The organism is Okibacterium fritillariae (genome assembly GCF_052783725.1).
Genome location: NZ_CP199917.1, coordinates 1819790 through 1877460, shown reverse-complemented (window position 1 = coordinate 1877460; position 57671 = coordinate 1819790). Strand labels below are relative to the sequence as shown.

52 protein-coding genes (2 of these 52 running past the window's edge) are annotated in these 57671 nt (G+C 67.2%); 40 read left to right on the top strand and 12 right to left on the bottom strand.

Going from position 1 to position 57671, the window contains the following annotated elements:
* The 5 genes from pgsA to ACUWEX_RS08735 all read left to right on the top strand — a co-directional run.
* Nucleotides 1-198, top strand: partial view of a CDP-diacylglycerol--glycerol-3-phosphate 3-phosphatidyltransferase gene (gene pgsA / locus ACUWEX_RS08755; RefSeq protein WP_445995975.1) — the final stretch only. It extends 414 nt beyond the left edge of the window; only the last 198 of its 612 coding nucleotides appear in the window; its start codon lies beyond the left edge, outside the window; it ends in the stop codon at nucleotides 196-198.
* 73 nt (nucleotides 199-271) lie between these two features.
* Nucleotides 272-787 carry an FHA domain-containing protein gene (locus tag ACUWEX_RS08750; protein WP_079727987.1) on the top strand — a complete coding sequence of 172 codons (516 nt, stop codon included), beginning with the start codon at nucleotides 272-274 and terminating at the stop codon, nucleotides 785-787.
* Entirely contained in the window at nucleotides 787-1527 is a 741-nt protein-coding gene (gene ftsR / locus ACUWEX_RS08745) for a transcriptional regulator FtsR (protein ID WP_079727709.1), read from the top strand. Before ACUWEX_RS08750 ends, ftsR begins: the two co-directional genes overlap by 1 nt.
* A 230-nt stretch (nucleotides 1528-1757) precedes the next feature.
* Nucleotides 1758-2240 (top strand): MerR family transcriptional regulator, encoded by a 483-nt coding sequence (locus ACUWEX_RS08740; RefSeq protein ID WP_234991099.1) that lies wholly within the window; start codon nucleotides 1758-1760, stop codon nucleotides 2238-2240.
* Nucleotides 2241-2248: 8 nt separating this feature from the next.
* Nucleotides 2249-2638, top strand: a complete 390-nt coding sequence (locus tag ACUWEX_RS08735; RefSeq protein ID WP_445995974.1) for a VOC family protein — start codon at nucleotides 2249-2251, stop codon at nucleotides 2636-2638.
* Nucleotides 2639-2758: 120 nt separating this feature from the next.
* On the opposite strand, the gene ACUWEX_RS08730 is transcribed toward ACUWEX_RS08735, so the two are convergent.
* Nucleotides 2759-3577, bottom strand: coding sequence for a ParA family protein (locus ACUWEX_RS08730; protein ID WP_077053082.1), 819 nt, complete (start codon nucleotides 3575-3577; stop codon nucleotides 2759-2761).
* A gap of 86 nt (nucleotides 3578-3663) precedes the next feature.
* Here ACUWEX_RS08730 and ACUWEX_RS08725 point away from each other — a divergent pair, with 86 nt between their 5' ends.
* The gene (locus ACUWEX_RS08725; protein WP_445995973.1) at nucleotides 3664-7071 is read left to right on the top strand and encodes a pyruvate carboxylase; all 3408 of its coding nucleotides are present in this window, start codon (nucleotides 3664-3666) and stop codon (nucleotides 7069-7071) included.
* 72 nt (nucleotides 7072-7143) lie between these two features.
* Nucleotides 7144-7635 carry a peptide deformylase gene (gene def / locus ACUWEX_RS08720; RefSeq protein ID WP_445995972.1) on the top strand — a complete coding sequence of 164 codons (492 nt, stop codon included), beginning with the start codon at nucleotides 7144-7146 and terminating at the stop codon, nucleotides 7633-7635.
* A gap of 113 nt (nucleotides 7636-7748) precedes the next feature.
* On the opposite strand, the gene ACUWEX_RS08715 is transcribed toward def, so the two are convergent.
* The gene (locus ACUWEX_RS08715) at nucleotides 7749-9599 is read right to left on the bottom strand and encodes an AMP-dependent synthetase/ligase (RefSeq protein ID WP_445995971.1); all 1851 of its coding nucleotides are present in this window, start codon (nucleotides 9597-9599) and stop codon (nucleotides 7749-7751) included.
* A gap of 163 nt (nucleotides 9600-9762) precedes the next feature.
* Between ACUWEX_RS08715 and ACUWEX_RS08710 the strand changes: the two genes are divergently transcribed.
* The 3 genes from ACUWEX_RS08710 to ACUWEX_RS08700 all read left to right on the top strand — a co-directional run bounded on the left by ACUWEX_RS08710 (nucleotide 9763) and on the right by ACUWEX_RS08700 (nucleotide 12870).
* Complete coding sequence (locus ACUWEX_RS08710) at nucleotides 9763-10737, top strand: ROK family glucokinase (RefSeq protein WP_079727704.1); 975 nt, start codon at nucleotides 9763-9765, stop codon at nucleotides 10735-10737.
* 10 nt (nucleotides 10738-10747) lie between these two features.
* On the top strand, nucleotides 10748-11437 hold the full coding sequence (locus tag ACUWEX_RS08705; RefSeq protein WP_079727703.1) for a lysophospholipid acyltransferase family protein: 690 nt from the start codon (nucleotides 10748-10750) through the stop codon (nucleotides 11435-11437).
* 65 nt (nucleotides 11438-11502) lie between these two features.
* Entirely contained in the window at nucleotides 11503-12870 is a 1368-nt protein-coding gene (locus ACUWEX_RS08700; protein ID WP_077053087.1) for a class II 3-deoxy-7-phosphoheptulonate synthase, read from the top strand.
* 72 nt (nucleotides 12871-12942) lie between these two features.
* Here the strand turns inward: ACUWEX_RS08700 and pknB are convergent, their stop codons facing one another.
* Together pknB and ACUWEX_RS08690 are read right to left on the bottom strand one after the other, a co-directional pair.
* Nucleotides 12943-14874 carry a Stk1 family PASTA domain-containing Ser/Thr kinase gene (pknB, locus tag ACUWEX_RS08695; RefSeq protein ID WP_234991017.1) on the bottom strand — a complete coding sequence of 644 codons (1932 nt, stop codon included), beginning with the start codon at nucleotides 14872-14874 and terminating at the stop codon, nucleotides 12943-12945.
* 95 nt (nucleotides 14875-14969) lie between these two features.
* A complete protein-coding gene (locus ACUWEX_RS08690; RefSeq protein ID WP_445995970.1) occupies nucleotides 14970-16274 on the bottom strand; it encodes a LysM peptidoglycan-binding domain-containing protein in 1305 nt (434 codons plus the stop codon).
* Between the two features lie 188 nt (nucleotides 16275-16462).
* Between ACUWEX_RS08690 and ACUWEX_RS08685 the strand changes: the two genes are divergently transcribed.
* Nucleotides 16463-16804, top strand: a complete 342-nt coding sequence (locus ACUWEX_RS08685) for an Rv2175c family DNA-binding protein (protein WP_079727700.1) — start codon at nucleotides 16463-16465, stop codon at nucleotides 16802-16804.
* A 214-nt stretch (nucleotides 16805-17018) separates the two neighbouring features.
* On the opposite strand, the gene ACUWEX_RS08680 is transcribed toward ACUWEX_RS08685, so the two are convergent.
* A complete protein-coding gene (locus ACUWEX_RS08680) occupies nucleotides 17019-18125 on the bottom strand; it encodes a polyprenyl synthetase family protein (protein ID WP_445995969.1) in 1107 nt (368 codons plus the stop codon).
* Nucleotides 18126-18226: 101 nt separating this feature from the next.
* Here ACUWEX_RS08680 and ACUWEX_RS08675 point away from each other — a divergent pair, with 101 nt between their 5' ends.
* The 20 genes from ACUWEX_RS08675 to dnaE all read left to right on the top strand — a co-directional run bounded on the left by ACUWEX_RS08675 (nucleotide 18227) and on the right by dnaE (nucleotide 40848).
* Nucleotides 18227-18625, top strand: coding sequence for a DUF3040 domain-containing protein (locus ACUWEX_RS08675; RefSeq protein WP_079727698.1), 399 nt, complete (start codon nucleotides 18227-18229; stop codon nucleotides 18623-18625).
* A 413-nt stretch (nucleotides 18626-19038) separates the two neighbouring features.
* Nucleotides 19039-19470, top strand: coding sequence for a division/cell wall cluster transcriptional repressor MraZ (mraZ, locus tag ACUWEX_RS08670; protein WP_079727697.1), 432 nt, complete (start codon nucleotides 19039-19041; stop codon nucleotides 19468-19470).
* Nucleotides 19471-19569: 99 nt separating this feature from the next.
* A complete protein-coding gene (gene rsmH / locus ACUWEX_RS08665) occupies nucleotides 19570-20526 on the top strand; it encodes a 16S rRNA (cytosine(1402)-N(4))-methyltransferase RsmH (RefSeq protein ID WP_445995968.1) in 957 nt (318 codons plus the stop codon).
* On the top strand, nucleotides 20523-21137 hold the full coding sequence (locus ACUWEX_RS08660; protein ID WP_079727695.1) for a hypothetical protein: 615 nt from the start codon (nucleotides 20523-20525) through the stop codon (nucleotides 21135-21137). The genes rsmH and ACUWEX_RS08660 overlap by 4 nt, the downstream gene beginning before the upstream one ends.
* Nucleotides 21138-21208: 71 nt before the next feature.
* Nucleotides 21209-22987 (top strand): peptidoglycan D,D-transpeptidase FtsI family protein, encoded by a 1779-nt coding sequence (locus ACUWEX_RS08655; protein ID WP_445995967.1) that lies wholly within the window; start codon nucleotides 21209-21211, stop codon nucleotides 22985-22987.
* Between the two features lie 120 nt (nucleotides 22988-23107).
* Nucleotides 23108-24523 (top strand): UDP-N-acetylmuramoyl-tripeptide--D-alanyl-D-alanine ligase, encoded by a 1416-nt coding sequence (locus tag ACUWEX_RS08650; protein ID WP_445995966.1) that lies wholly within the window; start codon nucleotides 23108-23110, stop codon nucleotides 24521-24523.
* Nucleotides 24517-25620 (top strand): phospho-N-acetylmuramoyl-pentapeptide-transferase, encoded by a 1104-nt coding sequence (gene mraY / locus ACUWEX_RS08645; protein WP_445995965.1) that lies wholly within the window; start codon nucleotides 24517-24519, stop codon nucleotides 25618-25620. Before ACUWEX_RS08650 ends, mraY begins: the two co-directional genes overlap by 7 nt.
* Nucleotides 25605-27149, top strand: a complete 1545-nt coding sequence (gene murD, locus ACUWEX_RS08640; protein ID WP_445995964.1) for a UDP-N-acetylmuramoyl-L-alanine--D-glutamate ligase — start codon at nucleotides 25605-25607, stop codon at nucleotides 27147-27149. The genes mraY and murD overlap by 16 nt, the downstream gene beginning before the upstream one ends.
* Complete coding sequence (gene ftsW / locus ACUWEX_RS08635; RefSeq protein WP_445995963.1) at nucleotides 27112-28350, top strand: putative lipid II flippase FtsW; 1239 nt, start codon at nucleotides 27112-27114, stop codon at nucleotides 28348-28350. The genes murD and ftsW overlap by 38 nt, the downstream gene beginning before the upstream one ends.
* Nucleotides 28347-29417 (top strand): UDP-N-acetylglucosamine--N-acetylmuramyl-(pentapeptide) pyrophosphoryl-undecaprenol N-acetylglucosamine transferase, encoded by a 1071-nt coding sequence (locus ACUWEX_RS08630; protein ID WP_079727689.1) that lies wholly within the window; start codon nucleotides 28347-28349, stop codon nucleotides 29415-29417. Before ftsW ends, ACUWEX_RS08630 begins: the two co-directional genes overlap by 4 nt.
* Before the next feature lie 78 nt (nucleotides 29418-29495).
* Complete coding sequence (murC, locus tag ACUWEX_RS08625; RefSeq protein WP_079727688.1) at nucleotides 29496-30896, top strand: UDP-N-acetylmuramate--L-alanine ligase; 1401 nt, start codon at nucleotides 29496-29498, stop codon at nucleotides 30894-30896.
* Nucleotides 30897-30952: 56 nt separating this feature from the next.
* The gene (locus tag ACUWEX_RS08620; protein ID WP_445995962.1) at nucleotides 30953-32059 is read left to right on the top strand and encodes an FtsQ-type POTRA domain-containing protein; all 1107 of its coding nucleotides are present in this window, start codon (nucleotides 30953-30955) and stop codon (nucleotides 32057-32059) included.
* Nucleotides 32060-32200: 141 nt separating this feature from the next.
* A complete protein-coding gene (ftsZ, locus tag ACUWEX_RS08615; RefSeq protein ID WP_079727686.1) occupies nucleotides 32201-33403 on the top strand; it encodes a cell division protein FtsZ in 1203 nt (400 codons plus the stop codon).
* Between the two features lie 2 nt (nucleotides 33404-33405).
* Nucleotides 33406-34128 (top strand): YggS family pyridoxal phosphate-dependent enzyme, encoded by a 723-nt coding sequence (locus ACUWEX_RS08610; RefSeq protein ID WP_445995961.1) that lies wholly within the window; start codon nucleotides 33406-33408, stop codon nucleotides 34126-34128.
* A 36-nt stretch (nucleotides 34129-34164) separates the two neighbouring features.
* Nucleotides 34165-34656, top strand: a complete 492-nt coding sequence (locus ACUWEX_RS08605; RefSeq protein ID WP_077053104.1) for a cell division protein SepF — start codon at nucleotides 34165-34167, stop codon at nucleotides 34654-34656.
* Nucleotides 34657-34663: 7 nt separating this feature from the next.
* Entirely contained in the window at nucleotides 34664-34966 is a 303-nt protein-coding gene (locus ACUWEX_RS08600) for a YggT family protein (protein ID WP_077053105.1), read from the top strand.
* Between the two features lie 103 nt (nucleotides 34967-35069).
* Nucleotides 35070-35672, top strand: a complete 603-nt coding sequence (locus ACUWEX_RS08595) for a DivIVA domain-containing protein (RefSeq protein WP_445995960.1) — start codon at nucleotides 35070-35072, stop codon at nucleotides 35670-35672.
* 5 nt (nucleotides 35673-35677) lie between these two features.
* Nucleotides 35678-36274, top strand: a complete 597-nt coding sequence (lspA, locus tag ACUWEX_RS08590; protein ID WP_234991016.1) for a signal peptidase II — start codon at nucleotides 35678-35680, stop codon at nucleotides 36272-36274.
* A 7-nt stretch (nucleotides 36275-36281) separates the two neighbouring features.
* The gene (locus tag ACUWEX_RS08585; RefSeq protein WP_445995959.1) at nucleotides 36282-37205 is read left to right on the top strand and encodes an RluA family pseudouridine synthase; all 924 of its coding nucleotides are present in this window, start codon (nucleotides 36282-36284) and stop codon (nucleotides 37203-37205) included.
* A 70-nt stretch (nucleotides 37206-37275) separates the two neighbouring features.
* The gene (dnaE, locus tag ACUWEX_RS08580; protein WP_445995958.1) at nucleotides 37276-40848 is read left to right on the top strand and encodes a DNA polymerase III subunit alpha; all 3573 of its coding nucleotides are present in this window, start codon (nucleotides 37276-37278) and stop codon (nucleotides 40846-40848) included.
* A 2-nt stretch (nucleotides 40849-40850) separates the two neighbouring features.
* Here dnaE and ACUWEX_RS08575 read toward each other — a convergent pair whose 3' ends face one another.
* Nucleotides 40851-41735, bottom strand: a complete 885-nt coding sequence (locus ACUWEX_RS08575; RefSeq protein ID WP_445997632.1) for a pentapeptide repeat-containing protein — start codon at nucleotides 41733-41735, stop codon at nucleotides 40851-40853.
* A 1395-nt stretch (nucleotides 41736-43130) separates the two neighbouring features.
* Here ACUWEX_RS08575 and hisD point away from each other — a divergent pair.
* The 3 genes from hisD (at nucleotide 43131) to ACUWEX_RS08560 (ending at nucleotide 46143) form a co-directional block, all read left to right on the top strand.
* Nucleotides 43131-44507: a histidinol dehydrogenase gene (gene hisD / locus ACUWEX_RS08570; protein ID WP_079727681.1), complete on the top strand. Its 1377-nt coding sequence runs from the start codon at nucleotides 43131-43133 to the stop codon at nucleotides 44505-44507.
* A gap of 7 nt (nucleotides 44508-44514) precedes the next feature.
* Complete coding sequence (gene nrdR / locus ACUWEX_RS08565) at nucleotides 44515-45000, top strand: transcriptional regulator NrdR (protein ID WP_445995957.1); 486 nt, start codon at nucleotides 44515-44517, stop codon at nucleotides 44998-45000.
* A gap of 105 nt (nucleotides 45001-45105) precedes the next feature.
* Nucleotides 45106-46143, top strand: coding sequence for a quinone-dependent dihydroorotate dehydrogenase (locus ACUWEX_RS08560; RefSeq protein ID WP_445995956.1), 1038 nt, complete (start codon nucleotides 45106-45108; stop codon nucleotides 46141-46143).
* Nucleotides 46144-46386: 243 nt separating this feature from the next.
* Here the strand turns inward: ACUWEX_RS08560 and ACUWEX_RS08555 are convergent, their stop codons facing one another.
* On the bottom strand, nucleotides 46387-46995 hold the full coding sequence (locus tag ACUWEX_RS08555) for a DUF3043 domain-containing protein (RefSeq protein WP_079727678.1): 609 nt from the start codon (nucleotides 46993-46995) through the stop codon (nucleotides 46387-46389).
* 38 nt (nucleotides 46996-47033) lie between these two features.
* Between ACUWEX_RS08555 and ACUWEX_RS08550 the strand changes: the two genes are divergently transcribed.
* From ACUWEX_RS08550 to ACUWEX_RS08530, 5 genes are all read left to right on the top strand, one after another.
* Nucleotides 47034-48458: a M20/M25/M40 family metallo-hydrolase gene (locus ACUWEX_RS08550; RefSeq protein WP_445995955.1), complete on the top strand. Its 1425-nt coding sequence runs from the start codon at nucleotides 47034-47036 to the stop codon at nucleotides 48456-48458.
* A gap of 99 nt (nucleotides 48459-48557) precedes the next feature.
* On the top strand, nucleotides 48558-48944 hold the full coding sequence (gene erpA / locus ACUWEX_RS08545) for an iron-sulfur cluster insertion protein ErpA (protein WP_445995954.1): 387 nt from the start codon (nucleotides 48558-48560) through the stop codon (nucleotides 48942-48944).
* A 195-nt stretch (nucleotides 48945-49139) separates the two neighbouring features.
* A complete protein-coding gene (gene ctaC / locus ACUWEX_RS08540; protein ID WP_079727676.1) occupies nucleotides 49140-50042 on the top strand; it encodes an aa3-type cytochrome oxidase subunit II in 903 nt (300 codons plus the stop codon).
* 3 nt (nucleotides 50043-50045) lie between these two features.
* Nucleotides 50046-51776 carry an aa3-type cytochrome oxidase subunit I gene (ctaD, locus tag ACUWEX_RS08535; protein WP_445995953.1) on the top strand — a complete coding sequence of 577 codons (1731 nt, stop codon included), beginning with the start codon at nucleotides 50046-50048 and terminating at the stop codon, nucleotides 51774-51776.
* 3 nt (nucleotides 51777-51779) lie between these two features.
* Complete coding sequence (locus tag ACUWEX_RS08530) at nucleotides 51780-52202, top strand: cytochrome c oxidase subunit 4 (RefSeq protein ID WP_079727674.1); 423 nt, start codon at nucleotides 51780-51782, stop codon at nucleotides 52200-52202.
* Nucleotides 52203-52518: 316 nt separating this feature from the next.
* Here ACUWEX_RS08530 and ACUWEX_RS08525 read toward each other — a convergent pair whose 3' ends face one another.
* A complete protein-coding gene (locus ACUWEX_RS08525; protein ID WP_445995952.1) occupies nucleotides 52519-52923 on the bottom strand; it encodes a winged helix-turn-helix transcriptional regulator in 405 nt (134 codons plus the stop codon).
* Between the two features lie 82 nt (nucleotides 52924-53005).
* On the opposite strand from ACUWEX_RS08525, the gene ACUWEX_RS08520 reads away from it, so the two are divergent.
* Nucleotides 53006-53404: a nuclear transport factor 2 family protein gene (locus ACUWEX_RS08520; RefSeq protein WP_445995951.1), complete on the top strand. Its 399-nt coding sequence runs from the start codon at nucleotides 53006-53008 to the stop codon at nucleotides 53402-53404.
* 164 nt (nucleotides 53405-53568) lie between these two features.
* Here ACUWEX_RS08520 and qcrB read toward each other — a convergent pair whose 3' ends face one another.
* The 4 genes in view from qcrB to ctaE are tightly spaced (at most 47 nt apart) and all read right to left on the bottom strand, a layout consistent with a single transcriptional unit that may run on beyond the window.
* Nucleotides 53569-55200, bottom strand: a complete 1632-nt coding sequence (gene qcrB / locus ACUWEX_RS08515; RefSeq protein ID WP_079727671.1) for a cytochrome bc1 complex cytochrome b subunit — start codon at nucleotides 55198-55200, stop codon at nucleotides 53569-53571.
* Entirely contained in the window at nucleotides 55197-56270 is a 1074-nt protein-coding gene (gene qcrA / locus ACUWEX_RS08510) for a cytochrome bc1 complex Rieske iron-sulfur subunit (protein ID WP_079727670.1), read from the bottom strand. Before qcrA ends, qcrB begins: the two co-directional genes overlap by 4 nt.
* 47 nt (nucleotides 56271-56317) lie before the next feature.
* The gene (qcrC, locus tag ACUWEX_RS08505) at nucleotides 56318-57133 is read right to left on the bottom strand and encodes a cytochrome bc1 complex diheme cytochrome c subunit (protein ID WP_079727669.1); all 816 of its coding nucleotides are present in this window, start codon (nucleotides 57131-57133) and stop codon (nucleotides 56318-56320) included.
* A gap of 22 nt (nucleotides 57134-57155) precedes the next feature.
* Nucleotides 57156-57671 carry the 3' portion of an aa3-type cytochrome oxidase subunit III gene (gene ctaE / locus ACUWEX_RS08500; protein WP_079727668.1) on the bottom strand. Its footprint extends 171 nt past the window's final position, so 516 of the gene's 687 nt are visible here — the last part of the coding sequence; its start codon lies off the right edge, out of view; it ends in the stop codon at nucleotides 57156-57158.

Below are 57671 nucleotides of genomic sequence, written 5' to 3'. Positions count from 1 at the left end.
TTCGCGACGGCCTGCCTGATGGTCGGATTCCCGGTGCTCATGCTCGCGGCGGCCCTGCCCGATGTGGCACCCTGGGTTCAGCCATTCGGCCTGATTTTCTCCATCGTCGGAGCAGTGCTTTACTGGTGGGCCGGGCTGCTTTATCTCAGGCAGACCATCGCACTCTCCCGAAATCCGCAGACACGAACGACAGTCTGATCGGATACGCTTGAATCCGAGGAGGTTCCAGGTGTCACATCACGAGGATAAGAACCCGCAGACCAGTGTTTACCTGCGCGTGCCCGCCCCCGAGGGGCGTTCCGGGCATGGCGTAGACGGCGACACGACGGCGAGTTTCAGCGCTGAGTTCGGTGCGGCGCTGGCCGCGATCGACGCCGGCGTCACCTCAGAGGAGACCGAGGCCATTGCGGCCCTCCCGGCCGGCTCGGCCCTCCTCATCGTGCGCCGCGGTCCCAACGCCGGAGCCCGCTTCCTGCTCGACGCCGATGTCACGACGGTCGGCCGCCACCCCGACGCCGACATCTTCCTCGACGATGTCACGGTCTCGCGCCGTCACGCCGAGTTCGTGCGCCACGAGGGCACGCTCGAGATCCGCGACCTCAACTCGCTCAACGGCACCTACTACGACGGCAAGCGCATCGACGCCGCTGTCCTCGTCGACGGCGGCGAGGTGCAGGTCGGCAAGTTCCGCCTCACCTACTACCCGTCGCGACTCGATGTCATCAAGGCTGATGCCCTCAAGTCCGACGCGATCCGTTCCGACGCTTCCAATCCGTCGGACGCTTGATGTCGGCCGCCCCGGCAGCGCAGGGCAAGCCAGCAGCGCACGGCACACCCGCAGCGCAACCGAAGGCGGCGGGCGGTCCTCTGCTCAGCATCGGGCAGGTGCTCGCGCGCCTGACCACCGAGTTTCCCGACCTGACCAACTCCAAGCTGCGCTTCCTCGAAGAGCAGGGTCTCGTGTCGCCGTCGCGCACCAAGTCCGGCTACCGCAAGTTCTCGCCGGTCGACGTCGAGCGGCTCCGGCTGATCCTCTCGATGCAGCGCGACCACTACCTGCCGCTCAAGGTCATCCGGCAATACCTGTCCGACCTCGATGAGGGCCGTGCGCCCGTCTTCCCGGGTGGCACGCCCCTCGCGGCCGTCTCCACCATCATTCCGGCCGGTCGCCGCTACAGCCGCGAAGACCTGCTGCGCGACACGGGTGCCTCGGCAGCGCTGTTCACCGCCGCGGTGAGCGCCAACCTCATCCAGCCCGCCGAGTTCCACGGCGAAGAGGCCATCTCCGTGCTGCGCGCGCTCGTCGCCCTGCAGCGCTACGGCATCGAGCCCCGCCACCTGCGCGGCTACCGCGGCGCGGCCGAACGCGAGGTCGGCATGGTCGAGAGTGCGCTCCTGCCGCTGTCCACGCGCCAAGACGCCGCCAGTCGTGCCAAGGCCCAGGAGCTCTCGGGTGAGATCGCCGGGCAGCTCGAGGTCGTGCGCTCGAGCCTCATCCGCGCGGCCCTCACGCGCTTCGACCGATAGCGATTTATCACAGAAGCATCACGGTGACTCGACACGCCGAAACGCAGAATGCGGATGTCGTTGTACTCGGGTGCCCGCATGGGTAGCGTTGTCTCAGCGGAACAAACCCCGCGACATCTTCAGAAGGGCTCACGGTGATCGATATCAGCGCCAACGGCGACCGTGCCGACGACGGCGGGTCGTCGAACGACGACGCTCGCTACGGTCTCGGGCTGCTCTTCACCGACGGCATGCCCGAGCGTGACGACCAGGCGGGCTACCGTGGTGCCGTTGCCGCTCGCGCCGCCGGCATCAGCTACCGTCAGCTCGACTACTGGGCCCGCACGGGGCTCGTCGAGCCCACCATCCGCGGTGCTGCGGGTTCGGGTTCGCAGCGGCTCTACGGCTTCCGCGACATCCTCGTCTTGAAGCTCGTCAAGCGCCTGCTCGACACGGGCATCTCGCTGCAGCAGATCCGCACGGCCGTCAATCAGCTGCGCGAGTCCGGCGTCAACGACCTCGCTCAGACCACGCTCATGTCCGATGGCGCCAGCGTCTACCTGTGCACCTCGAACGACGAGGTCATTGACCTCGTCAGCCGCGGCCAGGGCGTCTTCGGCATCGCGGTCGGCAAGGTTCTGCGCGAGGTCGAGACCACGCTCGTCGAGTTCGACCCGCAAACGCTCGATCCGTCCGACGAGCTCGCCGCGCGCCGCGCCGCCCGGAGCGCTTAGGCCTCACGATGACCGCGGATGCCTGGCCTCCCGCCATCTCCGCTATCACCCTGTTCGTCGATGACCTCGTCGACTCGATCGAGTTCTATCGCACGGCCTTCGGCCTCGACGTCATGTTCCTCGACGACGACTCGGCCGTGTTTTCCTTCAACAACACGCTCATCAACCTGCTCAAGGTCGAAGCGGCCGAGGAGCTCGTGCATCCGGCCGGCGTGGGCACGTCGAGCGACAACCCGCGCATGCAGTTCACCATCCCGGTCGACGACGTCGACGAGCGGTGCGCCGAACTCGTGTCCCGGGGAGTGGTGCTCCTGAACGGCCCCATGGATCGACCCTGGGGAATCCGAACAGCCAGCTTCCGTGATCCGAGCGGTTACGTCTGGGAGATCGCGCGCTGAGCGGACTCAGGCTCTCGACCACATCTGAATGGGCCGTCGATGCGCGCGACGGGCGAGCCCCACCTGGTCGAGCAGGCCTTACGAAGCTGGGATCCCACCGTGGTCGCGGGGGAGCTGCGGCTACTTCGCCGAAGCGGGCAGCTCGGCGTATTCGCCCACGCGGCCGGTGCGCAGCACGCGGTCGAGCAGCAGGTCGAAGTTGTGCGCCATCTCTTGCGCGCTGTCGCCGGGCCAGATGTGCAGCGGCTTGGCCGCCCCCTGGGCCTGCTGCAGCGAGGTGCGCTCGGGCAGCTGCGGGCTGAGCACGAGCGGGCCGAACATGTCGCGCAGCTCTTTGATGCGGAACTGGTGCTCGAGCGACTGCGAACGCACGCGGTTGACGATGATGCCGAGGGGCTGCAGGCGCGGGCTGAGGCCGCGGCGGATCTCTTCGATCGCGCGCAGGGCACGGTCGGCGGCGGCCACAGAGAAGAGGCCGGGCTCGGTGACGACCGACACGCGGTCGCTCGCGGCCCAGGCGGTGCGCGTGAGCGCGTTGAGCGAGGGGGCGCAGTCGATCAGCACGAGGTCGTAGTCGGCTTCGACGTGCGCAAGCGCCTCTTCGAGCTTCCAGATGTCGCGGATCGACGGGTGCGGCCCGTCGAAGTTGATGGCCGAGGGGCTGCCGATCATGACGTCGATCGTGCCGGGGTGGGTCTTGGTCCAGCCGGAGGGGGCGATGGCCTGACGGACCACCTTCTCCTTGGGCGAGGCGAGAACGTCGGCGACGTTCAGGCGGCCCGCGAGGGCGATATCCATGCCCGTGGACACGTCGGACTGGGGGTCGAGGTCGACGACAAGGGTTCGCACGCCGCGCGCGAACGCCGCGGAGGCCAAGCCGAGGCTGACCGTAGTCTTGCCGACGCCTCCTTTGAGGCTCGATACGCTGAGTACATGCACAATCGTCTACGTTACCTTTACTAGGCTGAGAGAACCTAAACGTTCGCTGTGCGCTGTCGCCCCCGGAAGCCCCCCGAAAGGTCTGCATGTTTAAGAAGATTCTTGTCGCCAACCGCGGAGAAATCGCGATCAGGGCTTTCCGTGCCGCCTATGAGCTGGGCGCCGGCACCGTGGCCGTCTTCCCCTACGAAGACCGCAACTCGCTGCACCGCTTGAAGGCCGACGAGGCCTACCAGATCGGTGAGCCCGGGCATCCCGTGCGCGCCTACCTCGATGTGGCCGAGATCATCCGGGTCGCCAAGGAGTCAGGCGCCGACGCCATCTACCCGGGCTACGGTTTCCTGTCCGAGAACCCCGATCTCGCCGAGCAGGCCGCGGCCAACGGCATCACGTTCATCGGTCCGGGCTCCTCGGTGCTCGAGATGGCCGGCAACAAGGTCACGGCGAAAGAGCACGCCATCGCCGCGGGCGTTCCCGTGCTGGCATCCACCCCCGCCTCGAAAGACATCGACGAATTGCTGGCCGGTGCGGATGCCGTGGGCTTCCCGCTCTTCGCCAAGGCCGTCGCGGGTGGTGGCGGGCGCGGTATGCGTCGCGTGGCCACCAAGGACGAGCTGGCCCCCGCCCTGGCCGAGGCCATGCGCGAGGCCGACAGCGCGTTCGGCGACCCGACCATGTTCCTCGAGCAGGCCGTGCTGCGCCCGCGTCACATCGAGGTGCAGATCCTCGCCGACGCCCAGGGCGGCACCGTGCACCTGTTCGAACGCGACTGCTCGGTGCAGCGCCGCAACCAGAAGGTCGTTGAGATCGCTCCGGCCCCGAACATCTCGGAGGAGCTGCGTCAGGCGCTCTACCGCGACGCCGTGGCCTTTGCCAAGTCCATCGGCTACGTCAACGCCGGCACCGTCGAATTCCTCGTCGACACGGCGGGGGAGCGCGCGGGCAAGCACGTCTTCATCGAGATGAACCCCCGCATCCAGGTTGAGCACACCGTGACCGAAGAGATCACGGATGTCGACCTCGTGCAGTCGCAGATGCGCATCGCCTCGGGCGAGACGCTCGTCGACCTGGGCCTCACGCAGGACCAGATCCACATGCACGGTGCCGCGCTGCAGACGCGCATCACGACGGAGGACCCGTCGCAGAACTTCCGCCCCGACACGGGCAAGATCACCACCTACCGCTCACCGGGTGGCGGCGGCATCCGCCTCGACGGCGGAACGATCAACCCGGGTGCGCAGATCAGCCCCCACTTCGACTCCATGCTGGCGAAGCTCACGTGCCGCGGCCGCGACTTCCCGGCCGCCGTCACGCGCGCCAAGCGCGCCCTGGCCGAGTTCCGAATTCGCGGCGTGTCCACCAACATCCCGTTCCTGCAGGCCGTGCTCGAAGACCCCGATTTCGTGGCGGGTGACCTGAGCACCTCGTTCATCGAGGAGCGCCCGGGCCTGTTCAAGGGTCACGAGTCGAAAGACCGCGGCACCAAGATCATGAACTGGCTGGCCGATGTCACGGTCAACCAGCCGAACGGCGCGCGGCCCACGGGCGTGAAGCCCATCGACAAGCTGCCGAAGATCGACCTTGCGGCGCCCGCCCCGGCCGGCTCTCGCCAGAAGCTGCTCGAGCTCGGCCCCGTCGCCTTCGCGAAGTCGCTGCGCGAGCAGACCGCCCTGGCCGTCACCGAGACGACCTTCCGCGACGCGCACCAGTCGCTGCTCGCCACGCGCGTGCGCACTAAGGACCTGCTCGCGGTGGCGCCCTACGTTGCGCGGCTCACGCCCGAACTCCTGTCGGTCGAGGCCTGGGGTGGCGCCACCTACGACGTGGCGCTGCGTTTCCTTGGCGAAGACCCGTGGGAGCGTCTGGCGAGCCTGCGCGAGGCCCTGCCCAACGTCAACATCCAGATGCTGCTGCGCGGCCGCAACACCGTGGGCTACACGCCCTACCCGACCGAGGTCACCGACGCGTTCGTGCGCGAGGCCGCGGCGACGGGTGTCGACATCTTCCGCATCTTCGACGCGCTCAACGACGTCGAGCAGATGCGCCCGGCGATCGACGCCGTGCTGAAGACGGGAACGACCATCGCCGAGGTGGCCGTCTGCTACACGGGCGACCTGCTCGACCCCGCCGAAGACCTCTACACCCTCGACTACTACCTGGGCCTGGCCGACCAGATCGTGGCGGCCGGTGCCCACATCCTCGCCATCAAGGACATGGCCGGTCTCCTGCGCCCCGCCGCGGCCGCCAAGCTCGTCTCGGCCTTCCGTGAGCGTTTCGACGTTCCGGTGCACGTGCACACGCACGACACGGCGGGTGGTCAGCTGGCCACCCTGCTCGCGGCCAGTGCCGCCGGCGCCGACGCGGTGGATGTCGCGAGCGCACCCATGGCCGGCACGACGAGCCAGCCCTCGGCCTCCGCTCTCGTCGCCGCCCTGGCGCACACCGAGCGCGACACGGGCCTCTCGCTCGCTGCCGTCTCAGACCTCGAGCCCTACTGGGAGGCCGTGCGCCACGTCTACAAGCCGTTCGAGTCCGGCCTGCCCGGCCCCACCGGCCGCGTCTACAAGCACGAGATCCCGGGTGGCCAGCTGTCCAACCTGCGCCAGCAGGCCATCGCGCTGGGCCTCGAGAACGACTTCGAGAAGATCGAGGACATGTACGCCGCGGCGAACAAGATCCTCGGCCGCATCCCCAAGGTCACGCCCTCGTCGAAGGTCGTCGGCGACCTGGCGCTGCACCTCGCGGCCGTGAACGCCGACCCGGCCGACTTCGAGCAGAACCCGAGCAAATACGACATCCCCGAATCGGTCGTCGGCTTCATGGCGGGCGAGCTGGGCGAACTGCCCGGCGGCTGGCCCGAGCCCTTCCGCTCGAAGGTGCTCGAGGGCCGTCACGTGAACATCGACGTGGCCCCCGTGAGTGCGGATGACCTCGCGGCACTCGACGGCGACTCCCTCGAGCGTCGTTCCACCCTCAACCGTCTGCTGTTCCCGGCGCCCACGCGCCAGTTCGAGCAGATGCGCGAGCTGTTCGGCGACCTCTCCATCATCGACACGGTCGACTACCTCTACGGCCTCGAGCCCGAGGGTGAATACGTGGTCGAGTTCTCGAAGGGTGTGCGCCTCTACGTGGGCCTCGAAGCCATCGGCGAGCCCGACGACAAGGGCATGCGCACGGTCATGACCATGGTCAACGGCCAGCTGCGCCCCGTGTTCGTGCGCGACCGCAGCGTGGCCATCGAGTCGAAGGCCGCCGAGAAGGCCGACACGTCGAAGCCCGGCCAGGTCGCCGCGCCGTTCTCGGGTGTCGTCACGCTCAAGGTCGAACCCGGTACGAAGGTCACGAGCGGCCAGCCCGTCGCCTCCATCGAGGCCATGAAGATGGAAGCCGCCATCACGGCCCCCGTCGCCGGCAAGATCGAGCGCCTGGCCATCTCGACCACGCAGCAGGTCGAGGCCGGCGACCTGCTGGTCGTCATCACCCCCAGCGAATAGTCCTCACTCGGGGCGGTCCGGTCTGCACCGGCCGCCCCGGGCCAGGGACCAGTACGACAACAGAAAGACATCGTGACAGAACGACAGATCCGCCTGTTCGGCGACCCCGTGTTGAAGACGCCCTCCGAACCGATCGGCGATATCGACGACGGCATCCGTGGTCTCATCGACGACCTCGTCGACAGCGTCAAGTTGCCGGGTCGTGCGGGTGTGGCGGCGAGCCAGATCGGCGTCAACCTGCGCGCCTTCAGCTACAACATCGACGGCAACGTGGGCTACGTCATCAACCCCGTGCTCGTCGAGGTGTCGGGTGAGCCCGAACCGGTCGACGAGGGATGCTTGTCGGTGCCGGGTCTCTGGTTCCCGACCCCGCGCTACCCGTTCGCGCGCGTGCGCGGAATCGACGTTGACGGCAACGAGATCGAGGTTTCGGGCGAAGGGCTCATGGCGCAGGCCCTGCAGCACGAGACCGATCACCTCGACGGCATGCTCTACCTCGACCGGCTCGAGAAGCAGCACCGCCGCGAGGCCATGAAGCAGGTCCGCGAGAGCGACTGGTTCTGAGCCGAGCCGTGCGCCCCGCACCCCGCGCCGGGCGACGCCGGCGTGCATGCGCGCCCCTCATGATGAAGGCCCCGACCACTCACCGGTGATCGGGGCCTTCGTCATTCGCGCCGCTAGTGCAGGATCGAGTGCCCCTGCGTGTTGGGCGAGCCGGCGTAGAGGTTCTCGACGGTGTCGGCGAAGTCCTTCATGATCACGTGGCGCTTGATGCTCATCTTGGGTGTCAGGTGGCCCGACGCTTCGGTGAATTCGGTCGTCAGGACCACGAACTTGCGGATCGATTCGGCGCGCGAGACCCGGGCGTTGGCGGCGTCGATGGCGCGCTGGATCTCGCCGAGCACGGCGGGATTCGAGGCGGCCTGCTCAAGCGAGAGCGAGCCATCCTCACCGTTGTTGGCCAGCCAGGTGGGAAGCATCTCGGGGTCGAGCGTGATGAGCGCCGAGATGAAGGGCTTCTGATCGCCCACGACGACGACCTGGCCGACGACGGGGTTCGAGCGGATGGGGTCTTCGAGCGCGGCCGGGGCCACGTTCTTGCCACCCGCCGTCACGATGATCTCCTTCTTGCGGCCCGTGATGGTCAAGAAGCCGTCCTCGTCGAATGACCCGATGTCGCCCGTGCGGAACCAACCGTCGTCGAACGCCTCGGCCGTGGCTTCGGGGTTCTTCCAGTACTCCTTGAAGATGTTGATGCCCGAGACCTCGACTTCGCCGTCCTCGGCGATGCGGATGCCGACACCGGGCATCGCGGGCCCGACCGTGCCGATCTTCGACTTGGTGCTCAGGTTGACGCTCGCGGGCGCCGTGGTCTCGGTCAGGCCATACCCCTCGAGGATGACGATGCCGAGGCTGTGGAAGAAGTGCCCGAGGCGCGGCCCGAGCGGTGCCGAACCCGACACGGCGTATTTGACGCGACCGCCCATGGCCGCGCGCAGCTTGCTGTAGACGAGCTTGTTGTAGAGCGCGAACTTGACCTTCATGCCGAAGGTCACCTCGCCCTTCTCACCGGCCTTCGAGTACTCGACGGCGAAATCGGCGGCCGCGCGGAAGATCTTGCCCTTGCCGCCGCCTTCGGCCTTCTGTTCGGCCGAGTTGTAGACCTTCTCGAAGACCCGCGGCACGGCCAGCAGGAACGTCGGCTTGAACGACCCGAGCGCGGGCAGCAGCTGCTTGGTGTCGGCCTGGTGCCCCGTGCGCACGCCGGCGTGCACGTTGAGGATGGAGATGAAGCGAGCGAACACGTGGGCGGTGGTGATGAAGAGCAGCGTGGACGCGCCATCCGGGTCTTCGAGCACATCGTTGAGCGCGACGTAGGCGTTGCGCGAGAGCTCGACGAAGTTGGCGTGGGTGAGCACGCATCCCTTCGGCTTGCCGGTGGACCCTGACGTGTAGATGAGGGTGGCGATATCGTCTTCGTTGGCGATAGAGCGACGTCGTTCGATCTCGGTATCGGGGACGTCGACACCCTGTGCAGCGAGCTTTTCGAGGTCGCCCAGGTCGATCTGCCAGACCTTATCGATGCGGGGCAGCTCGGGGTGAACCTCGTCGAAGCGCGAGAAATGCTCGGCGGTCTCGAGGATGACGGCGTCGGCCTCGGAGTCGCTCAGGTTCCACTGCACCTGGCTGGGGGAGGACGTCTCGTAGACGGGCACGAGGATGGCGCCGGCGAACCAGGCGGCGAAGTCGATGAGCGTCCACTCGTAGCGCGTCTTGCACATGAGGCCGATGCGGTCGCCGGGCTCGATGCCGGCCGCGACGAAGCCCTTGGCGAGGGCCGTGACCTGGTCGAGGAACTCCCGCGCCGTGATGTCGCGCCAGCCGGACGGAACCGCCGCGTCGGGAACGGCGAAGAGGGGGCGGTCGGGCGTCGCCGCGACTCGGTCGACCAGCAGGTCGGTCGCGTTCGCGTCGGGGTCCTTCGGGACGACGGCGGGCGTGACAAACGTTGTGGCGATCTTTTCCACGGCAACTCCTTCGGTACCAGGTAATCGGGTGCCTCTACTCTACGGGTGTTCCACGGGTCGGACTCCAAATGGCGCGCGCGGGGCCGCGGGTTTACACTCGGGGAGTGCTGCTGCCCCTGGCCGCCACACCACCACCACCCCTCGACGACCCGGAGGTCAGCGCGTGCACGCGATCGGAATCGATATCGGCGGAACGAAGATCGCGGGAGCGGTCATCGACCCCGACGGCACGATCGTCCGAGATCTGCGCACGCCCACTCCGGCCGGCGCGCCGCAGCTCATCGAGAACGCCGTCGTCGAGATGGTCACGGCCCTGTCGGCCGAGCACGATGTCGTCGCCGTGGGCGTCGCCGCCGCCGGGTTCATCGACGCCGCGCAGTCGACTGTCTACTACGCGCCCAACATCAACTGGCGCAACGAGCCGTTCCGCGCCAAGCTCGAGGCCCGCATCGACCTGCCCATCGTCATCGAGAACGACGCCAACGCCGCAGGCTGGGCCGAGTTCCGTTTCGGTGCCGCGCGCCTCGTCAGCGATATGGTCATGCTCACCATCGGCACGGGCGTGGGCGGGGCCATCGTCGCGTCCGACACGCTCTTCCGCGGCGGCTTCGGCGCGGGCGCCGAGCTGGGCCACCTGCGGCTCGTCCCGGGCGGTCTCCTGTGCGGCTGCGGGGCGCACGGATGCCTCGAGCAATACGCCTCGGGCCGCGCGCTGCAACGCATCGCCAACGAGCTCGCCGACGCGGGTGGTATCGGCCAGAACCTCGCCCGGGTGCGCGCCGAACGCGGCCGCCTCGACGGCTCGGACATCGCCGAGCTCATCGGCGACGGCGATCTGGGAGCCCTTACGGCGCTCCGCCAGCTCGGCACCGTGATCGGTGAGGCCTGCGCCACCTTCGGCGCCGTGCTCGACCCGCAGATGTTCGTCATCGGCGGGGGAGTGGCCCAGGCCGGAGACCTCCTGCTCGATCCCATCCGACACGCCTATGAAGAAAACCTCTCGGCGCGCGGGTATCACCCCGAGCCGGAGTTTAGGATTGCGGAACTGGTCAACGACGCGGGTGTCGTGGGCGCAGCCGATCTGGCGCGGCACTTTGCCTCGCGCCTCCCCGCGGGTCACTCGGCCCCGAGAAAGTAGTGGAACGCCGATGTTCTATTGGTTGATGAAGCAGGTGGTCGTCGGACCCCTCGTCAAGGCGCTCTTCCGCGTGTGGGTGGTCGGCGAGGAGAACGTTCCGCGCCACGGTGCGGCGATCCTGGCGAGCAACCACCTGTCGTTCATCGACTCGGTGCTGCTGCCGCTCTACCTGCGCCGCCGCATCGCGTTCCTCGCCAAGAGCGAGTACTTCAGTGGCCGCGGCCTCAAGGGCTGGGCCACCAAGACGTTCATGAGCGCGACGGGTCAGCTGCCCATCGACCGCTCGGGCGGCAAGGCCTCGGAGGCGTCGCTGCGCACGGGCCTGAAGGTGCTGTCGCGCGGTTCGCTGCTCGGCATCTACCCCGAGGGAACGCGCAGCCCCGACGGCAAGATGTACCGCGGCCGCACCGGTGTGGCGCGCATGGTGATCGAGGCCGGGGTGCCCATCATCCCCGTCGCCATGATCGACACCGAGAAGGCCATGCCGACTGGGCGTCGGTTGCCGCGCATCCGCCGCATGGGCATCATCATCGGCGAGCCCCTCGACTTCTCGCGTTTCGAGGGTATGGAATCCGACCGCTTCATCCTGCGCTCGGTGACCGACGAGCTCATGTACGAGATGCAGCGGCTCAGCCGCCAGGAATATCGGGATGTCTACGCCACGAGCGTCAAGGAGAAGGCCGCCGCCCTTTCGCGATAGGCTGAAGCACCGTGCCTCGTGCCCCTGGTGCGAGGCATTTCCCTGCGAAAGAAATAGGAAAAACTGTGGTGAATCCGACTGAGCCGGTTGTGTTGGCAGACGAGTCCGTGATTGCCGGTTTGGACTATTGGCGTGAGCTCGAGATCAAGCAGCAGCCGCAGTGGCCCGACGCCGAGGCCGTGCAGAAGGCATCTGCTCAGATCGCCGCGTTCCCGCCCCTCGTCTTCGCGGGTGAGGTCGACCTGTTGCGCGAGCGCCTCGGCCGTGCCGCCGCCGGTGGTGCCTTCCTGTTGCAGGGTGGCGATTGCGCCGAGACGTTTGCCGGCGCGACGGCCGACCAGATCCGCAACCGGGTCAAGACCATCCTGCAGATGGCCGTGGTGCTCACCTACGGCGCCTCCATGCCCGTCATCAAGATGGGGCGCATGGCCGGCCAGTTCGCCAAGCCGCGTTCGAGCGACACCGAGACGCGCGGCGGCGTCACGCTGCCCGCCTACCGCGGCGACATCGTCAACGGCTACGACTTCACGCCCGAATCGCGTCGTGCCGACCCGCAGCGCCTCGTCGAGGGCTACCACATGGCCGCCTCGACGCTGAACCTCATCCGGGCCTTCACGCAGGGCGGTTTCGCCGACCTGCGCGAGGTGCACAGCTGGAACAAGGGCTTCGCCTCCAATCCCGCCAACCAGATGTACGAACAGCTGGCCAAGGACATCGACAAGGCGATCAAGTTCATGGAGGCGGCGGGAGCCGACTTCGACGAGCTCAAGCGCGTCGAGTTCTACACGGCGCACGAGGGTCTGCTCATGGACTACGAGCGCCCCATGACGCGCATCGACTCGCGCACGGGCACGCCCTACAACACGTCGGCCCACTTCATCTGGATCGGGGAGCGCACGCGCGACCTCGACGGCGCGCACGTCGACTTCCTGTCGCGGGTGCGCAACCCGATCGGCGTCAAGCTCGGCCCCAGCACCACACCCGAGACCATGACGGCCCTGATCGAGAAGCTCGACCCCAACCGCGAGCCCGGCCGCCTCACGTTCATCACGCGCATGGGCGCCGGCAAGATCCGCGATGCCCTGCCGCCCCTGCTCGAGGCCATCAAGAAGACCGATGCCACGCCGCTCTGGGTCACCGACCCGATGCACGGCAACGGTCTGACGACGCCCACGGGCTACAAGACCCGTCGTTTCGACGACGTGGTCGACGAGGTCAAGGGCTTCTTCGAGGCGCACCGCGCGGCCGGCACCCACCCGGGTGGCATCCACGTCGAGCTCACGGGCGACGACGTCACCGAGTGCCTCGGCGGCTCCGAGCACATCGACGAGGCGTCGCTCGCGACGCGCTACGAGTCGCTGTGCGACCCGCGCCTCAACCACATGCAGTCGCTCGAGCTGGCGTTCCTCGTGGCCGAGGAGCTCGCGAAGTAACGTTCGTATCGACGAAGAAGGGCCCCGCTTTCGAGCGGGGCCCTTCTTCGTGTGTCTGGGTGTGTCTGGGGGCTAGATGTTGGCCGTGATGGTGACGGTGGCGCCGCGCTTGATGGCGGTGCCGGCGGCCGGGTCTGAGCCCGTGACGGTCAGGCCAGGCAGGTTCCAGGCGTTCTCGGGCACGATCGTCGTGACCTTGACGGTGAAGCCGAGCTGCTCGAGGGCCGCCTTCGCGTCGGCGATGTTCTTGCCGGCGAGGTCGGGAACCGTGACGACATCCGGCCCCTTCGAGATGATGAGCGTGATCTGGCTGCCCTCGGTGATGGTCTGATCGGCCGCGGGGGGAACGATGCCGATCACGTCGCCGGCCGGGACGCTGTCGCTGAACTGGCTCTGCTTCTTCTCGCCCACGCCGAGGTTGACGGTGGCGAGGGTCGTGGTGGCGTTCTCGAGGGTCTGGCCCGCGACATCCGGAATCGGGCCGGCCGAGACGACCAGGTCGATCGTCTGACCCTGCGCGGTGTCTCCGCCCTGGGACATGTCGCCGCCATCGGATTGCCGCGACGCCGAGATGATGGTGTCGGCGGGGATATCGGCGACGAAGTTCTTCGTCACCGCGCCCACCGTGAGCTTGTTCTGATCGAACTCGGCCTGCACCTCGGGCAGTGGCCGGCCCGCGAGCACACCGAGCGTCACGGGCTGCGGGCCCTGCGACACGGTGAGCGTCACGGTGGTGCCGCGGGCGACGGATGCTCCGGCCCCGGGCTTCGCATCCATCACCATGCCGGGCGCGACCTCGAGGCTGTAGACCTGCGCATGCGCCGGAACAAGCTCGAGCTCCTCGAGCGCCGCGTCGGCATCTTCGACGCTCGAACCGACGACGGTGGGGATGGCGACCTGGGCGCCGGGCCCGGCCCCGAAGTAGAGGCCCGTTCCGACGGAACCGGCGGTGAGCAACAGAATGAGCGCGAGCAGCCAGTAGCCACGTCGGCGGCGGGCATTGCTCTGTCGGCCGAGAACGGTGGGCGCGTCATCCGCATCGACCGGCCCGGTGGCAACGGCCTGCGAGGTGAGCACGCGCGTCAGCTCGGCCGGAGACTGCGATTCGAGCGGCGCGGGCATGAGCATGGTGGCGTGCGACGTGTTCGTGGCGGGCATGCCGAGCGTGTTCTCGACCTCGCGCAGGCGCTCGAGCAGCTCGCTGGCGTCGGCGGGGCGTTCGTCGGGGTTGCGCTCCGTCGTCCACAGCACGAGGTCGTCGAATTCGTCGGGGATGCCGGGCACCAGCGCGCTCGGCCGGGGAACCGACTCGTTGGCGTGCTGGTAGGCGATCTGCATGGGCTGCTCGCCCTTGTAGGGCTGCTCACCCGTGAGCATCTCGTACATCATGATGCCGAGCGCGTAGATGTCGCTGCGCTTGTCGGCGATGCCGCGCGTGACGAGCTCGGGGGAGAGGTAGGCGATCGTGCCGAGCAGGGCCTGGCCCGTGGCCGTGTTGGCGCTGGCGGCGCGGGCGAGGCCGAAGTCGCCGATCTTGATGCGACCGTCGTCGGCGAGCAGCACGTTCTCGGGCTTGAGGTCGCGGTGCACGATGCCCGCGCGGTGGGCGGCCGCCAGACCGGTGACGACGGCATCCATGATGTCGACGACCTGGCGCGGGGTGAGCCGGCCGTGATCGCGCAGCAGCTCGCGCACGGTGATGCCGGGCAGGTGCTCCATGACCAGATAGGTCATATCGGAATCTTGACCCTGGTCGAAGACGCTGACCACGTGCGGGTTGGCCAGTCGAGCGGCCGAACGGGCCTCTTGCACGAAGCGCGAGGTGAAGTTCGAGTCGTCGGACAGGTGACCGTGCATGATCTTGATGGCCACCCGGCGCTCGAGGCGCAGGTCTGTGGCCAGGTAGACCGTTGCCATGCCGCCACGGGCGATGCGCGAACGAACCTCGTATCGATCGTCGATGAGACGCCCGATCATGGGGTCGGTCTGCTGGCTGGTGGTCACGAAGAGAGTCTATGGAGTGGCATCACCGACGGCCTGGCAAAACACCGATGAGACACGCACCGGTTCGATATTCGTAACCGGATCGTAAGAAACCTCTAGCCCAGCTGGGCCAGCCACGAGCGGGCGGATGCTTCCCACTTCGCGTATTCATCGGGATGCGCCGACTTCTGCACGGCCTGGGCGGCCTGCGTCACCGAGAGGTTCTCCCAGCCCGGAACGTCGAATAGACCTGAGGTGACGCCCGTGTTCGGGTTCGTCTTCCCGCCGAAGAACGCGAGGATGGCTCGCTGCCGGTCGCGCACCTGGTCCGGCGTCCCCCAGCCCTGGCTCGGGCGCTGCTGGAACAGGCCGAGCGAATCGCGATCGCCGTGGTCGATGTTGCGCATGCTCGACTCCTGCATCGCGGCGGCCAACGCGATCACGATGGCCTGGTCGCTGGCTCCGATGCTGCGGCCCGTCCCGATGATGAGGCGGGCGTTCTCGGTCATGGGGGCGTCGAGCGCGGCGATGACCTGGGGCGCGGGCTGCGGCGCAGGAGCGGGTGCGGGTGCCGGTGCGGGGGTCGCGGCCGGGGGAGCGGGCTGCGCGGCCGGCGGGGTAGGCGTCGTCGCGGCCGCCGTCTGCAGGCCCGGAAGCGTGATGGTCTGGCCCGGGTAGATGATGTCGCCGCCGTGCAGACCGTTCGCGGCGAACAACGCGGATGTCGTCACGCCGTGTGTCGCCGCGATGCCGCTCAGGGTGTCGCCCGAGACGACCGTGTACGACGCCGACGTCGACGGGGCCTGCGCGGAGGGCGCCGACGGGACGGGGGCAGGTGCGGGTGTCGAGGGGGCCGCCGCTTCTGCGCGCAAGGTCAGCTCCTGCCCGGGGAAGATCGTGCTCGACCAGCTCAGGCCGTTGAGGGCCAGAACGGATGCCGTCGCCACGCCGTGCTTCTGCGCGATGTCAGACACGGTATCCCCGCTCTGGACGGTGTAGGAGGATGCGCTGGAAGCGACCGAGGGACCGGCCGCGGTCATGTTCTCGCCCGATCGTTCTCCCGTTGTCCCGCCGAGACCGAGGGTGGGAAGAGGGCGGGTGCTCGAGATATCGCCCCAGGTGGGTTCGGCGCCGGGGTGCTGGATAAGAGCGTGCGCCGGGACATCCATTTGGTCGGCTGCGGTTGATGATGCGGCTGCGGCTGCGGCTGCGGCTGCGGCTGCGGTTGCGCCCGTGCCGTTCGCCAGGCCATTGTCCGAGGGGTCGTCGGGCAGGTCGCGGTCATCGGGTGCCGTGTGCGGAGCGCCGTGTGCGGCCAGGGGCGCCGTGAGCGCGAGACCGAGCATGATGCCGCCCGTGCTGGTGAGAACAGCACCCGTGTTGGACAGAGCAGCGGGGGTGGTCAGGGTGCGTCGGCGCATGATGTGCCCATCTTTCGTGACCCCCGTTTGAGTGACATTGCGTACCCACGGTGACACAGTCGAGAGAACCTCGTCAACACGCGGGGGCAGGGCGGCGGATGTCCGGGGTGCGCGGTGCCCGCGTCATCCGACGTCGTTTTGCCGCCCGTCTGCTTTTCCGGGCCCCGGGATCGTGGCAGACTCGGGGTGTGACTGATGCGTTTTCCCACCACGAGTGGCTCACTGTTCCTGACCTCGTCGAGCTGCTCGACCTCAGCCAGAGCCGGGTGCGCCGTCTGATCGAAGACAGGCACCTGCTCGCCGTTCGCCGCGACAACATCCTGAGCGTTCCCGCCGTGTTCCTGCGCGACAACGAGCCGCTGCACGAACTGCGTGGAACCCTGTTCGTGCTCGCCGACTCGGGTTTCTCCGACGACGAGGCCATGGACTGGCTGCTCAGCGAAGACGAGAGCCTCGGCGTTTCGCCCATCGAGGCGCTGCGTTCGGGCCGCAAGACCGAGGTCCGCCGCGTCGCCCAGGCGCTCGGCTAAACGCCCTCACACTCGAACAGGGTCGGTCGGATCACCGACCGAGTCGACACAGCTCGCTCCAGATCGCCGACGGAGTCGACGCGGGTTACTCCAGTAAGAGTCGACGCGGCGTGCTGTCGCAAAAATCGGCGCGGCGTCCTCCGGTAAGAGTCGACGCGGCTTGCTCTAGCGCGGGGCGAGCGGCTTGCTCTAGTGGGAGTCGGCGAGGCGAGAGCTAGTAGTTGCGGCGTGTGACGGTCTCGGCCAATTCGCTGAGGCGCTCGATCGCTTCCGCTCCGAGCGGCGCCGCGTCGAGGGCCGCGCGCGCAACGCGCACGTTCTCGGCGATGATCTCCTCCGAGCGGTCGACCGCTCCGCTCTCGGTGATGGTCGCCTGCAGTGACGCGATCTGCTCGGGTTCGAGCGCCGGGTCGCCGAGCAGCTCGTCGATGAGGTTCTTCGTCGGCGCGGGCACGGCCTCGCGCGTGAGAGCGATGAGCACCGTGCGCTTGCCCTCGCGCAGGTCGTCGCCGCTCGGCTTGCCCGTGACCTTCTCGTCGCCGAAGACACCGAGCAGATCGTCGCGCAGCTGGAAGGCCACGCCGAGCGGCAGGCCGAAGGAGCGCAGCGCCTCGAGCTGAGCATCAATGCCGCCCGCGAGCAGGGCGCCGAGGGCCAGGGGCGCCTCGATGCTGTACTTCGCCGACTTGAAGACGACCACGCGCTGGGCCCGCTCGCGGTGTTCGCTCTCGGGCCGGCTGCGCCACGCCCGCTCCTCGAGGATGTCGAGATATTGCCCGGCGGTCACCTCGGTGCGCATGCGCATGAATTCGGCGCGCACGCGAATGGATGTCTCACGGTCGACCAGCGCCAGCGCCTCGTCGAGGATCTCGTCGCTCCACCCGAGCAGCAGATCGCCGAGCAGAATCGCGGATGCGCGGCCGTAGTCGTCGCCGTCGCCATCCCACCCGCCGTCGGTGTGCAGCTTCTCGAAGCGGCGGTGGGCCGCAGGGGCCCCGCGGCGCGTGTCGGAGTTGTCGATGATGTCGTCGTGCACGAGGGCCGCGGCGTGGAAGATTTCGAGCGACGCCGCCAGTGTGACGACCGCCCTCAGCTCATCGGATGTCGGTTGCCCGACGTCGCCCGCGGCACTGCGAACGCTCTGCCACCCCCAGTAGGAGAAGCTGGCCCGGAACCGCTTGCCACCGCTGAGAAACTCCCGAGAGAACGCGGAGAACGGGAGGAGGTCATCGCCGAGGTGAGCCAGAATTGACGCACGGGATTCGAGGAATTCATCGATCCGATCATTGACCAGTTCGGCAAGGTTTCGGCTTTCGGTCACGAGACCACCCTAGCGGGATGCTTGGCCTAGCCGAGGCGTCGATGGCGGGGTTAGAATTCGTGACATACATGCCCCGTGTTGAGCGAGTTGGAGGGTAAGACATGCCGCTTTCCGAGCAGGAGCAACGGCTCCTTGACGAGATGGAGCGCAACCTCTACCGCAACGACGCCGATTTCGTGTCGACCGCCGGTGACCAGCGCGGCCGTCCGAGCTACCGCAGCATCGCGATCGGTTCGGTCGTCGGCATCCTGGGCGTCGGTGCCCTCGTCACGGGTGTGGTTCTGCAGCAGCCCGTCGTCGGCATCATCGGCTTCGTGGTCATGTTCGCCGGCGTGATGATCGCTATCACGCCCCGCAAGCACCACGGCACGCTCACAGCCGAAGATGTCTTGAAAGAGGCGCAGCGCCCGTCGTCGAAGAAGAAGGCCGCATCCGGTGGCACGTTCATGAATCGCATGAACAGCCGCTGGGATCGCCGTCAGGACGACCGCGGAGAATAGCCCCGGTCCCGCGGGCCGGCCGGCTTTCCCCGGCCGCATCCCGCTCCACACACTCAAGCAGTCGCACTTCGGTGCGGCTGCTTTTTTGTTGCCTGCCTGCGCTTGCTCCCCGCCCGCACTCTCGGTCGGGCTCTCGTGCTGAGACGGCGCGGTTCTCCACTTTCCTCCCCGGCGCCGCGGGCCTGTCCTCCACTCCGCGCGTCCTTGCGGATCGCGCCGTCTGGCGTGCCACGAAACAGCCCCGAAAACAGCCCGTTGCGCTCCCTGCCCCTCCACCCGCGCCTCGCCCGCGATTGTGCGGGATTATTCCCGAATCAGCCGAGAAAAAGGGCGGATATCATAGGTTTGTGGTGCGAAGTGGAGTAAAGTGGAGACATCCCGAAAGTTGGCCGGAACGAGAAGGGGGATGACACGTGTTTCTTGGCACCTACGCCCCCAAGCTCGACGAGAAGGGACGCATCATCCTGCCGGCCAAGTTTCGCGACGAGCTCGCCGGGGGAGTGGTGATGACGCGGGGCCAAGAGCACTGCATCTACGTCTTCTCCACCCGCGAGTTCGAAGATCTGCACACGAAGATCCGTCAGGCGCCTGTCACCTCGAAACAGGCGCGCGACTACCTGCGTGTGTTCCTGTCCGGCGCCAGCGCCGAGACACCCGATAAGCAGCACCGCGTCACGGTGCCCGCATCACTGCGTGCCTACGCCGGCCTCAGCCGAGACCTCACGGTCATCGGCGCCGGCAGCCGCGCCGAGATCTGGGACACCGAAGCGTGGGAGGCCTACCTGGCCGAGCAAGAAGCAGCATTCGCCGACACCGCCGAGGAGGTGATTCCGGGACTCTTCTAGTCCCTGCGTTCTGACTCCCAGCCGTCCACTCCCTGGCATACTTCCCCGTTGCCAGGTCGGGTCGGATGGGGATCAGAGTCCAGGGGCCACCCGGTTCATATGGCCCTGAACGACATCCACACCCCGGTTCTGCTCGAGCGTTGCGTCGAGCACCTGGCACCCGCCCTCGCGGCCGACGGTGCCGTGCTGGTCGACTGCACGCTCGGCATGGGCGGACACGCCGAGGCGTTCCTCGAGCGCTTCCCGAACATCACCCTCGTCGGCCTCGACCGCGATCTCGATGCCCTCGCCATCTCGCGCGAGCGACTCGCCCGCTTCGGCGACCGGGTCAAGCTCGTGCACACCGTCTACGACGGCATCGACGAAGCACTCGAGGGTCTCGGCATCCCCGAGGTGCACGGCATCCTCTTCGACCTCGGCGTCTCCTCGCTGCAGCTCGACGAGGCCGAGCGCGGCTTCGCCTACTCTAAAGACGCGCCGCTCGACATGCGCATGGATGCCACGAGCGACCTCACGGCCGAGACGGTCATCGCCACCTACACCGAGCACGAGCTGCGCAACATCTTCCAGAAATACGGCGAAGAGAAGCTCGCGCAGCGCTACGCCCGCAAGATCGTCGAAGCGCGCGACGCCCGGCCCATCACGCGGTCGGCCGAGCTCGTCGAGATCATCCAGGCGGCCACCCCCGCGGCCGTGCAGCGCGCCGGCCACCCCGCCAAGCGCGTCTTCCAGGCCCTTCGCATCGAGGTCAACCAAGAGCTGTCGGTGCTCGAAGACGCCATCCCACGTGCGCTCGACTCGCTCGCCGTCGGCGGCCGCATCGTCGTGCTGGCCTACCAATCCCTCGAAGACCGCATCGTCAAGAAGGACTTCCAAAAAGTCATCGCCTCGACGGCCCCCGCCGGCCTGCCGGTCGAGCTGCCCGAGCACGCCCCCCTCTTCCGCGCCCTGGTCAAGGGTGCCGAACTCGCCTCCGACGACGAAAAAGCTGAGAACCCCCGCGCCACCCCGGTGCGACTGCGGGCCATCGAGCGCGTGAGAAAAGGAACCCGATGAGCGCCCAGACCGCCTACGACCTGCCGCTGTCCGCTTCGGTGCCGGCCGCATCCGCTCTCCCCGCGCAGCCGGGACGCAAGAAGGCCCCCTACATCGAGGCCGTCCCGAAGAACGCCCGCCGCGCGCGGCCCAAGACGGCCTACGCGCTCGTCACCGTCGGCGGCGTGCTCGTCGTCGTCATCGCGCAGCTGCTGCTCGGTGTGGGGCTCAGCCAGGGCGCCTACCAGATCTCGTCGCTGCAGGCATCCGAGCGTTCACTGGGGCTGCAGCTGCAGACCGTCTCGAACGACGTGAAAGAGATCTCGTCGCCGCAATACCTCGCCGCCAACGCCGAATCGCTCGGCATGGTCATCAACGGCACGCCCGCCTACCTGCGCCTGAGCGACGGATCGGTCACGGGCAATGCGACCGCGGCCACGACCGACACGCCGGTTCCGCTGATCTCGTCGAGCGTCATTCCGAACAAGCTCATCGCCGGAGAGCCGCTCGCCGTCGCGCCCGACGCAACCGTCGCCGATCCCGACGCACCCGCCGAGGGCGCGCCTACCGAAGAAGCCGCGCCGCCGACCGTATCGTTGGAGAACGGTCTGCCGTCTCCGAGCACGCACTAACGCGGAGCGCGTACCGGCCCCGCTGAACGCCCGCGCGCTCAGCCGAGAACCCCAGCAGAGAAGGACGAAGCGTGGCCTCACACACCGTCTCGACCAAGCGGCGCATCGTCTTCGCCGTCGCCGCCGTCATCGTTGTGGTCGCCGTCTTCGTCGTCCGGCTCGTCGACATCCAACTCGTGCGCGCCGACGCCCTCGTCTCCGACTCGCTGACGAAGACCACGGCCAACGGCACCATCTACGCGCCGCGCGGTGAAATCCTCGACACCAACGGCAACGTGCTCGCCAGCACGGTCGCGCTGTTCGACATCACGACGTCCCCCCGCGACGTCAAAGAATTCGACCGCACAATCGACGGCAAGAAGCAAGAGGTAACGGTCGAGCAGGCCCTCACCGAAGTCGGTGCCATCACGGGGCAGTCGGCCGCCGACCTGCAGAAGATCATCGACGACGCCCTCGCCGCCGACTCCGGATCGAACTACGCGCTCCTCATCAAGTCGCAGAGCGCCGACAAGTACCAAAAGATCCGCGACCTCAACATCCCGTGGATCTACACCGAACAGAACCCCGGCCGCACCTACCCCAACGGATCCGTCGCCGGAAACATCGTCGGCTTCGTCGGCAGCGACCAGAAGGGGCTCGCGGGCGTCGAACTGCAGCAGAACGCCTGCCTCACGGGCGAGAACGGCACGCAGAGCTACCAGCGCTCGAAAGACGGCGTGGCGCTGCCCGGCACGACCGAGGTCACGACGGCCGCCAAAGAGGGCGGCAACGTCAAGCTCACGATCGACTCCGACCTGAACTGGTACATGCAGCAGCTCGTCGCCTCGCAGGTCGCGGCCACGGGCGCCACCTACGGGTCGATCATGGTCACCGAGGTCAAGACGGGCAAGATCCGCGCCCTCGCCGAATGGCCGAGCGTCGACCCCAACGACATCAACGCGACCGCACCCGAAGACCGCGGCTCGAAAGCCTTCACGGCGCCGTTCGAACCCGGATCGATCTTCAAGCCGCTCACCGCGGCATCCCTCATCGATGCGGGGCTCGCCACGCCCACGTCGCAGGTGCTCGCCGAATACCGGTACAAGCCTGAGAATGGCGCCAGCATCAAAGACGCCCTGCCGCACGACCCCGAGCGCCTGACCCTCACGGGTGTGCTGCAGCAGTCCTCCAACACCGGGCTGAGCAAGCTCGGCGAGAAGATGAGCGCACAAGACCGCTACAACTACCTCAAGAAGTTCGGCATCGGCGACGCCTCGGCGATCGGCTTCCCGGGCGAGGACTCCGGCATCCTGCACCCGTGGGAGAAGTGGGACAACCAGACCGACTACGTCACCATGTTCGGCCAGGGTGTCGCCGTCACCGCCATCCAGATGGCCAACGCCTACCAGGCGATCGCCAACGGGGGAGTGGAGCTGCCCATGCAGCTCGTCGAGGGCTGCGAATACTCCGACGGGACGACGACCGAGGTGCCCGCCGCATCCGCGGGCAAACGGGTCATCAGTGAGGAAGCCTCTAAAGAGGTCCTCGGGATGATGGAAACCGTGGTCACGAACGGATTCCTGGCGAAAGACCTCACCATGCCCGGCTACCGCGTAGCAGCAAAGTCGGGCACCGCGGAACAGTCCGACGGCGCAGGTAAACTGAAGAAAACCTATGTCGCCTCGATGGCCGGAACCGTTCCGGCAGAAGACCCCCAATACGTGATCACCGTGCACCTGAAAGACCCGCTCACCCTCATGTCGTCCGCGGCGGCGGCACCGGTCTTCAAACAGGCCGTCACCCAGGTGATCAAACGCTACGGAATTCCGCCCTCCACGGGCACGCCGGCCAACTACCCCGGCGAATACTGAGTCATGACAACGCCTGTTTCGCTCGACCCTGCACCGAGTGAAACAGGCATTGCCGTGCGCACCGCATCACGCCCCGCATCACACTGGCCCGCACACCGACCGGCCGAGAACTGAGAACTGATGATTGAACTGACACTCCGAGAGATCGCCGACATCACGGGCGGCACGCTCGCGACCCGCGAGTCGGGCCTCACCGCCGACAGCATCGTGTCCGGCCTCGTCGACACCGACTCGCGAGAGATCGCCCCCGGCGGCATCTTCGTCGCCAAACCGGGCGAAGAAACCGACGGCCACCTGTTCGTCGGCAAGGCCGTCGAGAACGGCGCCGTGCTCGCGCTCGTCGAACACGAGGTCGACGAGAACATCGCCCAGATCGTCGTCGACGACGTCGTCGAGGCACTGGGCACCCTGGCCCGCGCCGTCGTCGACCGCGTGCGCGCGACGGGGGACCTGCGCGTCGTCGGTATCACCGGGTCGAACGGCAAGACCACGACCAAGAACATGCTGCGCGCCATCCTCGAGCCTCAGGGCGAGACCGTGGCGCCGCGCGGCTCCTTCAACAACGAGGTGGGCGCGCCGCTCACCATGCTGCGGCTCACGCCGTCGACCCGCTACCTCGTCGCCGAGATGGGTGCGAGCAAGCAGGGCGATATTCAGAGACTCGTGGGCATGGCGCATCCCGAGATCGGAGTCGTGCTGAAGGTCGGCCTGGCCCACGCCGGAGGCTTCGGCGGCATCGAGGCCACGCAGAAGGCCAAGAGCGAGATGGTGACCGACCTGCCCGAGACGGGCGTGGCCGTGCTCAACGCCGACGACCACCGCGTGCGGCAGATGGCGGATGTCACGCCCGCGCGCGTGCTCTGGTTCGGCCAGGAAGACTCGGCCGACGTGCGCGCCACCGACATCGTCTCGTCGCGCACCGGCACCACCTTCGTCGTCACCATCCCCGGCGGCGAAAGCCGCACGGTGCACCTCAAGGTGCTCGGCGAACACCACGTCATGAACGCGCTGGCCGCCCTGGCGGTCGCCACCACGCTGGGTGTTTCGCTCGGCGAAGCCGTCACGGCGCTCGAGGGCGTCGCCCGCGCCGAACGCTGGCGCATGGAGGTGCTCGGCGGTCGCGACGACGTCACGATCATCAACGACGCCTACAACGCCAGCCCCGACTCCATGTCGGCGGCCATCAAGACGCTCGCCCAGATCAGCCCCGAGGGGTCCCGCACGGTCGCCGTGCTGGGTGCCATGTCCGAGCTCGGGGAGTTCGCGGGCGAGGAGCACGACCGCATCGGCCTACAGCTCGTGCGCCTCAACATCTCGCAGCTCGTGGTGGTGGGGGCCGAGGCCCGGCGCATGCACATCACCGCCATCAACGAGGGGTCGTGGGACGGCGAGTCGGTATACTTCGAAACGCAAGACGAGGCCTACGACTATCTGGCAACGGAGCTCCGAGCGGGCGACACCGTTCTGGTGAAATCGTCCAATTCCGCGAAGCTCCGCTTTCTCGGTGACCGGTTGGGAGAACTGTTCGCGTGGTAGCCCTTCTGACCGCCGCCGCCCTGTCGATGGCCTTCTCGCTCTTCCTCACACCCGTCTTCGTGCGGCTGTTCCGCAAGCTCAAGTGGGGCCAGTTCATCCGTGACGACGGCCCCCAGTCACACCACGCCAAGCGCGGCACCGCCACCATGGGCGGCATCGTCATCATCGTGGGCACGCTCTTCGGCTACTTCACGGCCATGCTCATCACGGGCGACCGCATCACCATGTCGGCCCTCCTCGTGCTGTTCATGATGGTCGGGCTCGGCGTCGTCGGCTTCATCGACGACTTCATGAAGACGCGCAAACAGCGCAGCCTCGGGCTCGGCGGGTGGGCCAAGGTGCTCGGCCAGGTCATCGTGGCCACGGCCTTCGCCATCATGGCGATGAACTTCCCCAACCAGGCCGGCATCACGCCCGCGTCGACGGCGATCTCGTTCACGCGCGACCTGCCGATCAACTTCCTGCTGATCGCCCCCGCCATTCCGCTCATCGGCGTGATCCTCTACCTCATCTGGACGAGCTTCCTGGTGGCCGCGGCCTCCAACGGCGTCAACGTCACCGACGGGCTCGACGGCCTGGCCACGGGTGCATCCATCCTGGCCATCGGCTCCTACGTCATCATCGGTTTCTGGCAGTCGAACCAGTCGTGCTTCAGCCCCAACCTCGCCGAGGCCGTGCGCTACAAGTGCTACGACGTGCGCGACCCGCTCGACCTCGCCATCGTGGCCGCCGCCATCTCGGGTGCGCTCATCGGGTTCCTCTGGTGGAACACGTCGCCTGCCCAGATCTTCCTCGGCGACACCGGTTCACTCGCCCTCGGTGGCGCCCTGGCCGCCCTCGCGATCCTCACGCACACCGAACTGCTGCTCGTCTTCATCGGTGGCCTCTTCGTCATCGAGACCGGCTCGGTCATCGTGCAACGTGCCTACTTCAAGATCACCCACGGCAAACGCATCTTCCGCATGAGCCCCATCCACCACCACTTCGAATTGAAGGGATGGGCCGAGGTCACGGTCGTCGTGCGCTTCTGGATCGTCGGCGGCCTGTTCGTCGCCGCCGGTGTCGGAACCTTCTACCTCGAATGGATCACCCGCTAGTGCCGCAGCAGAATCGCCTCGACGGTCTCACGAGTTGGCACGCCGACTGGACGGGCCTGAAAGTGGCCGTTCTGGGCCTCGGCGTGACGGGCTTCTCGGTGGCCGACACGCTCACCGAACTGGGGGCGGATGTCCTCGTCCTCGCGTCGAATGCGGCCGACGAGCGCGCTCAGCTGATCCCCGTCATCGGTGCCCGCCTCGTGCAGGCGTCGCTCGACGAGGTGCCGGCCGAGCTCGCCGAGCAGCGGCCCGACGTGATCGTCGTCTCGCCGGGCTTCGTGCCCACGCATCCGATTCTCGTGTGGGCGGCCGAGCAGGGCATCGCCGTGTGGGGCGACGTCGAGTTGGCCTGGCGTGTGCGCGACAAGGTGGGCACGCCCGCCGACTGGATCCTCGTCACCGGCACCAACGGCAAGACCACGACCGTGCAGCTGGCGGCCACCATGCTGGCAGCGGCCGGCCTGCGCGTGGCCCCGTGCGGCAACATCGGCGTGCCGGTGCTCGACGCGGTGCGCGACCCGGCGGGTTTCGACGTCTTCGTGGTCGAACTCTCGAGCTACCAGCTGCACTACCTGAGCGCGCAGACAGGCCCCGACCCGGTCACGCCGTTCTCGGCCGTCTGCCTCAACATCGCCGACGACCACATCGACTGGCACGGTTCGCTCGAGGCCTACGTCGCCGCCAAGGCGCACGTCTACGATCGCACCCGGGTGGCCTGCGTCTACAACAAGGCCGACGAGCGCACGATGCGCATGGTGCAGGAGGCCGAGGTCACCGACGGTGCCCGCGCCATCGGCTTCGACCTGGGTGTGCCCGGGCCCAGCGACTTCGGTGTGGTCGACGGCATCCTGTGCGACCGCGCGTTCCTCGAGGAACGCCACTCCTCGGCCCTCGAATTGACCACGGTCGACGAGCTGCACGAGCTCGGCCTCGCGGCGCCGCACATCGTGCAGAACGTGCTCGCTGCCGCGGCCCTCGCGCGCTCCTACGGCGTCACGCCCGAGCAGGTGCGGCTGGCGCTGCAGGGCTTCGCGCTCGACGCCCACCGCATCGAGGTCGTCGCGAGCGTCGGCGAGATCACGTGGGTCGACGACTCGAAGGCCACCAATCCGCACGCCGCCAATGCGTCGCTCGCGTCATACCCCTCGGTCGTCTGGGTGGTCGGCGGGCTGTTGAAGGGCGTGCAGATCGACGAGATCGTGCGCCGGCACGCCGACCGTGTGCGCGGCGTCGTCGTGATCGGCGTCGACCGCCAGCCGATCCTCGAGGCATTCGGGCGACACGCGCCCCAGGTGCCGCTGTTCGAGGTCGAGACATCCGACACTGAACAGGTGATGAGCGCGGCCGTCGATTTCGCGGCCGGCATCGCCGAACCGGGTGATGTGGTCTTGCTCGCTCCTGCAGCGGCATCGATGGACCAGTTCGCCAACTACGCAGAACGCGGCCACAAGTTCCAGCAGGCCGTGCGCACCTATCTGGGAGGTCAGGCAGATGAGCGCTCCACCGACCGACCGACCGACGACCGCTGAGCACAGCTCCGGCACGAAGGCCACCCGCATTTCGCTCGGGCGCATCTTCACGCCGGAGTCGAGCAACTACTACCTCCTTCTCGGTACGACGGTCTTCCTCGTGCTCATCGGCCTCGTCATGGTGCTGTCGGCCTCGTCGGTCGACTCGTTCCTCGACGACTCCGGCTTCTTCGGTGGGTTCTGGAAACAGGCGACGTATGCCGTGATCGGCATCCCGCTGATGCTCGTCATCAGCCGCATCCCCGCGATCTTCTGGAAGCGCTGGGCGTGGGTCGTGCTCGGCGGCGCGCTGCTGCTGCAGGCCCTCGTCTTCACGCCGCTCGGCTTCGCGGTCGGCGGAAACCTGAACTGGATCGCCATCGGCCCCATCTCGGGTCAGCCCTCCGAGCTGCTGAAGCTCGCGCTGGCCATCTGGCTGGGCGCGGTGCTCGGCCGCAAGATCGCGCTGCTCGGCGACTGGAAGCACGCGCTCATCCCCGCCGTTCCCGTCGCCATCATCGCGCTCGGCCTCGTACTCCTCGGGCACGACCTCGGCACCGTGATGATCATGGGCATGGTCGTGATCGGCGCGCTCTACTTCGCCAACCTGAAGCTGCGCTACCTCTCGCTGCCGTTCATCCTGGGCATCGTCGTCTTCCTGGGGTTCGCCATCACGAGCCCCAACCGAATGGCTCGCATCACGTCGTTCCTCGACGAGGACTGCGTCGACTACGAGAACCTCTGCTGGCAGCCGCTGCACGGCACGTGGGCGCTGGCCAACGGCGGTGTCTTCGGCCTCGGCCTCGGCAACTCGCGTGAGAAGTACTCGTGGTTGCCCGCCGCATCCAACGACTACATTTTCGCCATCATCGGCGAGGAGCTCGGCCTGATCGGCGCCGTGGTCGTGCTGCTGCTCTTCGTGCTGCTGGCCGTGGCGTTCGTGCGCATCATCCGGTCGAGCACCGACCCCTTCGCCCGCATCACGACGGGCGCGATCATGGTGTGGGTCATCGGCCAGGCCTTCGTCAACATCGCCGTCGTGCTGCGCCTGCTGCCCACGCTCGGCGTCCCCCTTCCCCTGATATCCGCCGGAGGCACGGCCCTGCTGACCTCCCTGGTGTCGATCGGAATCGTCCTCTCGTTCGCCCGCACGTCGGGTCGCGAGAAGGCGACGGGCCTCAGAGCCCCCGCATTCGGCACCCCCACCCGAGGAATTCAATGACCACCTATCTGCTCGCCGGCGGAGGCACTGCCGGCCACGTGAACCCCTTGCTGGCGGTCGCCGACACCATCCGCGAGAACGAACCGGATGCCGAGATCGTCGTGCTCGGAACGAAGGAGGGCCTCGAGGCCCGACTCGTGCCGGCGCGCGGCTACGAGCTGTCGACCATCGAACGCCTGCCCTTCCCGCGCAAGCCCAGCAAGAGCGCCATCACGTTCGGGTCCCGTTTTCGTGCGGCCGTGAACGACGTCGTCGCCCTGATCGCCGACCGCAAGGTCGACGTCGTCGTGGGCTTCGGCGGGTATGCCTCGGCCCCGGCCTATCTGGCGGCGCGACGCAGCAAGGTTCCCCTCGTCATCCACGAGGCCAATGCCAAGGCTGGCCTCGCCAACAAGCTCGGTGCGCGCTACACCCCCTTCGTCGGCGTGGCATTCCACGGCACGAAGCTGCGCGGGGCCCGTTTCGTCGGCATGCCGCTGCGCCCCGAGATCGAGCGTCTCGATCGCGATGCCGCCCGGGCCGAGGCCCGCGAACTCTTCGGCCTCGACGCCGACCGCCCGACGCTGCTCGCGACCGGCGGATCGTCGGGTGCCCGCCGCCTGAACACCACGGTTTTCGAGTCCCGCGACGACATCATCGCGGCCGGCTGGCAGATCCTGCACATCGTGGGCCGCAACTTCGATCAGACCGACCCGGGTGAGAAGCATTACCGCCTGCTCGACTACTGCGACCGCATGGAGTTGGCCCTCGGGGTCGCCGACGCGGCCGTCTCGCGCGCCGGCTCCGGCACCGTCTCCGAGCTCTCGGCGCTCGGCGTTCCCGCGGTCTACGTGCCCTACCCGGTCGGCAACGGCGAGCAGCGCTTCAACGCCGCCGATTCGGTGCGCGCCGGGGGAGCGATCCTGGTGCTCGACGCCCAGTTCACCCCGTCGTGGGTGCGCTCCGATCTCATTCCGCTGCTCACCGACACCGTGCGCTTGCACGACATGGCCATCCAGGCGCGTTCGATGGGCACGCCGCAGGGCTCGCAGCGCATGTACGAGCTCATCCGGGAAGCGCTGAACTAGCCTCCCCGGCCACCCAGCCCGATGGGTTATAACTGAATCGGCCTTCAGGGCCACCGATTTCGAAAAGAGTGCGAACCCGTGACGATCAAACCTGACTTCTCCGTGGCGATTCCCGAAAATCTGGGCCGCCTGCACTTCGTGGGCATCGGCGGTTCGGGCATGAGCGGTATCGCGCGTCTGTTCGCGAACGCCGGCTACACCGTCACCGGGTCGGATGTGCGCGAATCGGGTGCCGTCGACGCGATGCGTGCGCTCGGCATCCCCGTCGCCATCGGCCATGATGCCGCCAACGTGGGTGATGCCGACACGCTCGTCGTCACGGGTGCGCTCTGGGAGGAGAACCCCGAATACCAGCTGGCGCTCTCGCTCGGGTTGCCCGTGCTGCACCGCTCGCAGGCCCTCGCCTGGCTCATCAACCAGCAGCGGTTGGTAGCCGTCGCGGGTGCGCACGGCAAGACCACGTCCACGGGCATGATCGTCACCGGTCTGCTGGGCCTCGGCGAGGACCCGAGCTTCGTCAACGGCGGCGTCATCGAGTCGTTGGGTGTGTCGAGCGCGCACGGCGAGGGCGACCTCTTCGTCGTCGAGGCGGATGAATCGGACGGTTCGTTCCTGCTCTACGACACGGCGGTCACGCTCATCACCAACGTCGACCCCGACCACCTCGACCACTACGGCTCGCTCGAGGCCTTCGAGCAGGCCTTCGTCGACTTCGCGCAGAAGTCCTCGGAGTTCGTCGTCATCTCGGCGGACGACCCCGGCGCGGTGCGTGTGACCTCGAAGCTCGAGGGTAAGCGCATCATCACGTTCGGCGAGAGCCCCGACGCCGATGTGCGTGTGCACTCGATCACCACCGAGGGCCCCGTGTCGTTCATTGTGTCGTTCGAGGGTCAAGACAACGGCGCCACCCTGACGGTGCCCGGGCGCCATAATGCGCTGAACGCGGCCGGTGCCTTCGCGGTGCTGGTGGGCCTCGGCTTCGGCGCGAGCGAGTCGCTGCGCGCCATCGCCCAGTTCGGCGGCACCGAGCGCCGCTTCGAGCTGCACGGAACGGTCGACGGCGTGAGCGTCTATGACGACTACGCGCACCACCCCACCGAGGTCGCTGCGGCTCTGTCGGCCGCGCGCACGGTCGTGGGCGAGGGCCGGATCATCGCCGTGCACCAGCCGCACCTCTACAGCCGCACGCGCCTGTTTGCTCGCGAGTTCGCCGAGACCCTCGAGCGCTATGCCGACCAGACCGTCGTGCTCGACGTCTATGGGGCGCGCGAAGACCCCGAGCCGGGCGTCACGGGCGCCCTCGTGAGCGAGAAATTCTCCGACCCGTCGAAGGTCGCGTTCATCGCCGACTGGCAGCAGGCGGCCGACTACACGGCATCGATCGCGCGTGAGGGAGATTTCGTCGTCACCCTCGGCTGCGGTGACGTGTACCGCATCGTGCCGCAGCTGCTCGGGTCGCTCACCGACCACCGCGGCTGAGGCATCCGATGAAACGACCGTCAGGTTTCACACCACCGCCTGAGGGCCGCCGACCCGTGCGCGGTTCTGCGGCGGGTGGCGCGGATGACGCGAGCCCCGACGCGTCCGAAGCGGCCTCGCCGCGCCGCTCGACGTCCGACACCTCGCGCTCGACGTCCCGCGCCGGCTCGGGCTCAGGAAAGTCGTCGCGCGGAGACAGCCTCTCTGCGGGCGATAAGAAGCCCCGTGGGGCCGAAGCATCGTCCAGCGCACACTCCTCGACTCCCGGTGCGCGTGCGAAGAAGACCGGTTCGTCGTCCAAGGAAAGCCGAGCGGCCCGGCCGGGTTCCTCCGCATCCTCGGCGGGCACGCGCACGCCGCAGCCCGGCGACGACGACGCCCGCGCATCCTCGGGTTTCCTCCCGAGCGTGCGACAGGCCCGGCGCGAGCGTAAACGCGTCGAACGCGCCGAGGTCAAACGCTTCACGGCCCGCTCGCGTCGCCGCCGCCGCACCTGGTTGATCGCGGGCGGCTCGGTCGTCGGCATCGGCGTGCTCGCGGCCGCTCTCGCCTTCAGCCCCATCCTCTCGGTGCGCACGATCGAGGTGGATGGCGCGGTGCGCGTCTCCTCCGACGCCGTCGTCCAGGGCCTCCAACCCATCGTCGGTTCGCCGTTCCCGCTCGTCGACCAGAGCGCCATCAAGGCCGAGCTCGTGAAGTATCCGCTCATCGAGTCGTATTCGGTCGAGAGCCGCCCGCCCGACACCCTCGTGGTCAAGCTCGTCGAGCGCACCCCGGTCGGCGTCATCGACACGGGGGAGGGCTTCACGGTCGTCGACGCCGCGGGTGTGGTCATCGAGGCATCCAACACGCAGCCCACGGGTTACCCGCTCATCGAGGTGCCCGACGGTGTGACGAGCGAGGGCTTCCAGTCCGCCGCCGGTGTGCTCCGCGCGATGCCCGACGAACTGCGCCAGAAGGTCGCCTCGGTCACGGCCAAGACGCACGACGACGTCACGCTGAAGCTGCGCGACACCGATGCGACGGTGCTCTGGGGCAGCGCGGATGACGGCGCCTTCAAGACCCTGGCCCTCGAACGACTCATGGCCGCCACCGACCCGGCCACGGTCGCGCAGTACGACGTCTCGTCGCGCAAGACCGTCGTGGTGCGCGAACAACCCTAATTTCCGCTCGGATATTCGCGACACGCGGCGCGGCGGGCGAGGTCGGGCGGCCTCTCGCCATAACGTTCAGATCAGGAATTGCATACTCAGCATAACTTTAAGCCTTAACTAGAGGTTGAAAGTTCGCATCGGAGGCCGGACGTGACAAACAACCAGAACTACCTTGCCGTGATCAAGGTCGTCGGCATCGGCGGTGGCGGCGTCAACGCTGTCAACCGCATGATCGAGCTCGGCCTCCGTGGGGTCGAATTCATCTCGATCAACACCGACGCCCAGGCGCTCTTGATGTCGGATGCCGACGTCAAGCTCGACGTGGGACGCGAGATCACCCGCGGCCTCGGTGCCGGCGCCGACCCCGAGGTGGGTCGCCGCGCCGCCGAGGACCACGCCGAAGAGATCGAAGAAGCCCTCGCCGGAGCCGACATGGTGTTCGTCACCGCTGGTGAAGGCGGCGGAACCGGTACGGGTGGCGCACCCGTCGTGGCGCGCATCGCCAAGTCGATCGGCGCCCTGACCATCGGTGTCGTCACGAAGCCCTTCGGCTTCGAAGGTCGCCGCCGCCAGGCCCAGGCCGAGCTCGGCGTCGCCAAGCTCAAGGAAGAAGTCGACACGCTCATCGTCGTGCCGAACGACCGCCTGCTCGAGATCAGCGACCGCGGCATCAGCATGCTCGAGGCCTTCTCCACGGCCGACCAGGTGCTGCTCGCCGGTGTGCAGGGCATCACCGACCTGATCACCACCCCCGGCCTCATCAACCTCGACTTCGCCGACGTCAAGAGCGTGATGCAAGGTGCCGGTAGCGCCCTCATGGGTATCGGTTCGTCGCGCGGCGCCGACCGCGCCATCAAGGCCGCCGAGCTGGCCGTCGCATCGCCCCTGCTCGAGGCATCCATCGAGGGTGCGCACGGCGTGCTGCTCTCGATCCAGGGTGGCTCGAACCTCGGCATCTTCGAGATCAACGACGCCGCTCGCCTCGTGCAAGAGGCCGTGCACGCCGAAGCCAACATCATCTTCGGTGCCGTCATCGACGACACCCTGGGCGACGAAGTGCGCGTCACGGTCATCGCCGCCGGTTTCGACGGGGGCGAGCCGCCGTCGCGCGACGCCGTCGCCAACCGCGACGCCGTGCTCGGAACGGGTGGCGTCGTCACCGCCAAGAACGATTCCCCCGAATCGGTCCAGGCGCCCGCCGCGGCTCCCATCGCCCCGGCCACGCCCGCTCCGGCCGCCGAGAAGAACGACACCTGGTCCATCTCCGAGGAGCGTCACTCCGTGCCGACCCCCGCTGTCGACCCGGCGTTCTCCGACGAGGACGAGCTCGACATCCCCGATTTCCTGAAGTAGCAATGGGTTCCACCGGGACCGTGCCCTCCGAGCACGGCCTCGCGGACCGACTGGCCGCCGTCTCTGCCTCCGTGGCCGAGGCGGCGGCCAGTGCCGGTAGAGACGCGAGCGAGATCACGACGATCGTCGTCACCAAGTTCCACCCCGCGAGCCTCGTGCGTGAGCTGTATGACCTCGGCGTGCGCGACGTGGGGGAGAACCGGCACCAGGAGGCCCGAGCAAAGGCCGCCGAGCTCGACGACCTCCCGGACCTGCGCTGGCACTTCGTCGGGCAGCTGCAGAGCAACAAGGCGCGCCAGGCCAGGCGTTATGCGCACGCCATCCATTCGCTCGACCGCGACAGCCTCGTGGATGCTTTAGCGACCGCCCCCGGCGACGACGACGCCCCGGCATCCATCGTCGACGGTTTCGTGCAGGTCGCCCTCTCCGAGAGCGACACGCGCGGCGGCGTGCAACCCGACGCCGTCGAGGCCCTGGTCGAACGCGTGCTCGCCGGCGACGGCATCCGACTGCGCGGTGTCATGGCGGTCGCACCCCTCGGCGAGGACCCCCAAACTGCCTTCGCTCGCCTGCGCGTCATCTCGGAGCGCGTGCGAGCCATCGATCCGGGCGCCGACCGCATCTCGGCCGGAATGTCAGGCGATTTCACAGCCGCGCTGAAAGAGGGCGCGACACACCTACGAATCGGCACCGCAATCACGGGTAACAGACCCGCGACCGGTTAATGTCGAAGAGGAAGAACCGCACAAACGGAGGTAGCGATGTCCAACCCGCTGAAGAAGACAATGGTTTACCTTGGCCTCGCCGACGAGGACCTTGAGTACGAGCAGCAGCAGCAGAACGAGGCGCCCCAGAAGGCTGCCCCGCGAGCCGAGAGCGCCGCTCCTCAGGCTGCCCCGACCCCCACGCGCGCGCCGGTTACGCCGCTGCGCCGCCCCACGGAGGTCAAGCAGGCCGCACCCGCCGAGCTCAACGAGATCCTCACGGTGCACCCCAAGCAGTACAAAGACGCGCAGATCATCGCCGAGACCTTCCGCGAGGGCGTGCCCGTCATCATCAACCTCTCGCAGATGTCCGAGGGTGACGCCCGTCGCCTGATCGACTTCGCCAGCGGCCTCTCGCAGGGCCTGCAGGGAAAGATCGAGCGCGTCACCAGCAAGGTCTTCCTGTTGTCGCCCTCGCACGTCGCCGTACTCGGCGACACGGTCGCTCAGCCCGTCGAGGGCGAGTCGACCTTCTTCGCTCGGCAATAATTAACGGGTGAGCACAACCTTCGCCATCATCGGCGGCATCCTCTACTTCTTGCTTCTGCTGTACTTCTTCGCGATGTGGGGCCGTTTCGGTCTCGACCTCGCGCGGAGCTTCAAGCCGAGCTGGCGTCCCCGTGGCGCCGGCTTGGTGGCAGCCGAAACCGTCTACGTCGTCACCGATCCTCCGATCCGGTTCTTCCGGCGGATTCTTCCCCCGCTGCGGGTGGGGCCGGTGGCGCTCGATTTCGGATGGAGTATCACGATGCTCTGCGTGATCATCGCCATGACGCTCGTGAACTCGTTCCTCCGCTGATCCCGAAAGTCCAGCGGGCGCGTGACGAGGTTTGCTAGCGTAGGCACGTCATCGAGATCTCGCTCGAAAACAACACAGTCGAAATAACAAAGGTGGGAAAGCCATGGCGCTAACTCCGGAAGATGTAGTCAACAAGCAGTTCCAGCAGACGAAGTTCCGCGAGGGATACGACCAGGACGAGGTCGACGACTTCCTCGACGAGGTCGTCGTCGAACTGCGTCGCCTCGTTGCCGAGAACCAGGAGCTCCAGGAGCGCCTCGAGAAGGCCGGTTCTTCCACCGAGAAGACCGAAGCCGCTCCCGCAGCTCAGGAGGCCCCCAAGGCGGCCGCTCCCGTCGCCGCTGCGCCCGCCGCCCCGGCCGAGAGTGTCGACGAGTCCGAGTCGTCCTCCAGCCTGCTGCAGCTCGCTCGTCGTCTGCACGACGAGCACGTGCGCGAAGGCTCCGAGAAGCGCGACGCCCTCGTCGCCGAGGGTCACGCCGCCGCCGCCCGGATCGTTGCCGAGGCCGAGGCCAAGCAGCGCGAGCAGGCCGCCATCCTCAACGAGCAGAAGGCCGGCATCGAGAAGAAGATCGATGAGCTGCGTGTCTTCGAGCGCGAATACCGTCAGAAGCTCCGCGGCTACATCGAGAGCCAGCTGCACGAGCTCGACCAGAACGCGGGCCCGTCCGGCGCGAAGGTCGGCGCAGACGCGTCCAAAGCGTAAGTCCCTTGCCGAATGAGTCCGGTGCCCCGCGGGGCACACGGGCGCTGATCGTACTCGCCTCCGTCGCGATTGCGGCGTATGCGCTCGATCAGTTCAGCAAGTTCCTCGTCGAGAGCAATCTCACGCTGGGTGAGCAGGTCCGGGTTCTGGGCGATGTGCTAGTTCTGCACTTCGTCAAGAACCCGGGCGCTGCCTTCTCCCTCGCCTCTGGCAGCACCTGGATCTTCTCGATCCTCGCGGCCGTCGTCACGGTGGTCATCATCGTGTTCGCCCGCAAGATCCGCTCGATCGGCTGGGGCGTCGTCTTCGGGCTGTTGCTCGGGGGAGTCCTCGGCAACCTGACCGACCGACTGTTCCGCGAGCCGAGCTTCGGCCTCGGGCACGTGGTCGACTTCATCAGCACCCCGTGGATGCTCCCCGCGATCTACAACGTCGCCGACATCTGCATCGTCACGAGCATGGGCCTGTTCATCCTGCTCACGCTGCGCGGCATCAACATGGACGGCACGCGCAGCATCTCCGCCAAGCGCGCCGCCGCCGAGGCGAAAGACCTGGCCGACGCCGAGCCGGCCGCCCGTTCCACCGACGAACCCCTTCGATAGAGACCCCATGGAATCACGTAGCCTCCCCGTTCCCGACGGGCTGGTGGGCTCTCGGGTCGACGCAGCCCTGGCCAAACTTCTCGGCTTCTCGCGAACGTTCGCGGCCGAGGTCGCCGAAGCCGGGGGAGTGAGCGTCGACGGCGTCGTCCTCGGCAAATCCGACCGGCTGCCGAAGGATGCTTGGCTCGAGGTGTCGTGGACACCCCGGGCCGAGCCCACCATCGTCCCCGTCGTCATCGACGACCTCACGGTCGTGCATGACGACGACGAATTTGTCGTCATTAACAAACCTGCCGGTGTGGCCGCGCACCCCTCGGTCGGCTGGAACGGCCCTACCGTGCTCGGAGCCCTCGCGGGCGCCGGTTTCCGGGTGAGCACGTCGGGCGCCGCCGAGCGCGCCGGCATCGTGCACCGCCTCGACGTCGGCACGTCGGGCCTCATGGTCGTCGCCAAGACCGAACGCGCCTACACGTCGCTGAAGCTCGCCTTCCACGACCGCGAGGTCGAGAAGATCTACCACGCCGTCGTGCAGGGCCACCCCGATCCACTCACGGGCACCATCGACGCGCCCATCGGCCGGCACCCCCGCCACGACTGGAAATTCGCCGTCACGGCCGAGGGCAAGCCGTCGGTCACCCACTACGAGACCGAAGAGGCGTTCCGCGCCGCGTCGTTCCTCAAGATCCACCTCGAGACGGGGCGCACGCACCAGATCCGAGTGCACATGGCGGCGCAGCGGCATCCGTGCGTGGGAGACACGCTCTACGGCGCCGAAGTCGCTCTGTCGGAGCGCCTGGGGCTCACGCGGCAGTGGCTGCACGCGGCCCAGCTGTCCTTCGATCACCCGGCCACGGGGGAGTGGGTCACGTTCACGGCGCCCTACCCGGCCGAGCTCGACCGCGCCCTCGAGATCCTGCGCGCCGAGGGCTGAAGCCCGGCGCACGACGCCGCGCCCGACGCCGCGCCCGACCCTCCTTCGGCCGGCATCCTGCGAGGCGCCGATGTCGCACGTCGGGGTTAGTCTTAAGTTCATCCCCACAAGGTCAGTCGGAGAAGTCTTGCCCTCATCAGACGACTCGTTCGTTCACCTGCACGTCCACAGCGAGTACTCGATGCTCGACGGCGCCGCCCGCGTCAAACCCCTCATCGAGAAGGCCGTGGCCGAAGGCATGCCCGCCGTCGCCGTCACCGACCACGGCAACGTTTTCGGCGCCTTCGACTTCTGGCGCACGGCCACCGAGGCGGGCATCAAACCCATCATCGGCACCGAGGCCTACATCACACCCGGCACGCACCGCAGCGACCGCACACGCGTGCGCTGGGGGGATGGCGGCGGCGACGACGTCTCGGGCGCCGGCTCCTACACGCACATGACGCTCCTGAGCGAGTCCACCGAGGGCATGCACAACCTGTTCCGGTTGTCGTCGCTCGCCTCGCTCGAGGGCTACTACTTCAAACCGCGCATGGACCGCGAGCTGCTGAGCACCTACTCCAAGGGTCTCATCGCGACGACGGGCTGCCCCTCGGGCGAGATTCAGACGCGGCTGCGACTCGGGCAATACAAGGAAGCCGTGCAGGCGGCATCCGATTACCGAGACATTTTCGGCAAAGAGAACTACTTCTGCGAGATCATGGACCACGGTCTGGGCATCGAGCGCCGCATCATGAGCGATTTGATCAAGCTCGCGGGTGAGCTCGACCTGCCGCTCGTGGCCACCAACGACCTGCACTACACCCACGCCGAGGATGCGACATCCCACGCCGCCCTGCTGTGCGTGCAGTCGGGCACCACGCTCGACGACCCCAACCGCTTCAAGTTCGACTCGAACGAGTTCTACCTCAAGTCGGCGTCCGAGATGCGACACCTGTTCCGCGACTACGAGAGCGCGTGCGACAACACGCTGCTCATCGCCGAGCGGTGCGATGTGGCGTTCAACACGAGCGCCAACTACATGCCGCGGTTCCCGGTTCCCGCGGGCGAGACCGAAGAGACCTGGTTCATCAAGGAGGTCGAGACGGGGCTGCACGAGCGCTACCCCGCCGGCATTCCCGACGACGTGCGCAAACAGGCCGACTACGAGGTCGGCGTCATCAGCCAGATGGGGTTCCCCGGCTACTTCCTGGTCGTCGCCGACTTCATCAACTGGTCGAAGAAGAACGGCATCCGTGTCGGCCCCGGCCGCGGTTCGGGCGCCGGTTCCATGGCGGCCTACGCCATGAAGATCACCGACCTCGACCCGCTGCGACACGGCCTCATCTTCGAGCGGTTCCTCAACCCCGACCGCGTCTCGATGCCCGACTTCGACGTCGACTTCGACGAGCGTCGGCGCGGCGAAGTCATCCGCTACGTCACCGAGAAATACGGCGACGAGCGCGTGGCCCAGATCGTCACCTACGGCACCATCAAGGCCAAGCAGGCGCTGAAAGACTCCTCGCGCGTGCTCGGCTTCCCGTTCGGCATGGGCGAGAAGCTCACCAAGGCCATGCCGCCGCCCATCATGGGCAAGGACATCCCGCTCACCGGCATCTTCGACAAAGACCACCCGCGCTACAAGGAGGCGTCCGACATCCGCTCGGTCGTCGAGTCCGACCCCGAGGCGCAGACCGTGTTCAACACGGCGCTCGGGCTCGAAAACCTGAAGCGGCAGTGGGGCGTGCACGCGGCCGGTGTGATCATGTCGAGCGACCCGCTGATCGACATCATCCCGATCATGAAGCGCGAACAAGACGGTCAGATCGTCACGCAGTTCGACTACCCGGCGTGTGAGTCGCTCGGGCTGATCAAGATGGACTTCCTGGGGTTGCGCAACCTCACGATCATCGACGACGCGCTCGACAACATCGAGGCCAACCGCGGTTTCCGGCCCGTGCTCGAAGACCTCGACTTTGACGACCAGGGCGCCTACGACCTGCTGTCCCGCGGCGACACCCTGGGCGTGTTCCAGCTCGACTCCGGGCCCATCCGGTCGCTCCTGCGCCTCATGCGCCCCGACAACTTCGAGGACATCTCGGCCCTCATCGCGCTCTACCGCCCGGGGCCCATGGGTGCCAACTCGCACACCAACTACGCGCTGCGCAAGAACGGCCAGCAGCCGATCACGCCCATCCACCCCGAGCTCGAAGAGCCGCTCAGCGAGGTGCTCTCGACCACCTACGGTCTGATCATCTACCAAGAACAGGTCATGGCCATCGCGCAGAAGGTGGCCGGGTTCTCGCTCGGTCAGGCCGACATCCTGCGGCGCGCCATGGGTAAGAAGAAGAAGTCCGAGCTCGACAAGCAGTTCGCGGGCTTCTCGGCGGGTATGACGGCCAACGGCTACTCGATGGCGGCCGTCGAAACGCTGTGGGCCATCCTGCTGCCGTTCTCCGACTACGCCTTCAACAAGGCGCACTCGGCGGCGTACGGCGTGCTGTCCTACTGGACCGCCTACCTCAAGGCGCACTTCCCGGCCGAGTACATGGCCGCGCTGCTCACGAGCGTGGGCGACGCGCGCGACAAGCTCGCCCTCTACCTGAACGAATGCCGCCGCATGGGCATTCAGGTGCTGCCGCCCGACGTCAACGAGTCGATCGGCTTCTTCGCGGCCGTCGGCGAAGACATCCGCTTCGGTCTCGGCGCCGTGCGCAACGTCGGCAGCAACGTGGTCGCGGGCATCCGCCAGGCGCGCACCGAGAAGGGGCGCTTCGAGAGCTTCCACGACTACCTGCGCAAGGTTCCGCTGCACGTGGCCAACAAGCGCACCACCGAGTCCCTGATCAAGGCCGGCGCGTTCGACTCGCTCGGCAACACGCGCCGGGCGCTCGTTGAATGCCACGAGGATGCCGTCGAATCGGCCGTCAACGACAAGCGCAACGAGGCCAAGGGGCAGGTCGGTTTCGACTTCGACAGCCTCTGGGACGAGCCGCAGGCCGCGCAGCAGGTGCCCGATCGGCCCGAGTGGTCGAAGCGTGACAAGCTCGCCTTCGAGCGCGACATGCTGGGGCTCTACGTCTCCGACCATCCTTTGGCCGGCCTCGAGATCCCGCTCGCGAAGCACGCGTCCACGACCATCACCGACCTCATGGCGGCCGAGTCCACCGAAGACGGCGACACCGTGACCATCGCGGGGCTCATCACGAGCGTGCAGCACCGCGTGGCCAAGGCATCCGGAAACCAATACGGCATGATCCAGGTCGAGGACTTCGGCGGTGAGATCACCGTGATGTTCATGGGGAAGGGCTATCAGGAGTTCCAATCCGCCCTCATCGCCGACACCGTCGTGGTCGTGCGCGGGCGGGTGAGCATGCGCGACGACGGCATGAACCTGCACGCGTACTCGCTGTTCGCCCCCGAGCTCGAGCAGGCCGACGAGACGGGCCAATTGACCCTGGTCATGCCCGATTCCCGGGCGACCACGGAGATCGTCGGTGCCCTGCGCGACATCCTCGTTCGCCACCCCGGCGAAGCCGAGGTGCGTTTGAAACTCGTGCGCGGCGACGTGGCACGCGTGTTCGAGGTGCCCAAGCCCGTCAAGGTGACGGCCGATCTCTTCGGCGAACTCAAGTCATTGCTCGGTCCGAATTGCCTCGGATAAGATCACGCTGACCTTCCCCGGGCGACTCGCTCGTCCGACGGCCATGCCGGCCGGCCCCACCCACTCCCACAGAAGGAGCAACAATGACGGATTCCACTCCGCGCAACGACCAGTGGGGGCCTCCGCCGTCGCCGCACCAGGGCGCACCGGGCGCACCCCAGCCCGCCGCGGGCCAGTACGGCACCGGTCAGTATGGCTCGGGTCAGTACGGCTCGGGCCAGAACGGCTCCGGTCAGTTCGGCACCGGTCAGTACGGTGGGCAGCAGCCTCAGGGCGCCGCTCCGGCACAGCCCTACGGCACGGCTCCGGGCCAGCCCTATGGCGCGCAGGCCACGGGGCCGTTCGCGGCACCGCAGAAGAACGACACGCCGAAGGCGCCGAAGAAACGCACCAATGATCAGGGTCTGGCGTTCGGCGTCGGCCCCTTCACGCTGCGCGAGATCATTGTTCTGGGCCTCACGGTGCTGCTCCTCGTCGCATCCTTCCTGCCCATCATCTCGGGCGGGTTCATCGACTACTACTCCGTGTGGGCTCCGTTCACCTGGCTCGTGATCCCCGGTCTGCTGCTCGTGCTCGCCTCGGCCGTGCTCATCACCCTGCGCCGCCTGGTGCCGTCGCTCCGCACGAAGCTGCGCGTCGGTTCGCTGTCGGTCGACCAGTTCGCTTCGGTGTCCGTCATCGTCACGGGCTCCTTCTACCTCGGCCTGCTCATCATCGTGGGCACCGCCAGCGCGGCGATCTCGCCGTTCGGCGCGGGCTTCTCGGTCGGCGCGGGCGTCATCCTGGGCTTCCTCGTGAGCCTCGCCCTGCTCGTCGTCACCACACTCGGCAGCATCATCCCGCCGTTCAAGGCCGACTTCGCCGACCGCGGCGAGTCGCCCGCGCATCCGACCGCGCGCCCCGCTGCTGCCCTGGCCGCTCGACCCAAGCCGGAGAAGAGCAACGCCTTCCCCGGTCAGCAGGGTCAGGCCGGTCAGCAGGGCCAGCCCGGCCCCCACGGCCAGCAGTATGCCGCTCCCGGTGCCCAGGGCAACACGGGCGCCTACCCGGCCAACGGCTGGAACGCTCAGGCACCGCAGAACCCCGGCCAGGGTGAAACGGGCCGGTACGGCGCCGGTTTCGGCGGCGGCTACAACGGTGGCGGTCAGAACCAGACGGGCCAATTCGCGGGCGGCCAGTTCGGTGCCAGCCAGAACGGTGCCGGCCAGAACGGTGCCGGCCAAAACGGTGCCGACCAGAACGGCGCCGACGCGACGTCCTCCTACGCCGCGGGTTCCTTCGCTCCACCCTCTGCAGACGACCAGCCCACCAGCCAGTTCGGGTACGCCCGCCAGGGCGACGCATCATCGGATTCCCCGCTGGCTGCCGGCGACGGCGGTGCCGCACGCGAATGGGCGGCCGACGACTCCGCTGCTGGCCCCCAGTCGCCCGTGCTCGACAACGCCGCTCCCGAATCCGCGCCGACGGCCTTCGAGAGCCTCGGCCTCGAGGACTCGGATGATGTGCGCACGACGCCGTCTCGCGAAGACGCCGCACACGACGAGTCGGCTGAACGGACGAGCACCGATTTCGAACAGCCCTCTGAGAACACGCAGGGGTCGATCGATTCGCCCATCGCTGCGCCGACCTCGGCAGGCCCGTTCGGTGCCGACGCGCCCGCAGACACCGCCGAGTCCGCCACCGACGCTCCGAGCGACGCTGTCGTTGACGCTCCGAGCGAAGCCGCTGCCGACGCTCCGAGCGAAGCCGCTGCCGACGCTCCGAGTGAAGCGGCGACCGAGACGGTTCTGCGTTCCGACATCCCGTCGTTCGCGCCGAACGTCGACTTCGGCTCGTCGCCTCGTTCGACCGACCCGCAGGACGATGACGACGACCCGGACGACGCGATCCCCGCGGCCGACCCGACGCCCGTCTCCGCCCTGCGTCACGTCTCCGAGCACGAGAGCGAGGTCGAGCCGCCGGCCGCCGTCTCGACGCAGCCGTTCTGGGTCTACTCGCCCGTTCCGCGTCCCGTCTACGACGAGCACACGGGCGTGACGGTCTTCGAGATCGGCCCGTCGGCGTGGGCCCTCGCGGTCGTCGACCGCGGCACGGAACTCGTGATCCGTCACGACGACGGACGCGTGGGCGTGTTGCGCGACCTCGAGAACCTGACGCGAGGCTAGTCCGGACGGGTGGTCGCCAACGTCGACCGCCTCAGCACGGAAACGAAGGGAGCGGGCCTCGGGCTTGCTCCCTTCGTCGTATCTTCGGACCGAGTCAACCCCGGTAAAGTCGTTCCTATGGTGAACACAATCGATCTCCGCGGCCGCTCTTTGACACCCTCGGAGCTCGAGCACCTCATCCCGCGCCCCGTCGTCGACGTCTCGGTCGCCCAAGACGCCGCGGCCGCCCTGATCGCCGAGGTCCGTGCCGAAGGGGCCGCCGCGCTCACGCGTCACGCCGAGCGATTCGACGGGGGAGCACCCGCTTCCTTCCGGGTGCCGGCAGCCGATCTCGAAGCCGCGCTCGAGGGCCTCGACCCGGCCGTGCGCGCCGCCCTCGAAGAGACCATCCGACGCGTTCGCGTCGGCACCGCGGCTCAGGTTCCGCCGCAGCAGACCACCGAGATAGCGCCCGGCGCGCGCATCGTGCAGCGCTGGCAGCCCGTGGGGCGCGTCGGCCTCTACGTGCCCGGCGGCAAGGCCGTCTACCCCTCGAGCGTGATCATGAACGTCGTCCCCGCGCAGGTCGCCGGCGTGCGTTCGATCGCCCTCGCCTCGCCGGCTCAGCGCGAGTTCGGCGGCAACGTGCACCCCACCATCCTCGCCGCCGCGCGCCTCCTCGACATCGACGAGGTCTACGCCATCGGTGGTGCGAGCGCAATTGGCGCCTTCGCCTATGGTGTCCCGGATGTCGGACTCGAGCGTGTCGACGTCGTCACGGGCCCCGGCAACATCTTCGTCGCGGCCGCCAAGCGCCTCGTGCGCGGACAGGTCGGCATCGACGCCGAGGCGGGCACGACCGAGATCCTCGTGATCGCCGACGAGAGCGCCGACCCCGATTTCGTCGCGTCCGACCTCATCAGCCAGGCCGAGCACGACGAGGCTGCGGCGTCGCTCCTCGTCACCGATTCAGAAGCCTTCGCTCACGCGGTCGAAGCCTCGCTCGAGAAGTTGCAGCAGTCGACGCGTCACGGCGCGCGCGTGGCCGAGGCGCTGTCCGGCCCGCAATCGGCCATCGTTTTGGTCGACGACCTCGATCGTGCGGCCGAGTTCAGCAACATCTACGCTCCCGAGCACCTCGAGATCCAGACCCGGCGCGACGACGATGTGCTCGCGCGCATCACCGACGCGGGCGTCGTCTTCCTCGGAGCATCCTCGCCCGTGAGCCTCGGCGACTACATGGCGGGTTCGAACCACGTCCTCCCCACGGGCGGTCAGGCCCGCTTCTCGTCGGCCCTCGGCGCCTACACGTTCCTGCGGCCGCAGCAGATCGTCGAGTACGACCGCGCGGCGCTTCAGGATGTCTCCGACCGCATCGTGGCCCTGTCCCGGGCCGAAGCCCTGCCCGCCCACGGCGACGCGGTGTCACAACGCTTCTCCACAGGCACCTCGGATGCCGCATCCTCCACAGGCTCGTCCGACCAGATCCCCGCGCCCGCCGAGCCGGTATCCTGACAACACCATGTATTGCCCCTTCTGTCGCCACCCCGATTCCCGTGTCATCGACTCGCGCACGAGCGACGACGGTCTGTCGATCCGCCGCCGCCGTCAGTGCCCCGAGTGCGGCCGGCGCTTCAGCACCACCGAGACGTCGAGCCTCAACGTCATCAAGCGCAGCGGCGTCGTCGAGCCGTTCAGCCGTGAGAAGGTCGTCAGCGGCGTGCGCAAAGCCTGCCAGGGTCGCCCGGTGACCGACTCCGATCTCGCCCTGCTCGCGCAGAAGGTGGAGGAGAGCATCCGGCAGACCGGCGCGTCCCAGATCGAGGCCAACGAGATCGGTCTGTCCATCCTCACGCCGCTCCGCGAGCTCGACGAGGTTGCCTATCTGCGTTTCGCGAGCGTGTATCAAGCGTTCGATTCGCTCGAAGACTTCGACGCGGCTATCGGGCAGCTGCGTGCCGAGCATGAGGCCGGGCACGACGCGGCTTCCGCCACTACCGAAGCCTGATCGCCGCACCCCGACACGCCCGATACACCTGACACCCCGAACATCCCCGACCTCCTGGGTGGGCCACAGCTGGTTCGTCCCGACACCCGACCGCTGGAGCATCCCATGTATCGCCTGCTGTTCGACCACGTCCTGTCGAAGTTCGAGCCCGAACGCGCGCACCACATGGCCGCGCTCGTCATCCGGGCCATCCCGGCGCTCGGTGCGGCGACCGCGGTCAAGCGCTACACGGCGCCCACCGGCGACCTCAGCGTGCACACGCTCGGCATGACCTTCCCGACGCCCTTCGGCATCGCCGCTGGTTTCGACAAAGACGGCACCATGTTCGCCGGCCTCAGCGCCCTGGGCTTCGGCCACGTCGAGGTGGGCACGCTCACGGCGCACGCGCAGCCGGGCAACCCGAAGCCGCGCCTGTTCCGCCTGGTCGACGACAAAGCGCTCATCAACCGCATGGGGTTCAACAACGGGGGAGCGCAGGCCGCCGCGCGCCGCCTCGGCCGCGAACGTGGCCGCTCGGGCCGCGCTGTGCTCGGCATCAACATCGGCAAGAGCCGTGTGGTCGACGTCGATCGCGCCATCGACGACTACCTGACGAGCACGGCCGTCCTGGCGCCGATCGCCGATTACCTCGTGGTCAATGTGAGTTCTCCCAACACTCCGGGCCTGCGCGGCCTCCAAGAGCTCGACAAGTTGGCGCCCCTGCTCGCAGCGGTAAAGGCGGCCGCGGGTCGCACGCCGCTCCTCGTGAAGATCGCTCCCGATCTGGCCGACGACGAGGTCGTGCGCATCTCCGAACTCGTGGTGCGGCTGGGCCTCGACGGCATCATCGCCACCAACACGACCATCTCTCGCGAGGGCCTTCGATCGAAGCCGTCCCTCGTCGCCGAGGCGGGCGCGGGCGGCCTCTCCGGAGCCCCGGTCGCCGCACGCTCTCTCGCGGTGCTCCGCATCATCCGCGGCGTCGTGCCCGCCGACCTGTGCGTCATCTCAGTCGGAGGAGTAGACACGGCCGAGGATGTCGCGACCCGCCTCGCCGCCGGTGCAACCCTCGTGCAGGGCTACACGGCGTTCCTCTACCGCGGCCCGCTGTGGGCACGCCAGATCAACCGCGGCCTCGCGCGCCTTCGCTCCTCCGCGGCGTAGACCGATCCGTGCGTGGCCAACCGCGGCCTCGCGCGACTGCGCGGTGTAACTCGACCTCACGGTGATCAAGCACGGTTCAGCGCGATCTTGGTTCTCAGCGACCTGGCTCGTCCCGAGCATGGTCGAACGCGCCCCGCCTCTCGCGATTCGATCTGGCTGGCCGGCGCACAACGCAGAAAGCCGCCGACGATTGCTCGTCGACGGCTCGAATTCTGCGGCGCCCGATGGCGCCGGGCTCCCGACCTACTTGACCTTGTCGGGGAACTGACCGCGCTTCACCTGCGGCTTCGGCAGGCGCAGGGCGCGCAGCTGCAGGGCCCGGATGGCGGCATACCAACGCACGCCACGCTCGACGTTGTCGACGCCGAACTTCTCGCCCAGTTTGCGCTTCACGCGGTAGGCCAGGAAGAACGAGTCGATCACGGCCAGGGCGAAGAAGAGCCACAGCGCGAGCATGCCGTAGAGCTGCACGGCCGGGTCGGGGAAGAACGTCAGAACGATAACGACGAACATGAGGGGAATGAGGAACTCGCCGATGCTGAAGCGGGCGTCGACATAATCGCGCACCCAACGCTTCTGCGGACCCTTGTCGCGCACCGGCAGGTAACGGTCTTCGCCGGCGGCCAGACCGATGCGGGCCCGCTCGCGCTCGACGGACAGCTGGGCGCGGGCCTGACGGGTCGCTTCTTTGCGGTCGTTCGGCACCAGCGGGCGCTTGTTGGCGGCTTCGCGCTCTTTACGAGTCGGCGTCGGGCGTCCCTTGCCGGCGTTGATGCGAGCCTGGGTCTCTTCAGCGGTCTCGATATGAGCCGATGTCTCGGCCGCGTTTCGGGTTTCAGTGTGCTTGGTCACGTGGGGTCCTCGGATCGGTTGCTCTTAAGATTACCTGTATGACCGAAACCCAGGAGAATTCATCCAGCTCATTGTCCGGAACGGATGCCGCGATCCGGCAGGCCGTCCGTGACCGGCTTCCCTCGACCATCGCCGATCTGTCGCAGCTCGTCCGCCTCCCGAGTGTCTCGTGGAACTCCTTCGACCCCGAGAACGTGGTCAAGAGCGCCGAGGCCGTCGCCGAGCTCGCACGCGGAACCGGCATCTTCGACACGGTCGAGATCAAGCGCGCGGCCATCGAGGACACCGAGACGCTCGGCCGCCCCGCCGTGCTCGCGAAGCGCGCCGCGAAGAACGGCCGCCCCACCATCCTGCTCTACGCCCACCACGACGTGCAGCCCCCCGGAAACGCCGCCTACTGGGACACCCCTCCCTTCGAGCCGACCGTCAAGGGCGACCGCCTCTACGGCCGCGGTGCTGCGGACGACAAGGCCGGCGTCATGGCGCACATCGGTGCCATCCGCGCGTTGACGGATGCCGTGGGCGCCGACCTCGATCTCGGTATCGCCCTCTTCGTCGAAGGTGAAGAAGAGTCGGGTTCGCTGTCCTTCTCGAACTTCCTCGTCGACAACCGCGAAGCCCTGCAGGCCGACACCATCGTCGTCGCCGACTCCAACAACTGGGACACCGAGACGCCCGCCCTCACGGTGGGTCTGCGCGGAAACGTCAAGTTCACGCTCACGGTCTCCACGCTCGCGCACGCCTCGCATTCCGGCATGTTCGGGGGAGCGGTGCCCGACTCGATGCTCGCCACCATCCGCCTGCTCTCCACCCTGTGGAACGAGGATGGCTCGGTGGCCGTCGACGGTCTGACCACCTACGACGGTGAAACCCCCGACTACGACGAAGAGCAGCTGCGTCAGGAAGCCGGAATCCTCGAGGGTGTCACGCCGATCGGCCGCGGCAGCATCCTGAGCCGCATCTGGGGCCAGCCCTCGATCACCGTCACCGGCATCGACGCCCCCTCCACCGATGCCGCGTCGAACACGCTCGCACCGACCACCTCGGTCGTGCTCAGCATCCGCATCGCCCCCGGCCAGAACGCCGAAGACGCGCTGCAGGCCGTCGAAGCCCACCTGCGCGCACACGCGCCCTTCGGCGCGCACATCTCGCTCGCCAAGTTCGAGCTGGGAAACCCCTTCCTCGTCGACACCTCGGGCGAATCGGTACGCGCCGCCAAACAGGCCATGGCGGATGCCTGGGGCGTCGAGCCCGTCGAGCTCGGCATCGGTGGCTCCATCCCGTTCATCGCCGACCTCGTGCGCGAATTCCCGAACGCCGAGATCCTCGTGACAGGTGTCGAAGACCCCGACTCGCGCGCGCACAGCCCCAACGAGTCGCTGCACCTCGGCGTCTTCGAGAAGTCGCTGCTGGCCGAGGCGCTGCTGCTCGGACGCATGAACGCTCAGACCAGCGGGGAATGAACCGAGCCGATTGCCGGTTGCAGAGCTTAGACTTGATCTAACAGCTTCGACTGCGGCTTCTGTAGCCGGCAATCGGGCCCCGAAACCCCAAGGAGAGTCATGACAGACACGATGTCACCGGTGGCGACCACCGCCGCTCCCGCAGAGACCATTGCCCCCGCCCACGGCGTCGGGCTGTCCGACGGTGCGGCCCAGAAGGTGCGCAACCTGCTCGAGCAGGAAGGCCGCGACGACCTGCGTCTGCGCGTCGCCGTGCAGCCGGGCGGATGCTCGGGCCTCATCTACCAGCTCTACTTCGACGAGCGCATGCTCGACGGCGATGCAACGGTCGACTTCGACGGCGTCGAGGTCATCGTCGACAAGATGAGCGTGCCCTACCTCGATGGCGCTTCGATCGATTTCGAGGACACCATCCAGAAGCAGGGCTTCACGATCGACAACCCCAACGCCCAGGGCAGCTGCGCGTGCGGGGACAGCTTCCACTAGAGCTGAGAGCGTTTCGCACCTGAGGCGCGAATACGTGAGGACGAGGGGTCCGGCCGCGACAGGCCGGGCCCCTCGTCTTTTGTTTTGCGTCGGGAACAGCACAATTGCCCTTTCCGGCCCGTAAATGGTCACGACCTCTCGGCACTATCGGGATAGACTGACAGGGAACTAACAGTGTCTTCTGAAAGGTCCCAGGTGCGTTCGAAACGTCGACTCCGATGGGCTGTAATTCCGGTCGCGATCACTCTCGCAGTGGTCCTCGCCGGTTGTACCCAAGCCGAGCTACACGGTTATCTCCCCGGTTTTATCGAGGGTGAGGCACCGGTTACCAACCACACCGAGCGGGTCGCAGGCCTCTGGGTCACGTCCTGGATCGTGCTTCTCGCGGTCGGTGTCGTCACCTGGGGTCTCCTCATTTGGGCGATCGTGGTCTACCGCCGCCGCAAGGGCCAGACCGGCCTTCCCGCGCAGCTGCGGTACAACATGCCCATCGAGATCTTCTACACGGTGATCCCGCTGATCCTGGTGCTGGGCTTCTTCGCCTTCACCGCCCGCGATCAGGCTGCCATCGAGCAGCCCACGGCCAACCCCGACGTCAAGATCGAGGTCTTCGCCAAGCAGTGGGCGTGGGACTTCGTCTACCCCGACGCGGTCGAGGGTGAAGACGTGTGGTCCACGGGCGTGCAGGCCCAGGACGAGCCCAACGCCGACCGTGGCACGGTCAACCAGGAGCTGCTCCCGACGCTCTACCTGCCCAAGGGCAAGACCGTCGAGATCGCCCTGCAGTCGCGCGACGTCATCCACTCCTTCTGGGTCATCGACTTCTTGTACAAGAAGGACATGTTCCCCGGCAAGATCAACTACATGTACTTCACGCCCGAGCGCGAAGGCACCTACGCCGGCAAGTGCGCCGAGCTCTGTGGTGAATACCACTCGCTCATGCTCTTCAACGTGAAGGTCGTCTCGCCCGGCGAATACGAGGACTACCTCGAGTCGCTGGCAGATCAGGGCAACGTGGGTGATTTCGGCGAGGAATACTCTCGAAACAGCAACCTCCCGGGCACCACGCCCGCGTCGGCCGAGGAAGAAGGCAAGTAGGCCATGGCTACCACCATCGAACTCCCTTCGGGCCAGGCGAGCGTCATCGATCGCTCGTCGGTCGAGCACAAGGGAAACATCCTGGTCAAGTGGATCACGTCCACCGACCACAAGACCATCGGGTACATGTACCTGATCTCGTCGTTCATCTTCTTCTGCATCGGCGGCGTGATGGCCCTCATCATCCGCGCGCAGTTGTTCGAGCCCGGCCTCGCGCTGCTCTCGACGAAAGAGCAGTACAACCAGCTCTTCACGATGCACGGCACGATCATGCTTCTCATGTTCGCGACGCCCCTCTTCGCCGGCTTCGCCAACGCGCTCATGCCGTTGCAGATCGGCGCCCCCGACGTGGCGTTCCCGCGTCTGAACGCCTTCGCCTTCTGGCTCTACGCCTTCGGCAGCATGCTCGCCGTCGGCGGGTTCCTCACCCCTCAGGGTGCGGCCTCGTTCGGATGGTTCGCCTACGCACCGCTCTCGAGCACCACGTTCTCGCCCGGCGTCGGAGGAAACCTCTGGGTCCTGGGCCTCGCGCTGTCGGGCTTCGGAACGATCCTCGGTGCCGTCAACTTCATCACCACGATCATCACGATGCGTGCCCCCGGCATGACCATGTTCCGCATGCCGATCTTCACGTGGAACACGCTCGTCACCTCGCTGCTCGTGCTGATGGCATTCCCGGTCCTCGCCGCCGCCCTGTTCGCACTGGGCGCCGACCGAGTGTTCGGGGCGCATATCTATGACGCTGAAAACGGTGGCGTCATCCTGTGGCAGCACCTGTTCTGGTTCTTCGGTCACCCCGAGGTGTACATCATCGCGCTGCCGTTCTTCGGCATCGTCTCCGAGATCTTCCCGGTGTTCAGCCGCAAGCCGATCTTCGGTTACAAGACCCTCGTCTACGCGACCATCGCCATCGCCGCCCTGTCCGTGACCGTGTGGGCTCACCACATGTACGTCACCGGTTCGGTTCTGTTGCCGTTCTTCTCGCTCATGACGATGCTCATCGCGGTTCCGACCGGTGTGAAGATCTTCAACTGGATCGGCACCATGTGGCGCGGCTCCGTCACCTTCGAGACCCCGCTGCTCTGGTCGCTGGGCTTCCTGGTCACCTTCGTCTTCGGTGGCCTCACGGGTGTCATCCTGGCCTCGCCGCCGCTCGACTTCCACGTGTCCGACACGTACTTCGTCGTCGCCCACTTCCACTACGTCGTCTTCGGCACCGTCGTGTTCGCGATGTTCGCCGGCTTCTACTTCTGGTGGCCCAAGTGGACCGGCAAGATGCTCAACGAGAAGCTCGGCTACTGGCACTTCTGGTTGCTCTTCATCGGATTCCACACCACGTTCCTCATCCAGCACTGGCTGGGGGTCATGGGCATGCCGCGTCGTTACGCGACGTACTCGCCCGAGGACGGTTTCACCTGGATGAACCAGCTGTCGACCATCGGCGCCATGATCCTCGCCGTGTCGCTCATCCCGTTCTTCCTGAACGTGTACCTGACGGCCCGCAAGGCTCCGAAGGTCACGGTGAACGACCCGTGGGGTTACGGCGGATCGCTCGAGTGGGCAACATCTTGCCCGCCCCCGCGCCACAACTTCACGTCGATCCCGCGAATCCGTTCCGAGCGTCCCGCGTTCGACCTGAACCACCCCGAAGCCGGCCTGCCGGTCGGTGTGGGTCCGGCCAAGGACGCCCCCGATGCCCCCACGGTCGACCTCGGCGCCGGAGAGGTGAAGTAACCCATGAAAGCTAACGTCGTCCTCTTCTGGATCATCGCCGTCTTCTGCTTCCTCCTTGCGGGTGTCTACACCTTCTGGAGCCTGGTCGATCCCTTCCACGGCTACGTGGAGTGGGTGGGCACCGTCGCACTCACCTTGAGTGGTGCGCTGGGCGCGTTCCTCGCCTTCTACTTGGGCCGCGTGCACAAGCAGCAGGGCGCCGAACTCCCCGAAGACACGCTCACGGCCAACATCGACGATGGTGACCCCGAGATCGGTTTCTTCAGCCCCTGGAGCTGGTGGCCCATCATCCTCGCCGGTGGTGGCGCGCTCGTCATGCTCGGCCTCGCGGTCGGCATCTGGATCGCCTTCGGTGGTGTCGCCCTCACGGTCATCGCGATCACGGGTTGGACCTACGAGTACTACCGCGGCTACCACGCGCGCTAAACGCCGCTGAGAGCCTCGCGAATGCCGTTCCCTCGCAGGGAGCGGCATTCGTCGTTTAACCGGCTGTGAGCGCAACGAAGGACCACTCGTGGGCCATAGAGGGACCCGGGGGAGAACGGAGTCTGCTCCGGCGTCAGAGCCGACGGCCTGCTATCCCTCGGACGGCTTGGCGACGCGCGCTCAGGAGCGACTCGCACGGTGTCGAAGCCAACGGTCAGCAGCCACTCACGCGGGATCGAAGCCAACGGTCAGCAGTCACTCACGCGGGATCGAAGCCAACGGTCAGCAGTCACTCACGCGGGATCGAAGCCAACGGTCAGCGGCCTCTCAGCCGGACAGAGAGTTCGGCGTCGGCCGTGGCGTCGAACTCGTCGCGCGATCGCATGACCTGCTCGATGTGTTGCTCGGCCCACGAGCTGAGCGCCCGCAACGGGTCTCGGAGCGTCTGGCCGAGCGGGGTCAGCTCGTACTCGACACGCGGAGGTATTTCGTCGTAAGCGATGCGGGTCACGATGCCGTCCCGTTCGAGATCCCGCAACGTCGCGGCGAGGACTTTGCCGCTGATGCCCTCGACCCTCGTGCGGATGTCGCCGAAGCGGACGGGGCCGGCGCTCAGCGTGATCACGATCATGGCGGTCCACTTGTTAGCGATACGTGCCAGGGAGGTGCGGGACGGGCAGGTGGCCAACATGACGTTCCAGTCTGGCCGTTCGGTGTGCATGGCATCCCCTTGGTTACGTTGAGGTAACAGGGTACTGACGCTGACGATGGGATGACCGAACAACACCCGTGAAGGAGCAGTCATGACAACCCAGCCCGCAACGATCGCGCGAATCTATTTCGAGGCCCTCAGGAGGGGAGATGTGCCGACCCTCATGAATCAGTTCGCGCAGGACGTCGTCTGGCACCAACCGGGGGAGAACCGGTTCTCCGGCATCCACCGTGGGGTCGACAGCGTCGGCGCTCTGATCGGCGGCATGATGCGGCTCAGCGACGGATCGTTCGCGCTCGAGGTCACGGGCCCCCTGATGGCGAACGGCGACCTGGTCGCGGTTCCCGTCCGATTCACCGGACGGCGTGAGGACGCTTCCATGGACATGTCGGGGGTGGACCTGCTGACGGTGCGCGACGGCAAGATCGTCGAGATGCATCTCTTCTCCGAGGACGGCGCCGCCGAGGACGCCTTCTGGGGCACCGTCTAGCGTTCCGCCTCCGCTCATGCACGCCAGGGCGCCGGCCCCGGCGCGCGAGCCCGGCGAGGCGGTGAGGCGATCACGAGGTCGACGCGCGAGCCCCGCAGCGCCGTGATGGTACGACGAAGGCCCCGTCGCAGAAGCGACGGGGCCTTCGGGGCGTTCAGCGGAGACTAGTGGTCTCCGTGTGAGCGCTCGATTTCGTTCTTGGTGGTCGGCGCGATGCGATCCTCGAAGAACCAGCGGGAAAGCGAGCCGCGCACGCGCTGCGTGGTGGTGATCTTGCCGCGCGAGTTGGGGCGGATCATGAGGGGCTTGTAGTCCTCGTAGCTGACCAGTTCCCAACGCTCGTACTCGTCGACGGGCTCGTGCACCTCGATGTACTCGCCACCGGGGAGGCGCACGATGCGGCCCGACTCGAAGCCGTGCAGAACGATTTCGCGATCTTTCTTCTGCAGGCCGAGGCAGATGCGCTTCGTGATGAAGTACGCGATGAACGGCCCGACGATGAGGCAGAACTGCAGCGTGTGGATGACACCCTCCATCGTCACCATGAAGTGCGTGGCGATGATGTCGGAGGAGGCCGCAGCCCAGAGCGCCGCGTAGAACGTGACACCGGCAGCACCGATCGCGGTGCGGGTCGGGGCGTTGCGGGGACGGTCGAGGATGTGGTGCTCGCGCTTGTCGCCCGTGACCCAGGCCTCGATGAACGGGTAGATCAGAACCGTGAGGATGAACAGACCCAGGATGCCGACGGGGATGAGGATGTTGAACGAGAACGTGTGGTCGAACAGCATGAACTCGAGGTGCGGCGGCACGAGACGCAGGGCGCCGTCGGCGAAACCGATGTACCAGTCAGGCTGCGTTCCCGCGGACACCGGCGACGGGTCGTAGGGGCCGTAGTTCCAGATCGGGTTGATCGTGAAGAACGTTGCCATCAGCATGATGACGCCGAAGACGATGAAGAAGAATCCACCGGCCTTGGCGGCGTAGACCGGGAGGACCGGGTAGCCGACGACGTTCTGCTGCGTGCGGCCAGCACCGGGGAACTGCGTGTGCTTGTGCACGACGACGAACACCAGGTGCAGCGCGATGAACGCGACGACGAGGGCCGGCAGCAACAGGATGTGCAGCGTGTAGAGGCGGCCGACGATATCGGTGCCCGGGAACTCGCCGCCGAAGAGGAGGAACGAGATCCACGTGCCGACGATCGGGAAGCCCTTGATCATGCCGTCGATGATGCGCAGGCCGTTGCCCGAGAGCAGGTCGTCGGGGAGCGAGTAACCGGTGAAGCCCTCGGCCATCGCGAGGATGAAGAGGACGAAACCGATGACCCAGTTGAGCTCGCGCGGCTTGCGGAACGCACCCGTGAAGAAGATGCGCAGCATGTGCAGGCCGATGGAGGCCACGAACAGCAGGGCCGCCCAGTGGTGCACCTGGCGCATGAGCAGACCGCCACGGATGTCGAACGAGATGTCGAGCGTGGAGGACATGGCCGCCGACATGGCGACGCCCTTGAGCGGCACATAGGAGCCGTCGTAGTGGACCTCGGCCATGGAGGCCTGGAAGAAGAACGTGAGGAAACTGCCCGAAAGCAGGATCACGACGAAGCTGTAGAGAGCAACCTCGCCGAGGAGGAACGACCAGTGGTCGGGGAAGATCTTGCGACCGAACTCTTTGACGACGGCCGAGATGCTCGTGCGCTCGTCGAGGTAGTTGGCTGCGCCGGCCGTGAGGCCGCCGCTCTTCTTCGCCACGGGCGCCGACGACTCAGTGGCCGTGGGCGGGGCGGTTACGGTACTCAATGACGCTCCCAGAAGCTAGGCCCGACAGGTTCGTGGAAGTCGCTCTGGGCGATGAGGTAACCCTCGTCGTCGATCGCGATGGGAAGCTGCGGGAGGGGACGAGCGGCCGGTCCGAAGATGACCGCACAGTGGTTGGTGACATCGAACTGCGACTGGTGGCAGGGGCAGAGCAGGTGGTGGGTCTGCTGCTCATAGAGAGCCACCGGGCAACCCACGTGGGTGCAGACCTTCGAGTAGGCAACAATGCCATCGTACGACCAGTTTTTGCGCTCGGGAAGCTCTACGAGATCTTCGGGCTTGAGGCGCATGAGCAGCACGATCGCCTTGGCCTTCTCCTCGAGCATGTGCGGCATGTCGCCGAGGCCCTCGGGGATGACGTGGAAGACCGAGCCGAGGGTGACCTCGGAGGCCTTGATCGGCTGGCCGGAGGGGTCGCGCGCCAGGCGCGTGCCCTTCTCCCAGGCGGTCTCGTTGAGCAGGTCGACGGGGTTCTCACCCTCGGGGGCGAGGCCACGGAAGAGCACGACGGCAGGCAGCGGGAAGGCGATCAGCGCGCCGATGAGCGAGTTGCGGATGAGGGCACGACGGCCGAACCCGGACTCTTCGTTGGCCTCGGCGAAGATCTCGACGGCACGCTCGCGCGTGGCGTCTGTTCCGCGGACCGGGTGACGGAGGTCGACGCCTTCGTGGTCGGCCATGAGGGCCTTGCCCCAGTGGACCGCGCCGATGCCGATGCCCATGAGCGCCAGCGTGAGGCCGAGACCGATGAACAGGTTGTTCGCGCGCACCGACATGAGGTCCTCGGGGTTGATCGGCCATGCCATGTAGGCGGCGATCGCGAAGACGCTTCCGGCGATCGACAGGTAGAACAGCGTGTAGACGACGCGCTCGGCCCGCTTGTTCTTCTTCGGGTCGAGGTCGGTGACACGCTTACGGTGCTCCGGCAGACCGGGGTCGGTGACTCGGTCGGAGGTCACCACAGCGGTGCCGGGCGAACCGACACGCTCCTGGCCGTGATCCGACTGGTCGGCAGCGGCGAGCTCTCTGCCGCTGTTACCGTCCTGTGCCATTGTGCTCCTTCGTGATGCGTTCGGGGAGAACGCTGTTGCTAAATCTGTTAGTTGGACTTCGCCGTGATCCACACGGTCAGGGCGACGATGGCGCCCAGGCCGAAGATCCAGAGGAAGAGGCCTTCAGCGACCGGGCCCAGCGCGCCGAGCGGGTTGCCGCCGACGGTGGATGCGTTCTCGGTGTACTTCAGGGCCGTGATGATGTCGCGCTTGTCTTCGGGCGTGAGGTTCATGTCGTTGAAGACGGGCATGTTCTGCGGGCCGGTGACCATGGCCTCGTAGATGTGCGCGGGCGTGACACCCGTGAGCGGGGGAGCGAACTTACCCTCGGTGAGCGCTCCACCGGCACCGGCCACGTTGTGGCACATGGCGCAGTTGATGCGGAACAGCTCGGCGCCGTTGGCGGCATCGCCCTGCGCATCGAGGTACTGCTCCTCGGGGATGGCGGGACCGGGGGCCACGGACGCGACGTAGGCCGCGAGCGAGGAGATCTGCTCTTCGGTGAACTGCACGGGCTTCTCGAGCGCCTGCGGGCCCTGGGCCTGCATGGGCATGCGACCCGTTCCCACCTGGAAGTCGACGGATGCGGCACCGACGCCGATGAGGCTGGGGCCGTCTTCGCTGCCGTCGAGGGCGAGGCCGTGGCACGTGGCGCAGTTGGCCTGGAAGAGCTTCTTGCCCTCTTCGACCGAGGCCTGCGTGTTGGCGGTGGGCGTCTCGGCGTTGGCCGTGGTGGCGCTGAAGGCCGCGTAGGCGCCGCCCGTGAAGAGCAGCCCGACCGCAATCAGAGCGACCGTGGCCAGCGGGGAACGCCGACCGTTCTTGCGGGCCGTGCGAGCGGACGTGTTGCGTTTCCTAAGCATGGAGATGGCTCAGCTCCGATTTCTATTTGAGAACGTAGATGACGAAGAACAGGCCGAGCCAGACGACGTCGACGAAGTGCCAGTAGTAGGACACGACGATTGCGGAAGTTGCTTCTTTGTGGGTGAAGGTCTTGACCGCGTAAGCGCGTCCGATGACCAGCAGGAAGGCGATGAGACCGCCGGTGACGTGGAGGCCGTGGAAACCGGTCGTCAGGTAGAACGCGGAGCCGTAGGCATCCGAGCTGAGGGAGATGCCCTCGCTGACGAGCGTGGCGTATTCGAAGATCTGGCCGACGACGAACATGGCGCCGAGCGTGTAGGTGAGGAAGAACCACTCGACCATGCCCCACTGTGAGGGCTTGGGGCCCACGGAGCGCGGCTGCATGCGCTCGGCCGCGAACACACCGAACTGGCACGTGAACGACGAGGCCACGAGGATGATCGTGTTGACCGTCGAGAACGGGATGTTCAGCGTGGCCGTGTGGGTGGCCCACAGATCGGGCGCCACAGAGCGGAGGGTGAAGTAGATGGCGAAGAG

Coding starts and splice junctions, on each gene's coding strand:
- ACUWEX_RS08740 (WP_234991099.1), top strand. CDS start 1,758: ATGCCCGAGCGTGACGACCAGGCGGGCTACCGTGGTGCCGTTGCCGCT.
- ACUWEX_RS08660 (WP_079727695.1), top strand. CDS start 20,523: ATGAGCGCCCAGACCGCCTACGACCTGCCGCTGTCCGCTTCGGTGCCG.
- ACUWEX_RS08725 (WP_445995973.1), top strand. CDS start 3,664: ATGTTTAAGAAGATTCTTGTCGCCAACCGCGGAGAAATCGCGATCAGG.
- erpA (WP_445995954.1), top strand. CDS start 48,558: ATGACAGACACGATGTCACCGGTGGCGACCACCGCCGCTCCCGCAGAG.
- ACUWEX_RS08705 (WP_079727703.1), top strand. CDS start 10,748: ATGTTCTATTGGTTGATGAAGCAGGTGGTCGTCGGACCCCTCGTCAAG.
- ACUWEX_RS08630 (WP_079727689.1), top strand. CDS start 28,347: ATGACCACCTATCTGCTCGCCGGCGGAGGCACTGCCGGCCACGTGAAC.
- ACUWEX_RS08585 (WP_445995959.1), top strand. CDS start 36,282: ATGGAATCACGTAGCCTCCCCGTTCCCGACGGGCTGGTGGGCTCTCGG.
- ACUWEX_RS08610 (WP_445995961.1), top strand. CDS start 33,406: ATGGGTTCCACCGGGACCGTGCCCTCCGAGCACGGCCTCGCGGACCGA.
- rsmH (WP_445995968.1), top strand. CDS start 19,570: ATGGCCCTGAACGACATCCACACCCCGGTTCTGCTCGAGCGTTGCGTC.
- qcrA (WP_079727670.1), bottom strand. CDS start 56,270: ATGGCACAGGACGGTAACAGCGGCAGAGAGCTCGCCGCTGCCGACCAG.
- ftsR (WP_079727709.1), top strand. CDS start 787: ATGTCGGCCGCCCCGGCAGCGCAGGGCAAGCCAGCAGCGCACGGCACA.
- nrdR (WP_445995957.1), top strand. CDS start 44,515: ATGTATTGCCCCTTCTGTCGCCACCCCGATTCCCGTGTCATCGACTCG.
- ACUWEX_RS08605 (WP_077053104.1), top strand. CDS start 34,165: ATGTCCAACCCGCTGAAGAAGACAATGGTTTACCTTGGCCTCGCCGAC.
- ACUWEX_RS08525 (WP_445995952.1), bottom strand. CDS start 52,923: ATGCACACCGAACGGCCAGACTGGAACGTCATGTTGGCCACCTGCCCG.
- ACUWEX_RS08520 (WP_445995951.1), top strand. CDS start 53,006: ATGACAACCCAGCCCGCAACGATCGCGCGAATCTATTTCGAGGCCCTC.
- ctaD (WP_445995953.1), top strand. CDS start 50,046: ATGGCTACCACCATCGAACTCCCTTCGGGCCAGGCGAGCGTCATCGAT.
- ACUWEX_RS08550 (WP_445995955.1), top strand. CDS start 47,034: ATGACCGAAACCCAGGAGAATTCATCCAGCTCATTGTCCGGAACGGAT.
- ACUWEX_RS08575 (WP_445997632.1), bottom strand. CDS start 41,735: ATGCGCGGGCGACTCGCCGCGGTCGGCGAAGTCGGCCTTGAACGGCGG.
- ftsW (WP_445995963.1), top strand. CDS start 27,112: ATGAGCGCTCCACCGACCGACCGACCGACGACCGCTGAGCACAGCTCC.
- ACUWEX_RS08595 (WP_445995960.1), top strand. CDS start 35,070: ATGGCGCTAACTCCGGAAGATGTAGTCAACAAGCAGTTCCAGCAGACG.
- ACUWEX_RS08690 (WP_445995970.1), bottom strand. CDS start 16,274: ATGCGCCGACGCACCCTGACCACCCCCGCTGCTCTGTCCAACACGGGT.
- ACUWEX_RS08560 (WP_445995956.1), top strand. CDS start 45,106: ATGTATCGCCTGCTGTTCGACCACGTCCTGTCGAAGTTCGAGCCCGAA.
- ACUWEX_RS08530 (WP_079727674.1), top strand. CDS start 51,780: ATGAAAGCTAACGTCGTCCTCTTCTGGATCATCGCCGTCTTCTGCTTC.
- ACUWEX_RS08675 (WP_079727698.1), top strand. CDS start 18,227: ATGCCGCTTTCCGAGCAGGAGCAACGGCTCCTTGACGAGATGGAGCGC.
- dnaE (WP_445995958.1), top strand. CDS start 37,276: ATGTCGCACGTCGGGGTTAGTCTTAAGTTCATCCCCACAAGGTCAGTC.
- ACUWEX_RS08650 (WP_445995966.1), top strand. CDS start 23,108: ATGATTGAACTGACACTCCGAGAGATCGCCGACATCACGGGCGGCACG.
- ACUWEX_RS08735 (WP_445995974.1), top strand. CDS start 2,249: ATGACCGCGGATGCCTGGCCTCCCGCCATCTCCGCTATCACCCTGTTC.
- hisD (WP_079727681.1), top strand. CDS start 43,131: ATGGTGAACACAATCGATCTCCGCGGCCGCTCTTTGACACCCTCGGAG.
- murD (WP_445995964.1), top strand. CDS start 25,605: ATGGATCACCCGCTAGTGCCGCAGCAGAATCGCCTCGACGGTCTCACG.
- qcrC (WP_079727669.1), bottom strand. CDS start 57,133: ATGCTTAGGAAACGCAACACGTCCGCTCGCACGGCCCGCAAGAACGGT.